Below are 55,995 nucleotides of genomic sequence, written 5' to 3' on the forward strand. Positions count from 1 at the left end.
GCGCAGAATCCGCCACAGATAGTTCACGTCCGATGCCGCCAGATTTAATCCTTTCGCCCCGGTTGGCGGAACGATATGCGCCGCATCCCCCACCAGGAACAACCGCCCATATTGCATCGGCTCCACGACGAAGCTTCGCAGGGGGGCAATGCTCTTCTCAAGTGAGTGACCAGTCACTAACCTGGATGCCAGCTCCTCCGGCAAGCGGCTTTTCAGCTCCTGCCAGAAGCGCTCGTCCGACCATGCTTCAACCTTATCGCTCAGCGGAACCTGCAGATAATAGCGGCTGCGAGTCAGTGAGCGTTGACTGCACAATACAAACCCCCGCTGATGGTGCGCATAAATAAGCTCCGGATTGACCGGCGGCGTATCCGCCAGCAGGCCTAGCCAGCCAAACGGCCACACGCTCTCGTAGGTCTGCAAAATGCCAGCTGGAATACTTTGCCGCGATACGCCGTGGAAACCGTCGCAACCGGCAATAAAATCGCACTCCAGACGGCAGGTTTCCCCTTCGCTGAGGTAGGTGATCGTCGGCCGGTCGCTTTTGGCGTCATGGATAGCCACCTCGCTCACGCCATAGACGATCGGCGCGCCGCTGGCGGCCCGGGCAGCCATCAGATCGCGGGTGACTTCGGTCTGGCCATAAACCATTACGCTCTTACCGTCGGTTAGCTCGCTCAGTGCGACGGGCACCCGCTGGCCGTCAAACAGAAACTCCACCCCATGATGCACCAGGCCTTCGGCATCCATCCGCTGCGCCACGCCCGCTTCGCGCAGCAGATCAACGGTACCGCTTTCCAGAATTCCCGCGCGGATGCGCCCCAGCACATACTGCGGCGTTTGACGCTCAAGGATCACGGTATGGATCCCGGCGTTGTGCAGCAACTGCCCCAGCAGCAGCCCGGAGGGGCCCGCGCCAATAATCGCGACCTGTGTCTTCATAGGGATGTCTCACTCTTGCAGGGTTAATTATTTGTATAATTTTTGTTTAATAAAAGTGCTTTTCTGCATTTTTGATAAGTCAGTGGGGAAAAAGAAGGGATGAATGGCGACAAAAATTGCACTTTTCACCAAACTGGCAAAAGTGTGGGATGCTTCAAATTCTGCCGCCCCGCAGACCGGGAATTTTTGCACATTATTTGATCCCACCCCCCTCAGCCGCCACTGCGCTTCAGGTTAAAGTATCGGCAGATACCAGGCGTCGTGGACAATAGAGGAAGTATGCAGGTTGATCGGACACAGCAGCGGGCAATCACACGTTTATGCATCCAGTGTGGTCTTTTTCTGTTACAGCACGGCGCCGAGAGTGCGCTGGTGGAGGAACTGTCAACACGTCTCGGGCTGGCGTTGGGGATGGACAGCGTTGAAAGCGCCATCTCTTCGAATGCCATCGTCCTGACCACCATTAAAAATGGCGAATGTCTTACCTCTACGCGCAAAAATGTCGATCGCGGCATTAATATGCATGTGGTGACGGAAGTGCAGCACATTGTGATCCTCGCCGAGCATAAGCTGCTGGACTATCGCGACGTCGAGAAGCGTTTTGCGCAGATCGTTCCCCTGCGCTATCCGCGCTGGCTGCTGGTGCTGATGGTGGGTCTTTCCTGCGCCTGTTTCTGCAAACTGAATAACGGCGGTTGGGATGGAGCGCTGGTCAGCTTCTGCGCCAGCACGGTAGCCATGTACATTCGCCAGGTGCTGACCCATCGCTCCATGCATCCGCAGATCAACTTCTGCATCACCGCCTTTGTCGCCACCACCATCTCCGGGCTGCTGCTGCGCCTCCCGGCGTTTGCCAGCACGCCGACCATTGCCATGGCCGCCAGCGTTCTGCTGCTGGTCCCGGGTTTTCCATTAATCAATGCCGTCGCCGATATGTTTAAAGGGCATATCAATACCGGACTCGCCCGCTGGGCGATCGCCAGCCTGCTAACCCTCGCCACCTGCATTGGCGTGGTGATGGCCATGACCGTATGGGGGTTGCGCGGATGGGCATAATCTCATTTATTTTTGCGCTGGCGGAAGACATGCTGCTGGCGGCGATCCCCGCCGTCGGGTTTGCGATGGTCTTTAATGTCCCTCAGCGCGCTCTGCGCTGGTGCGCGCTGCTGGGGGCGATTGGCCATGGCTCGCGTATGATCATGATGAGCGCCGGTTTTAACATTGAATGGGCCACCTTTCTCGCCGCTCTGCTGGTGGGCAGCATTGGCATTCAATGGTCGCGCTGGTATCTGGCGCATCCGAAGATTTTTACCGTCGCCGCCGTGATCCCGATGTTTCCTGGCATCTCAGCCTACACGGCGATGATTTCCGCGGTAAAAATCAGTCATTTTGGTTATTCGGAAGAGATGATGATTTTGCTGCTGAGCAATTTTTTAAAGGCCTCTTCGATTGTGGGCGCCCTTTCGATTGGCCTGTCGATACCCGGCCTGTGGCTGTATCGTAAGCGTCCTCGCGTCTAACCCCGACGTCGCGGTTAATCCGCGACGCTCCTTCCGCGATGGCCTCTGTGCTACTATGTGCAGATCACCCCACTCTTTGCAGTTCAGAGTTGAGATAGAGTTATGTCTTCGCGAATTTTAACCTCCCATTTTAGCGGCCTGGAAGAGTTCCTCCAGCAGCACGCGGCGCTGCTGGCAAAATCGACTGACGGCACCGTTGCCGTTTTTGCCAATAACGCGCCGGCATTCTATGCGCTGACGCCAGCGCGGCTGGCGCAACTGCTGGAGCTGGAAGCCAGGCTGGCGCGCCCCGGCAGCGACATCGCGCTTGACCCGCAGTTTTTCGAGGAGCCCGCCGCGGCGCCGGTTGCGGTGCCGATGGGCAAATTTGCTATGTACGCCGGGTGGCAGCCTGACGCCGATTTTCAGCGCCTGGCCGCGCTGTGGGGCATTGCCCTGAGCCAGCCGGTTACCCCCGAAGAGCTGGCCGCTTTCGTCGCTTACTGGCAGGCGGAAGGTAAAGTCTTTCACCACGTGCAGTGGCAGCAGAAGCTGGCGCGTAGCGTGCAAATCAGCCGCGCCAGCAACGGCGGACAGCCGAAGCGCGATGTGAACAGCGTTAGCGAACCCGACAGCCATATTCCGCGAGGTTTCCGAGGATGAGCATGAAAAACGTTGGCGACCTGATGAAACGCCTGCAGAAAATGATGCCGGCACATATTGAACCGGCGTTTAAAACCGGCGAAGAGCTGCTGGCCTGGCAAAAAGAGCAAGGCCGGCTGCGTTCCGAAGCGCTGGAGCGAGAGAATCGCGCGATGAAAATGCAGCGCACCTTCAACCGCTCGGGGATCCGCCCGCTGCATCAGAACTGCTCCTTTGATAACTATCGCGTCGAGTGCGAGGGGCAGATGAATGCGCTCGCCCGGGCGCGCCAGTACGTGGAAGAGTTCGATGGCAATATCGCCAGCTTTATCTTCTCCGGTAAACCGGGCACTGGCAAAAACCACCTGGCGGCAGCCATTTGCAACGAGCTGCTGCTGCGCGGGAAGTCGGTCTTAATCATCACCGTGGCCGATATTATGTCGGCGATGAAAGATACCTTCGGCAACCGGGAAACGAGCGAAGAACAGTTGCTTAACGACCTCAGCATGGTCGACCTGCTGGTGATCGATGAAATTGGTATGCAGACGGAGTCTCGCTATGAAAAGGTCATTATCAATCAGATAGTTGACCGGCGCTCATCCTCCAAACGACCTACCGGGATGCTCACCAACAGCAATATGGAAGAGATGAACAAACTGCTCGGCGAGCGGGTGATGGACCGTATGCGGCTCGGCAACAGCCTGTGGGTTATCTTCAATTGGGAAAGTTACCGGCACCGCGTTACAGGCAAGGAGTATTAAGAGATTTCCGGGCGACGACGGCGTTATACTAAAGCGATTATTCAGTCACGCTTATGAGTCCGTCTATGAAATCGTTTAAAAATAGCGTTATTGCCGCGCTTGCCGTTAGCGCGTTTACCCTCTCTGGCGCCCACGCCGCCTCCTGGCAGGATTCCCTTAACAGCGCTGCCAGCCAGCTCAGCGGCAGTAACGCCCAGGCCAGCGGCGGCATGTCCGTCTCCTCGCTAACCAGCCTGCTCAACGGCAGCAGCCAATCCCTGACCGCCAGCAGCATGAATAATGCGGCCGGGATACTGTCATATTGCGCGAAACAGAAGCTGGCCTCCGTGACCAGCGCCGATAACGTCAAAAATCAGGTGCTGGATAAACTGGGGCTTAGCACGCCGGAAAAACAAAAACAGGACACCAGCTATCTGGATGGCCTGCAGGGGCTGCTCAACAGCAAAAACGGCCAGCAGTTGGACCTGAATACGCTCGGCAATAGCTCGCTGGCGAAACAGGTAAAAACCAAAGCCTGCGATCTGGTCTTAAAACAGGGTGTTAATTTCCTCTCCTGATCCTGACTGACAAGGCCGCATTTGTTGCCTTCGCGGCGGCGCCGCGGCCTGAAACGCTTTTTTTTGCAGTTTTCCTGTTCCGTTTTCCCATTTCGCCCGATGCGATGCCGATCAAAAAAGGCAACTTCTAAACCAATTCTGAATAACTGCACACTTTCATGACGCTAGAATTGCAGCAAGATGGCGCTGCAATTACAGTGGGGCTTGAAAAGTAATCTGTTCTGCCAGCCGATAACTGGCATTAATGAGGATGAGCTGTGTCAGAGTTGTTATCCATCGCCTTATTTTTAGCTTCGGTGGTGCTGTATGCCTGGAAAGCGGGTCGTAACACCTGGTGGTTTGCCGCCACGCTCACGGTGTTAGGCCTGTTCGTGGTGCTGAATATCACCCTCTACGCCAGTGACTACTTCACCGGCGACGGCATCAACGACGCGGTACTCTACACTCTGACCAACAGCCTGACCGGCGCCGGGATCGGCAAATATATACTGCCGGGGGTCGGCGTGGCCGTCGCACTGGTCGCCGTCTTTGGCGCCCTCGGCTGGGTGCTGCGCCGCCGTCGGCATCATCCTCATCACGTCGGTTACAGCCTGGCGGCGCTACTGCTGGCGCTGGCCTCCGTTGATGCCAGCCCGGCCTTCCATCAGATCAGCGAGCTGGTGAAATCCCAGTCACGCGAGGGCGATCCAGACTTTGCCGCGTACTATAAAGAGCCGTCGAAGCAAATCGACAATCCGCAGCTGAACCTGGTCTATATCTATGGCGAAAGTCTCGAGCGCACCTATTTTGATAACGACGCCTTCCCCAACCTCACCCCTGAGCTTGGCAGAATTAAAGCTGAGGCCATTGATTTCAGCAATACCATGCAGCTGCCGGGGACCGATTACACTATCGCCGGCATGGTCGCCTCACAGTGCGGCATTCCGCTGTTCGCGCCGTTCGAAGGTAATGCCTCAGCCTCAGTCTCCAGCTTCTTTCCACAGAATATTTGCCTTGGCGATATTCTGAAGAACTCCGGTTACGAGAATTACTTTGTGCAGGGGGCTAACCTGCGCTTTGCCGGCAAAGACGTGTTTCTTAAATCCCACGGCTTCGATCATCTGTACGGGGCGGAAGAGCTAAAAACTACGGTGGCGGATCCTACCTACCGCAACGACTGGGGCTTCTATGACGACACTGTGCTCAACGAGACCTGGAAAAAATTCGAAGAACTGTCGCAGTCCGGGAAACGCTTCTCGCTCTTCGCCCTGACGGTGGATACCCACCATCCCGACGGTTTTATCTCACGCACCTGCGAGCGTAAACGCTATGATGTGGACGGCAAGAAAAACCTCTCTTTCAGCGCCGTTAGCTGCAGTCAGGAACATATCGCCGCGCTGATAGAGAAGATTAAAGCCTCACCCTATTTCAAAAACACGGTCATCGTGGTCTCTTCCGATCACCTGGCCATGAAGAACAGCGCCTGGGATTATCTCAACAAGCACGATCGCAGCAATCTGTTCTTCGTCCTGCGCGGCGATAAACCGCAGCAGGAGACCCTGGCGGTGAAACGCAACACCATGGATAACGGCGCGACGGTGCTGGATATTCTCGGCGGCGATAACTATATCGGCCTCGGGCGTAGCAGCCTCTCCGGCCAGTCGCTCTCCGGTATTTTCATGAATATGAAAGAGAAAGTCCTGGCATGGAAGCCTGACGTGATCCGCCTGTGGAATTTCCCCAAAGAAATGAAGAATTTCACCATCGACTCGCAGAAAAATATGATCGCTTTCTCCGGCAGCCATTTCCGCCTGCCGCTGCTGCTGCGGGTATCTGACCAGCGCGTAGAACCGCTGCCAGAGAGTGAATACTCTGCGCCGCTGCGCTTCCAGCTGGCCGATTTCGCGCCACGGGATAATTTCGTGTGGGTCGATCGCTGCTATAAAATGGGCCAGCTGTGGTCGCCTGAGCTGGCGCTCTCCACCGACTGGTGCGTCTCGCAGGGACAGCTGGGGGGTGAGCAGAAGGTCCAGCACGTTGATAAGCCGCAGTGGCAAGGCAAGACCGCCTTCAGGGACACCCTTATCGATATGGAGCGCTATAAGGGCAACGTCGATACGCTGAAAATTGTCGACAACGATATTCGCTATAAGGCCGACAGCTTCGTGTTTAACGTCGCTGGCGCCCCGGAAGAGGTTAAACAGTTCAGCGGTATTTCGCGTCCCGAGTCGTGGGGGCGGTGGTCCAATGCTCAGTTGGGCAGCGACGTGAAGATTGAATATAAAGAGCCGCTACCGGAGAAATTTGATCTGGTGATCACCGCCAAAGCTTATGGCCCAAACGCTAATAAGCCGATTCCGGTGCGAGTTGGAGAAAGTGAGCAAGTGCTCACTCTGGATAATGACGTGACTACCACGACGCTGCATTTTGACAACCCAACGCGCAGCAACACGCTGATCATCACCCCGCCGGACCCGCAAACCACTAACGAGGGCAATATCCTCGGCCACTCCCCGCGTCAGTTGGGGATCGGCATGGTGGAGATTAAAGTGGTGAAAAGCGAAGGCTAACGCAATCCTGCCCGGCGGATTTTCGTGCCGGGCAGCGGTTGTCGTGGCAGGACGTTAACCACACAGCGGCTGTAGTTCATCAGCCGACAGTCCGGTGATCTTCTGTACTATCTCTTTGTCGAGGCCATTCTGTAACATACTGCCGGCAATGCGCAGCGCCTCGCGTCGGCTGCCTTCCTGCAAGCCCTCCAGGTGCCCTTCTTCCCGGCCTTCCAGTCGGCCTTGTTGCCGACCTTCCTGCTTAAGCTTTTGCGCGATAGACATCAATGTCTCCTCATACTGTGGCAGACGGCGGGCCAGCCGGCGGAGAAACACGCCCGGCTCGGCCGTATTACCGTACTGCAGCATATAGTGAAACAGCATTCTCAACTGCCGACGGTTAGTGTATCCCAGCATCACAACGGCCGCCAACGACTCCGTTATGTCGCTGAGATCGCGCTGGCGAATATGTTTTTGCATCAGCTCCAGCAAGGCGACTCGCCGATGTTGCACGATGTCATCGTCCGGCATCACCGTCACGTCGATCAATGGAAACGGACAGCCATACAGCGTCTTCGCCAGCTGCGGGTCGGCAAATTCATCCAGCCAGTTGAGGGAAAAAGGATACGGACTGGTTGCACCGTGATAAAAAAGCATCGGCACCACCAGCGGCAGCGTTTTGTGCCCGGCATCCAGGTGGCGCTGCATTGCGGCAATCGCATAGCGCATCAGGCGAAAGGCCATATGGCTATCCGGTGAGCTCTGGTGCTCTATCACCACGTAAACATACCCCGTGCCGCAGGTGGTCTGCACCGACCAGAGGACATCTGAATACCAGGCGCGCAGATCCTCATCGATAAAGCTCGCCGATTGCAGCCTCAGGGTAGAGAAATCGCACCGCTGACGGATCGCTTCGGGAAGGTAGAGGGTGAGGAAATCAGTCGCTGTCTCCGGGTGACGAAGAAATCGCTTAAAGACCGCATCGTGCGGCGTCGAGGTCATCCGTTTTTTCATGGCCATCCGCTTGCCTGAAAGAGAAGGTAAGCCGGACTCTATCACCGGTTTTTACCCGGTTGGGTTTGACGACAATTTTCTGGGAAGCGCCTCGGAGAATAGCATGGCGGCCAGCCCGGCTGGCCGCCATCAACACGGCTTAGTAATCAAACTGCCGGTAGTAACGGCGGATATTGAGGTCGTGGCCGGTATGGTGTTCAAAGTGGGCCGCCAGCCGGTCCACCAGCAGGGTGGACACCACGCACGGCGCCATAATCCAGCGGAACGCGTCATCAATGCCGTTCAGCGGATAGTCGCGCGGGTCGATAACCACCAGATGGTCAGTTATTTTTTCGGCAAAACGCTCGACGCGTTCGTCCAGCGCCCGGCATCTCCCCTCGCCTTTCACCAGAAACAGCGGAACCTCTTTTTCCAGCAGCTCCAGGGTGCCGTGGAAAAATTCAGCGGAGCTCACCGACTTCGTCCGCTTCCACTGCATCTCTTCGAGAATACACATTGAGAACAGATAGACCTCGCCCCACATTTCCGCGCCGCCAATCCACATCATATAGTCGCAGTCATGGTATTGCGCGGCAATGCTATCCGCTCGGGGATCGAACTGGCGTTTCGCCTGCAGGAGATTTTCCGGCAGTAACTCGAGCTGGCTGGCAAATCGCGCATAATCAGCAAACTCGCCGTGACGAAAAATGACGCGGAAGAATAACCAGTACAGCAGCATATATTCATATTCCACGCCATTTTTGTGGCACATCGGAATATGCCAGCTGGCGGCGGCAGCCAATGGCGAGTCGGCGTGACGAGTAATGGCCACCACGCGGATCCCCTGTGCCTTGCACCATTCGGCAATGGCGACCGACTCTTTGGTATCGCCGGATTTAGATAACGTAACGACAACCGCATCTTTATTTAATTTTTTATGTCCGCGATGGATTAACTCCGCGGCCTGTTCAAGATATACCGGCACGCTGGTTAATTCTTTGGCAAATTCATTAATTGCCATCATCGGCGCCAGGGAACCACCTACCGAAGCAAAAAATAATGCGCTACAGCCGCTGTCATAAATATCGTCGGCTACGGTTTCAGCCTGTTTACGCGCAGCGATGATCTCGCGAGCACTGGTCAGGTACTCGTCCTGATTAAAACCCAACATAGTTTTCTCCTGAATATTCAGATTTTACTTTTTAAGACGCGGTCAAAATCGTCGAAAATACGTTTAGCCAGATCGATGCCTTTCAGTCCTGCGGTATGCCAGGCGAGCATCTGCACTGGGACAATCAGCAGCAGAGGCGCCAGGTGATGCTCGCACGGACAGTTTAGCGCCAGCGTTTGAGCATCCTCTTCGTCACCCAGCGTCAGGGTAAAGGCCCGGCCAATGGACGGCGCCAGATAGTCGCGCAGCGCCCGGGTTCGCGCGTCCGGCTTATCTTCAATAAACAGCATCACATGGCGGGCATTGGCTTCCAGATAGGGGCCATGCATATAGGCTTCCAGCTCAAAGCCGCTGGAAGGCACGCGCACCGTCTCGGTAAATTTGGTTTCGAACTCCTTCGCCACGCCAACCAGCGCGCCGTAGCCGGTGGCGACAAAGCGCTCGCCGCTGCGCAGCGTTTCGCTATGGCGGTCAATAAAGCGCGAGGTGCGGACGATAACCTCCGGGATCGCCGCTACCAGCCGCTGCAATTCAGCGAGATAGTGCTGCTCCTCGACCTCGCTGGCTTTCTCCTGCTTACGAGCAATGATCAGCGCTATCAGCAACAGGTTGAGCACCGTCGCGCTAAAGCCGCGGGTCACAAACCCTACGCTCTCGATCCCGGTATTAATATCCAGAACGCCATCGCTGGCGCCTCCTATCGGGCTTTGCGGATCTGAGGTCAGGGCGAAAACCGACTTGCCGGAAGCCTGTACCTTACGCATCGCCTCCAGCGTCGACGCGCTTTTTCCGCTCTGTGAAATCGCCACCACCAGATCGGCATGCGGGTCGATCGCGTCGTAATGGGTGAAGTTGTACGGCTCTTTAATGTCAAGCAGCACACCGAAGCGTTGCTCAAAGAAATAGCGCGCGCACAGCGCGGCATTCAGCGACGATCCGGTCGCGAGCAATAATATCCGCCGTACCGGGTGCTGGCGGACGAAGGTTTCAATCGGCGCCAGCTTTTGCCGGTAGTCGCGCAGGATCTGCGCCAGGCAGGCCGGCTCTTCACTGATATATGTCATCATTGTTGGTCGCATAGCTCACTCCCGTTAAAACAATCCGATCCACGAACCCAGAATGCCCACCAGCGCCATGCCGCCAATAATTGAGAGCGGTTTAACTTTCCGTCCCAGTAGCCAGTAGACGATGCCAAAACTCACCAACGGCAGCATGCAGGGCAGAATGTCGTTGATAATGTCCTGTACCTGGGTTTTGGCCTCCCCGGCGCCGAAGGAGAGAGGAATGGTGATATCGATCATTGAAGCGGTCATCGCCCCGACTACCATCAGACCGATAATCGACGCCCCGTAGGTCAGGCTCTCCATCATTCCGCTCTTCTGGATCCGCTGCAGGACCCCGGTGCCCAGTACGTAGCCCCAGCGGGTAAAACACCAGCGCACCAGAATGTGCGGCACGTTAAACACCAGCAGAAACAGGATCGGCCCGAGGATGTTGCCCTTCAGCGCCAGGCTGGTGCCGATCCCGGTGGCGATGAGGCGCAGCGTCCCCCAGAAGAAAGAGTCACCCAGCCCGGCTAACGGTCCCATCAGTGAGGCTTTGACGTTATCAATCGCAGTGGCATCCATGTTTTTCTGCTGACTGTTTTTCTCTTCCATCGCCGTGGTGATCCCCAGCAGCAGGGTGACGATATGCGGCGTGGTATTGAAAAAAACCAGATGCCGCTTCAGCGCTGCGGCCAGCTCCTCTCTGCGCGGATAGAGCTTCTTCAGCACCGGGATCAACGCGTAAACAAAGGCGAGATTCATCTGCCGCTCATAGTTCCACGAGAACTCCATCTGGAAAGAGCGCCAGAACACCCGGCGTAAATCGCGCGGCGTAATCCGGGTTTCTTCCTGCGCCTGCGGCTGCAGGGTCTCTTCAGAAATCATCTTCGTCGTCATCGCTGACTCCTTGTTCTGTCGTGATACGAGGTGAATTCAACGCGGTGACGTTAACCATGACCACCGCCACGATAGCGCCGAGAATGGCGATACCGGTCACCGGGATTTTCAAATAGGCCATCAGCACAAAACCGAGGAAAAAATACGGCGCCACTTTCTTGTTAATCAGCAGCCTGGCGAGCATCGCGAAGCCGAGGGCCGGGATGATGCCGGTGGCGACGCTGAGCCCATGTTTGATAAATTCCGGGATCGTATCGAGCAGGGATTTCACCGCGTTGCTGCCCACCAGGAATGAGACGGTGACCACCGCGGCAAGCATCAGCGACAGGCCGAATCCGGCAATCAAATGCATCCGCTCAATGCCGCGGAGATCCGCCCGTTCCGCATACCCGTCCGCCTTTTGGCTAAGCATTGGAATGAACATCCCCAGATAGATGTTTTTCAGGATCAAAGTCAGCGTGGCGATAGGCAGGCCAAGCAGCAACGCCGTTTCTGTGCCTGCGCCAGAGGTAATGGCGAACGCCACGCCGAGAATACCGCCGGTCACCACGTCGGGCGGGATCGAGGCGCCAACGGAGAAAGAGCCGATAAACGCCAGCTCCAGCGTCGCGCCCATAATGACGCCGGTCTGTACATCCCCCAGCACCAGCCCGGTCAGCAGCCCGGTGACGATAGGCCGTGAAATTAGCGACGTCCCTAAGGCATATTCCGATTGCGCGATAAACGCCACCAGACCCAGTAAGAGAGCCTCTACCATAATCTGTCCTCCGGAATTACACGCATTCCGCAAAAAGCTGTTTGCGATCGTTCGGGACCTGGCGAATCTCCACTTCGACGCCCTTGCCCACCAGTTGTTGTAGCTGTTCTATTTCTGTCGGCAGTAAATTAATCGCCTTAGAGATATTTTTACTGCCCTCTTTAGCCTTTATTCCGCCAAGATTTATGCTTTTTATTTCGTCGATGGCGCTGGCAATACGCCAGGCGTCATTAACCGACTCCACAACAATAAATAAATTATATTTATCGGTAACCCCGCTTTTTATTGCCTCAATAGAATCATTTATATTTTTAATCACCAGCTTCACCGAGGGCGGTTTGGCAAGCTTAATGGTGGTTTTCCGCAACTCATCGCCAGGGACGCTATCGTTGGCGATTAAAATACAATCGGCGCCGACATATTGGGTCCAGGAAAAGGCCACCTGGCCGTGAAGTAATCGATGGTCTACCCTTAATAATGTAATCATCATGCTTCCTCATTTCAGAAGTCTTTATCCATAGTCATCGCGCTGGCAATCGTTTGATTGCAGTACTGAATGCTCTCTTTGGCGTTTGTTAATGCCTCGGTAATTAATTTTTCGGTATCGTCTTCCGCTGCGGAAATCAGCAAGTCAATAATTAACGGCAGATTTAAACCGGATAATAAATGGAAATGTGGGCGAGATAAAAAACGAACAAACTCGTTATTCACGCTACCGGCAAAAATATCCGTAATCACGATCAACTCATCCTGCGCCGGGAAACGCGCCACTAGCGCTTCCACCTGCTGCGTCAGATCGACCTCTTCTTCCACGTAGGCACACAAGGTATGTATATCGGGTTGTTTACCAAGGATCAGTTCCACGGAGTTCAACAAACCGTTAGCAAAGCTGCCATGGCTGGCAAAAATATAGTGTCGTTTCATCCTTACCTCGAAAGCGCATTCCACTGCTTTCTTAATTGCAACCGACGTGCCAGAAACAGTGGCGCGTCGGCTAACGCAAGGATAAAAAAGAAGAGATGTGTTAAAAGTCTTGATCTTCCTGAATAAATTCCGTTTCCCGCGTCAGGATATCGTGAATGTAGCAGAGCTCTACAACGGGAATTTTGACACTATACCCGCTCTCTATGACACTAAAGGCCTCGCGTAGCGTAGCCAGCTCGCGATCCGGACACTGCCCTCCAGTGTATTGGGCTGGGGAAGCGTGACGAATTAATCGCTCTATCAGACAGCTGATATGCACATACAGCGCGACCTTACGATCGTTAGGTACATCGCGCCCGGCCAGATGCTCATAGCGCAGCAAAAACTGCTCAACCTGGTTGATCACCTTAGCCGTATCGAGGATCGTCACCGACTCGATCACCCGGCGCAGCGAAAAGTTTTTCAGGATCAGGTTGTTGATCTCGCTGACCTGCTCCGCCGTCGCCAGTTCGCCAAAAATGCGCATCAGCGGACGACTCCCTTCGCCAGAGATCAGCGAATCCAGCGAGATCCATGGTAGATCGGCAAGATGCGGATCCAGGGTGCCGACGATCGCCAGCACCTCATAGCGGCTTAGCATCGGCTCCCGTCGCGCGGGATCGGCAAGGGTCTCCACATCGCAGGCCACAATATCAATGCCAAGCGCTTCAGGAATGCTGGCTTTTAACAGCGCCGACAGATTCGCCGCCGCGCCCAGACCGGTCGCGCAGGTGGTTAAAATCGCCCGCGGCTTATCGGTTTGCGGGTAATAGAGCTGGTGCTCAACCGCAAGGTCATCGCCGATCTCGCGGACGATATCTTCCAGCATAACGCCCTGCAAAATGCGCTCCCCGACGTACATCGCCATACCGGTGGAGACATTGTTGATGATCGCCATCGGCGTACTCAGGCGACGATTAAAATGGCGGTGAATGGCGTTCAGCGATCCCATGTCGACCAGGATTATCAATCCTGATGCCAGAGCATGGCTCTCTATGTAGGCCATCACCTGGTTAGCGATAGCCTCCGGCGTCACGTCCAGCGGCATATCGAATGACTCAAAGAGCTGGCTTTTCAGCAAGCGGTTTGCCACGTTGGCGATGCTGCTGGCGGTAGCGTAACCGTGAGCGAGAATTATCGCCCGGGTCACCTGCTGCTGGCTGATGGCGCCATTCTTGTGGAACCACAGCACTAACAGCAGCAGGTCGATACGCTGGGGTTCAATATCCAGCTTCAGCGTCAACGCACCGAGGATCGCTTCGCAAAAGCGATACAGCAGCGGAAACTTCTGTACCAGGAAGTCCTCCAGCTGGCGGGCTTTTTCATTGTTTATCGTGGACTGCGCCTGTCGGGATCGGTGGATCAGGTAGTGGCTCAGCGCGTAGAGGCAGTTGCCGTTAAACTGGATATTGAAGCGCTTTTCCAGGCGATAATACTCCTCCCGAACCTGATGAGCGATCAGCAGCAGCATCTGCGGGCTACTGGAGTCATGATTATCAAAGATCAGCCGATCGAAGAGGGTTTCAATCTCTTCCCCCATGCTCCTTTGCGCCTCTTCCCAGACCGTTTTTTTATTCAGCACCGCTTCATACTGCGCCAGAACCCGACACTGAACGTCATAGATCAGCCCCTGTACCGGGTCGCGCGCACGCAGCAGCCAGACCAGGCTGGTCTGCGGCTCGATCAGCAGCGGCTCCTGCTGGCCCATCGCTTCGCTGAGCGCTGGCGTCGCGGCCATGACATTCTCCGGCAGATCGTGCAGCCTCACGGTCAGCATTTCGCGGCCCGGAGACCTGGCCCAGGCTGACGCCACGGCGTATTTCACCACATTCTTCAGCTCGCCGACGTTGCCCCGATAAACATACTGCGTCAGGACCTGCAACAGTCGCGGCGTTAGTTGCAGCCGGGCGGCAAGCGTGCGCGCCTCCTGCCAGAAAAACTGTAGCGTTAGCGCCTCCTTCTCCTCGCGGCTACGGTGTTGAAGATCGGGCAAGCTAACCAGGATCGGAATTCGGCGCAGGAAGGTGGTGAGAAAAGTGCTGTGAATATCTTCGGTGGTGGCAAACACCAACCGCAGCGAAATCGGCAAGCCTTGCGCGGTCTCCCCCACCCGGTAGATCTCCTTACGATCCAGCCAGGTGAACAGCTTCTCCTGCCCCTGAGCATCCAGGCGATGGACCTCATCGAGAAACAGCATCCCGCCGTTTGCCGCCTCAAACGCCCCCGCTTTATCGCTCTGCGCACCGGTAAACGCGCCTTTGACGTAGCCAAACAGGTTGGCGGCCAGCAGCTCCGGATTACTCGCATACTGCGCGCAGTTAAAGCTCACAAAGGGGGCATCGGGCGCCAGCAGCTCCTGGGCGATGGCGAACTCATGCATCAGCTCAGCCATATAGCTTTTGCCGGTCCCGCTGTCGCCGGTAATAAGCAGCGGTAGCCCGCCGTTAGGATAAAACAGCGCGGTTTTCATCTGCTCAATCGGTTTACGCAGGCTGCCGTCATGCCCGGTCAGCAACGAAAAATGGTCCGCCTGCTCCGGCTGGCGGTCGCTCTCCGCGAGTAACTCCGCCATGCTGGCATACTCACTGCGGGAAAGCGGGTAGAACTGCTGGCAAAAGGCTTTTTTATGCAGAAAATAGACCGGCCGGGTGTTGATTTTCACCAGCACGTCCTGAGCGACCAGCTGATTGAGATAATGGCTGGCGGTATTTCTTTGCATCGCGAAACGCCGGGCCAGCCAGCTGGCGGTAAAGACCTCGCTCAGGTTATCCGGATCGAAAAAATCGGTCTGATTTTGCAAAAAAGCCAACAGTTCCGTTTTACGCATCGCATCCCCCTCTTCGCCATTACGAAGGGATATGATGCGGGAAAAGAGAGGCTTATCGACGGCCCGTGCTGTTTTTTTGCGGTCCAGCGCACACTCCTGGCTAAGCCGACTTCGCGTCGGCCAGATCCATCGTCATTTCATACTGCTGCAGCGAGAGCGGCGTATAACCGGCCGCGGCAAACAGCGGCGTAAAAGTTTCCGGGACCGTCACCGAAGTACCAATGCCCGGGAACTGCTGCGCCAGCGCCATCAGCAGCTCACGCGCCAGCCCCTGGCGGCGGGCGGCGGGCTCCACCCACAAAAACGACAGTACAGGGCGCGAGCCCGCCGTCGTTAGAACCGCGAAGGCGCGCTGTTCCAGCGTCACGACCTGACATGGCAGAGTGGCGAAGGTGAGCGGATCCAGCAGCCAGGGAAGCTGGCTGTTACTCTCCTCAATGGCGCGCCGAAGCAGGGACAGGGTGGGATAAAGCTGTAATACGCCCGGCACCGGGGCCAGAAGTTCTGTACTCAGGTAGCCGCAGAGCCCATAGCGTCGCGTAAAGCCCAGCGACTGATACAGCGCGACGGCCGCATGGTTATCGCGGATCACCTCCAGGAATACCGTCTCGATCCCCTGCTGTTGCAAAAGCATCAGCAGCTCCTGCATCAGTTTCCGGCCCAGGCCTTTGCCGCGCCAGGCCGGGCGCAGGGCAAAGGCCGCCAGGCGAGCGGCACTCCCCCGGCGCGCGACGATCGCGATCGCCGCCGGTTCATCTCCGGCCAGCCAGACGCGGGAATCGACCAGGCTCATCCCCTCGGCGCTAAAACGCTGAACAAATCCCTCTACCGACTGGGTAACAGGCACCAGGTAGGCTTCAAAACAGGCGTTGAGAATATCCGTTAACTGCACGCTGCTGAACTGCGTGGCGGGAACGGCGGTCAGCTCCATACTTTTCTCCCGAAGGCTGCTATGCTGAGGTGATGAAAACTAACACTATAACTGCCGGTGCCGTATTACGCCTGACTCAGGAGAGCGATATCGCCCTTCTGCCCGCCATTGAACGTTCTGCCGCCCAGGCATTTCGCCAGATCCCTTCTCTCGCCTGGCTGGCGGACAGCGAGGTGATTAGCGTTGCGCGCCATCATGATTATCTGGAAACGGAGCATAGCCTGCTGGCGGTAGCCGCCGGGCAACCCGTTGGCTTTATTCTGACCGAACCGCTCGACGATGCGTTATTTATCGTCGAAGTCGCCGTCCACCAGGCCTGGCAGCAACAGGGCATCGGCCGGATGCTGCTGGAGCGGGTTATTGAGAGCGCACGGCAGATGGGCTACCCGGCGGTAACCCTCACCACCTTCCGCGAGGTGCCGTGGAATGCGCCGTTTTATACCCGTCTGGGATTCGCCATGCTCGATGAGCTGACCCTGCCCGCCGGGCTGGCGGCAAAAAGGGAACAGGAGACCCGGCACGGCCTGCCGCCCGAGTCGCGCTGCGCCATGCGCCTGGCGTTGTAGACTTCAGCACTGATTTCAGCGGCGCAATATGGTACAAAGTACCATTCAAAACTTACCCGTTGTTACCGTATGTCCTGGTCAATCGATATTATTTCCTGCATAACCGATCGCTTTGTGGAACTCACGGCGACCGAAAAACGCATTGCGCAGTTTATTCTCGATGATGTCGCGGCGGCGGCGGAGCTGCCCATCGCCGAGATAGCGCGTCTGACGCAAACCAGCCAGGCTTCGGTCACCCGTTTTGCCCGGGCGCTCGGCTGTAAAGACGTCCGCGAGCTGAAGATGAAGCTTGCGCAATCTCTTGCGGTCGGCCAGCGGTTTATCCTCGATGTTCCGGATCTCGAAGGCGTCCAGGGGATCTATGAGTCAATCATCAGCGTACTGGAGACCAACCGGCGGGCGCTGGATATCGAGGCGCTGAAGCGCGCGGTGAGCTGGCTGAGCGATGCGCGGCAGATCCTCGCCCTGGGGATGGGCGGCGGTTCGACCATCTGCGCTCAGGAAATTCAGTATCGCCTGTTTCGCCTCGGTCTGCCGGTAGTCAGCCAGAGCGATGGTCTGCTGGTACGCATGATGAGCTCGGCGGTGACGCCGCAGGATGTGGTGATCGTGCTGTCTCTGGGCGGCTATACCCGGGAAATCATCGAGAGCGCGGCGATTGCCAGCCAGTACGGCGCGAAGGTTATTGCGATTACCCCCGCCGGAACGCCGCTGGCTGAACAGGCGGATCTGGTGCTACCGCTGCTGGTACGGGAAAACGACTATATCTTTAAGCCCAGCACTTCCCGTTACGCGATGCTGGCGATGGTCGATGTGCTGGCCACCGAACTGGCGATGGCCAACAAAACCCAGGCAAAAGGCAAATTACGCCGTATTAAGCTGGCGCTCGACAGCCACCGCGGCGGCGTCGATCGGCAGCCGCTGGGGGACTAACTTTTACTGGCGGAGATAAACCTCTCCGCCTGCTCGCGGGTACGTTCCACGGCCTGTCCGGCGCGATAAAGATCGCTGCCCAGACCGGCACCGGCGCACCCCGCCTGTATCCAGGTCGCCAGACTTTCCGGCGTCACGCCGCCGACCGCCAGCACCGGCACCTCCGGCGGCAACACCGCTTTTAGCGCGCGAATATAGTCCGCGCCGAATGCTGATGACGGAAAGATTTTCAGCCATTGCGCCCCGGCATCCAGCGCGCTAAACGCCTCGGAGGCCGTCGCGCAGCCGGCGCACACCAGCATCCCCTTATCTACCGCGCGGCGGATCACCGCCGGGGCCGTATTGGGCGTCACGATAAGTTTCGCCCCAGCTTCAGCGAGAAAATCAACCTGTTCAACCTTCAGCACCGTTCCCGCGCCAATCATCGCCCGCTCGCCAAACTGACGCACCATCGCCGGAATACTTTGCTGCCAGTCCGGCGAATTGAGCGGGATTTCGATATAGCGAAAGCCTGCATTTATTAGCGTCTCAATATGATCTGCCGCCTCAGCGGGTTGAATGCCGCGTAAAATCGCCACCAGCTTAATCTTGTCCATCAATCATCCTCGCTATACCCGAAAGAAACGCCGCCTCGCCGGAGCAACAGGAAACGGCTAACCCACGCGCCGCCATCGCCTGCTGATAACGGGCGTTGAGCGAGTGCTCACCAACCAGCACCACGCGGCTGGCGCGATAGCGTTCGCTGAATGTCGCCACCTCCGCGCCAATCAACAGCCCGGAGAGATAATCGCTCACCGAAGTCGCCGCCAGCGCGCCTAACACCCGCGCGGCGCGGGCGCTAAAAAGCCCGGACAATAACGCCGGCTGATTTAACCCTTTTTCTATACCGAGGGCGAAAGAGGCTTCATCCGGGAACTGCGCAGGCAGTTGCTGGCCGAGCAGCGAATGGTTAAGCAGCAGGTGATGCAGTTCGCCGGTCATCGCCGTGGCGAACTGGCGCACCACGCCGTTTTGCACCTGCACCCATTTGCAGTGGGTGCCGGGCATCACGTAACACTCCGCGGGCATCAGTTGCCAGGCGCCCAGCAGCTGCGTTTCTTCACCGCGCATTACGTCGTAATCTGCAGCCTGCGCCACTTTCAGCCCCGGCACGATCCACACTTTTTCCGCCACCTCATATAACTGACCGTTGAGTGCCTCCAGCGCCAGCGGGCAGGCCAGATAAGGCACCGGTTGCCAACCGGCATCGCTGCCGATCATGCCCGCCATCACCACCGGCAGCGCGGGGTCGCCGCGCCACGGCGCTAGCTGCTGCTGAAATACCGTTTCGGCGCGCTGCCCGTTCAGACGCGTGACGCCGCAGGGCAGTTTCAGCTTGTCGATGCATTCGCCATCACGCATCCGCCATGCCCGCAGCTGGGTGGAGCCCCAATCGACGGCAATATACTCGTTCATGATTGCCCCTTACCCGCGTGAGGTATGACGTTTGCCAATCGGCAGCGGCGGCGGCGTTGGGCGGCTTTCACGCTCGCGGGTAATCATCTCCAGCGCCTGCTCGCGGCTCATGCTGCTGGCCGGGGTCAGTAACGTCACCACAACCGAGGCCACCAGGCTCGTCAGCACCGCCGGAATACACGGGTTGCCCCAGAACGCCAGCCAGTCGCTATCCACCAGCACCGCAACCGATGCCCCGGCGCCGCCGGCCAGCGCGGCGACCGCGCCCTGCCAGTTAAAGCGTGTCCAGAAACGGCCAAGCATGGTGCAGATAAACATCCCGGACATAATCATCGAGATCATTTTGGTGATGTAGCTGATGATGTCGTTGGAGGTCAGGGCAAACAGCAGCGCCAGCGCAATCACCAGAACCAGGAAGATCCGCGACAGGCGAATCGCTTTCTCCGGCGCGGGCATATGGCCGGTCACCAGGGTGTAGAGGTCGCGCAGCATAATGGACACCGCGGCGATGGCATCAGAGCTACCGGAAGACATATTGGCCGACATCCCGGCAATCAGGATCGCCATCGCCAGCACCGGCGGCAGCACCTGAGTGGCAAACAAGAAAGCGAAGCCGCTGTTCTCCAGCTGCGGGTTCATGGTCCATACCGCCATACCGATGATCGCCGGCAGGAAGGAGAAGCCCAGATACAGCAGGCCGGTAATGGTAAAGGACTGGCGCACCGAGGAGACGGTCTTCGCCGAGTAAATACGCTGGCGATAAGAAGGCGTCGCCAGCACGCCGACGCCGATCACCATCGCCAATGATAGCGCCGGCAACACGCCTAATTTATCGACCGCGAACAGGCTTTGCGCCGCCGGATCGACGGCCTGCTGAATATGGTTCCAGCCGCCAACGTGATGAACCGCCAGTATCGCCATTAAAATAAAGCCCACGAACAGCACGATCGATTGAATGGTATCGATCCACACCACCGCGGAATAGCCGCCAATACCGACATAAACCACAAAAGCCAGCGCGATAATAATTTTCGCGACATTAATATCAATGCCGCTGGCCCACGCCAGGTATAATCCGCCGCCTAATATATGCGCCCCCAGCCAGCCTATAGAGGCAATAAAAATAAGTATTGCGACGAGGTTTTTTATAATTTTACTGCCGCCAGTGTAATACGACATTTCTTCACTCATGGTCATGAAGCGAAGTTTACGTACCGGCGCGAATAACCATGCCACCAGCAGAATCCCCACCGCGCCGCCGAGGCCGTAAAGCATCCCGGCCCAGCCGTTGCTGTAGCCAAAGCCGACGGCGCCGACGCTGGAGCCGGTCCCCACCATGGTGCCGACCGTCGAACCGAGAGTGAGGATCATCGGCAGCGAACGACCGCCAAGTAAAAAGTCTTCGCCGGTTTTCTGTTTGCGCGAAACGTACCAGCCTAAGGTAATCATCGCGCAGGCATAAACGGAAAACCAAATCATAAATGACATATTATTCATGGCTCACATCCAGACGTAATAAATAATATTCGTGCCGCTGAATATTATGAGTTAACAGGAACCATGCCTGAAAAAAGGCATAGCGAACCCAGTGGCACCGATTTATTTATTCACTCTGGTGCCGATATCACACTTTTTTGATGCTCCCTCCCGCAAAGGGAGGGATTTATTTTAGGTTTCGAGCGTTATTGTCGCGCAGCGTTAAAACAGGTCACATCCACTTCGACTTTACAATCCACCACCAGGTCCGCTACGCAGCAGATGCGGGCAGGCGGGTTGTCGCCAAAGAACTCGCGAAATACCTTATTGAACGACTGAAAATAGCGCGCATCGGTGAGGATCACTTTAACATGCACCACGTCGGCCAGGGTGTAGCCCGCTTCGGTCATGATATCTACGCAGTTCTGAATCGCCAGACGCGACTGGTCGACAATCCCGCCTTCCACGACTTCGCCATTTTTCATCGGCGTCTGGCCGGAAACGTACAGCCAGCCTCCCGCTTCCACCGCCCGCGCGAACGGCAGGTGCTGCCCGCCGGTACCGGTACCACCTTCTACGCCATAACGCTTGATACTCATACTCAACTCCTTAGTCCATCCGACGACGCAGGAAACGCCCTGCCCGCCCGGTAATTTTCTTATCACTGCCGTAGCTCATCACGCCGTTGACCATCACCGCCTCAATGCCGTCCGCCGGTCGTTTCGGGTCGGAGAAACTGGCGACATCGCGCACCGTCTGCGGGTCAAACAGCACCAGGTCGGCAAAGTAGCCAATTTTCACCAGCCCGCGATCCGCCAGCTGGAAGCGCGCCGCCGACAGCCCGGTCATCTTGTGTACCGCGGTAGTCAGCGGGAATAGCTGCTCGTCGCGGCTATAGTGGCCGAGTACCCGCGGGAAGGCGCCCCACAGGCGCGGATGCGGCATCGGATCGTTCGGCAGCCCGTCAGAGCCAATCATAGTGACCGGATAGCGCATCACCCGCCGTACGTCCTGCTCATCCATGTTGTAGTAGATAGCGCCCGCCGGCATCAGCCGCGCCGCGGCGTCGTGCAGGCTCACCTGCCACTCATCGGCGATCTGTTGCAGCGTTTTCCCCGCCTGCGCCGGCTGCGCTTCGGACCAGGTGATCACGATATCAAACTCATCGGTCACCTGTTTCATATCCAGCGTCGACGAGCTGGCGGAGTAGGGATAACAGTCGCAGGCGATATCCTGCTGCTGGCGCATCTCATCGAAAAACGCCAGCGTCTCTTTGGTACGCCCCCAGTTTTTCGCCCCGGCGCACTTGTGGTGCGAAACCACCACCGGCACGTTGCCGTGGCGGCCGATGCGGAAGGCTTCGTCCAGCGCCTCGAGAATCGGCTCAAACTCCGAGCGTAAATGGGTGGTATAGACGCCCTTCCCGGCTGCCAGCTCTTCCGCCAGCGCCATCACCTCTTCGGTAGTCGACTGGAAGGCGCTGGCGTAGGCCAGCCCGGTACTGAGCCCTAATGCACCCTGGCGCAGCGCATCGCGTAGCTGTACGCGCATGCCGGCGATTTCCGTCTCGTTCGCCGGACGAAACAGATCGTCCATATGGTTATTGCGCAGCGCGGTGTGACCGATTAGCGTGCCGACGTTCAACGAAGGTCGCGCCGCTTCCACCGCGTGGGCATAAGCCTCCACGGTGGGATAGATAAAGTGCTGCTGCTCGCCGAGGAGATTCATCGGGTCCGGCACTTCGCCGCGCATGGTAGCGGTCGCCGCGCTGATCCCGCAGTTGCCGACGATCACCGTCGTCACCCCCTGGCTGAGTTTCGGCAAGTACTCAGGCATACGGATAACGTTGATATCATCATGGGTATGCACATCAATAAAGCCCGGCGCCAGTACCCGCCCCTGGCCATCAATCACCTGCTCCGCCGCGACATCCAGCGCCGGGGCGATAGCCATTATTCGGTCGCCCTTCACCGCCACTTCAGCACGGTATTGCGGCCCGCCGCTCCCGTCGATCACCGTGACGTTTTTGAAAAGCCAGTCAACTTTCATAGCAATTACTCCCTTTCGACATGCCGATAAGTTAACCATTTACAAGCGCAAAAAACAGTGGAAAACTACGCAAAACCCAGATCATTTTGTGATACTTTTATTCAAAATGAATAACATTTTTATATTAAAAATATATTTATCAAATAGTTATAAATGATACCAAGAGACTAACCGATTATAACCCCTGAAAGGATAGTGTTATGAAATACCATTCAGCACCGCTCATCCCGCACAAATCCGCCCTCATGTCCGCGCCGGCTAATCTGCTGGCGGAAGAGGTCTGTCTACCCGCCGCGCTGCTAAAAAAGTCGGCGCTGGAAAATAATATTTCATGGATGCAGCGTTACGCCGACGCCCGCGGCGTGTCGCTGGCGCCGCATGGTAAAACGACAATGACGCCATGGATATTTCAGGCGCAGCAGCGAGCGGGAGCGTGGGGGATCGGCGTGGGCAGCGCCTGGCAGGCCAGCGCGGCGATGGCCAGCGGCATCCAACGCGTCCTGATGGTCAATCAGCTGGTCGGCAAGGCCAATATGCAGGTGGTCGCGCAGCTAAAAGCCCACTATCGGGCAGTGGATTTTATCTGCTGCGTCGATAGCGAGGCTAACGTACGCACCCTCTCCGCTTTCTTCACCGCCCAGGGACAAACGCTGGATGTGCTGATTGAACTTGGCGTGCCGGGCGGGCGCTGCGGCTGTCGTAGCGTTGATGACGCGCTGGCGCTGGCGCAGCGGGTAAGCGATCTGCCGGGGTTACGGCTACGCGGACTGGAATTGTATGAAGGAGTGCTGCACGGCGACGATCCACAACCGCAGGTGGAAGCGTTATTACAACAGGCCGCGGCGCTTGCCTGCCGCATGGAGTCGCTGGTTGACGGCGAATTTATTCTCACCGGCGCGGGCACCGTCTGGTATGACGTGGTGTGCAACATCTGGCTGGCGGCGGCAAAACCGCGCCGCTGCCGTATCGTCATCCGCCCTGGCTGTTATATCACCCACGATCGCGGGATCTACGATCTCGCACAACAAGAGCTGATCGCCCGCGATCCGATTGCCTGCGATCTCGCCGGCGATCTTACATCAGCGCTGGAGCTGATGGCGATGGTGCAATCGGTGCCTGAGGCGGATCGCGCGGTGGTGAATTTCGGCAAGCGCGACTGCGCTTTCGACGCCGGGCTGCCGCAGCCGATCGCCCATTATCGTAACGGCCAGCAGTTAGCGCTGCGCGCGGAGTCGATCGTCAGTATCGGCATCATGGATCAGCACTGCATGCTGCGCCTGGCGCCGGGCAGCGATGTGCAGGTCGGCGATATTCTGCTGTTCGGCACTTCGCACCCCTGTCTGACCTTTGATAAATGGAAGACATTGCTGCTGGTCGATGACGACTACAACGTGCTGGACGAGCTCGACACGCTGTTTTGACAGGCATCCCGGGTGGCGGCGCTTCGCGCCTTACCCGGGCTACACAACCCGCAACGTTCGGTAGCCCGGCTAAGCGTAGCGCAAGCCGGGGGATGTCCCGGGGGACGGCGCTTCGCGACTTACCCACCCTGGCGCAAGGCGCAAATCTCATCATGCAATGAACGGCTGATGGCGACCCCCTGCCGCTCACTCTGCCGGCGGCAGGCGAAACGCCGCTCGCCCGGCAGCCGCGCGCCCTGATCCTGCATCGCATTGAACAGCGTTTCGGCGCGCTCCAGCTGCTCTTGTGCCTGCGCGCCGAGAAAGCGCTGCGGATCCAGCGCCAGGATAAGCTCGCCGCCGTAGGGGAGACCTCCCGCGCCGTTATCCCACGCCAGCGATTCGGCGCTGGTCATATCGCCAATAAGCGGCCCGGCCAGCAGCTCAACCATTGCCGCCAGCGCCGAGCCCTTATGGCCGCCAAAGGTTAACATCGCGCCGTTCAGCACCTCTGCGGCATCGGTCGTTGGCCGTCCCTGACTGTCGATTCCCCACCCTTCAGGTAGCGCTTTGCCGGCGCGCTGATGCAGCTGTATCTCGCCGCGCGCCGCGGCGCTGGTCGCCATATCAACAATAAACGGCGGTTTGTCCCGCCGCGGCCAGCCAAAAGCGATAGGATTGGTGCCGAACAGCGGACGCGTGCCGCCCGCCGGGGCGACCCAGGCGTGGCTTGGCGTGCAGGCCAGCCCCACCAGCCCTGCCTCGGTCAACGGCTCAATATCGGCAAACAGCGCGGAAAAATGGACGCAGCGGTTAATCGCCAACGCAGCAATGCCGCTGTGCCGCGCCTTCTCCAGCAGTAACGGCAGCGCGCGCTCGTAGGCCAGCAGCGAAAAAGCGCCGCCGGCGTCCGCCCGCGCAATCGCCGGCGCCTGATCGTGGATTTGCGGCTCGGCATCAGGCGATACCTTACCTTTACGCAAGGTATCGACAATGCCCAACAGCCGCCACAGGCCGTGGGAAGCGCAGCCGTCGCGCTCCCCGTCGGCTACATTACGTGCAATGGCCGCCGCGTGGTCGGCGCTAAATCCATTGGCGCTGAGTACCTCCAGCGCCAGGTCATAAGCTTCAGGTAACGATAGAGTTACCGACTCCATACTGTTCTCCTTTACTCTTCTTCGTCTCCGCTAAAGTTAGCCTGCGGCAGGCAGCTGCGCGCGCCCCAGTAGTAAATCCCCAACGACATCGCCGCCACCAGCACCGTATCCCAGGGGTGACCGATAACATTAAGCCCGCCGAAGCTGCCCAGCCAGGAAAAGAGGATAATCAACGCATAAAAAACGATCAGCCACAGCGAAGACTTCACCTGCTGCGCCAGGCTCACGGTATGTTCCGGCACCTTACCCTTGCACATCACGTAGACGACAAACATCACGATTTGCAGCCCCAGTAACCATGAGAGCGTATTCCAGCCGGACCAGTAGACTATCAGCGCCGAGATCATAAACGATATCGGGCCGATGATGCCGAAGGCGCGCACGCGGAACGGCCGCGGCAGATCCGGCGCGTTGCGGCGCAGCCCGGCGGCAGTCACCGGGGCGATGGCGTAGCTCAGCACCAGGGCTGCCGATACCACGCTAATGAGCTGTTCCCAGGAGGGGAACGGCAGCGTCCAGAAAATCGACAGCCCAAAGGTCAGCCATAGCGCCGGGCGCGGAATCCCGGACGCTTTATCAATATGGGTAAAGGCCTTAAAGAAAGTACCCGCCTTCGCCCAGCCGTAGATCACCCGCGGCGTCGCGTTCATATAGATATTGCCGGTGCCGCTCGGGGAGATAATCGCATCGCTTATCACCATAAAGGCCAGCCAACCCATGCCGAGGGTAATGGCGATATCGCGATACGGCAGCGAGAACTGTTTGCTCACCTCGGCCCAGCCGCCGTTCAGCATCTCGGTGGGGATACTGCCAAGGAACGCCAGCTGCAGCAGCACGTAGATAATCGTCGACAGCACCACTGATAAAATCAACGCAATAGGGATAGTCCGCTGCGGCTTTTGTACTTCGCTGGCTACCGAGATAATCGGCGTCAGTCCCAGATAAGCGAAGATAATTCCGCCCGCGCTAATTGCCGCTTCCACCCCGGACATGCCGAACGGCGCAATCCCCTGAGCGTGCAGGTTCTCCGGTTTAAAGAAGGCGAACAGCGTCACCACCACCAGCAGCGGCACCAGAAACTTGAGCACGCTGATGAAGTTGTTCGATCGGGCGAATGTCTTAACGCTGTAGTAGTTAAGCGCAAAGAAGAAACAGAGTAGCAAGAACTGCACCACCCACCCCAGCAGCGTCGGCGAACTGGAGCCCGGTTGGGTCAGCGCCGGAAACCAGGCGGCGGCATATTGCCGGGCGGCGACAATTTCAATCGAGATCAGGCTGGAGAAAGCGATCAGGGTGATGAACCCCAGTAGATAGCCCATCAGCTCGCCGTGGGAAAAGACCGGGTAGCGAATAATGCCGCCGGCGCGCGGCAGCGCCGCCCCCAGCTCGCAGTAGACAATCCCCAGCAGCAGCACCGCAAAGCCGCCGATCACCCACGATGCGATCCCGGCCGGACCAGCGATGGATGCGACGTGGCTGGCAGCGAATAACCATCCGGAGCCGAAAATTGCCCCCAGGCCGATAAAGGTGAGATCGGTTAGGGTCAGCTGTTTTTTAAACTTACCCGACTCTGCAACGCGGGTTTGACTGTTATGCGTAGAGTGAATGGTCATGGTGATGCCCTTGCGTCAATGAGGGGAGGAAATCGCTTCCCGGGTCCACTGGCCGTTGACCAGGCGCAGCAGGTTCAAAGGGTTCGCATCCTGCAGCGCCGGCGGTAACAGGGCGGCGGGCGCGTTCTGCAGACAGACCGGGCGCAGAAAGCGTTCAATCGCCCGGCTGCCGACCGAGGTCCCGCGTGCGTCGGTGGTCGCCGGCCACGGGCCGCCGTGGACCATCGCATCGCACACTTCCACGCCGGTGGGATAACCGTTAAACAGCACCCGTCCGGCCTTCTCACAAAGCAGCGGTAGAAGGCTCGCCGCCAGCGGGCCATCATCCGCCTCGGCATGCAGCGTCGCGGTGAGCTGACCCTGCAGCGCTTTCACCACCGCCTTCAGTTGGGCCTCATCATCCACTTCCACCAGTAGCGATAGCGGGCCGAAAACTTCGGTCTGCAGCAGCGTATCCTGCGCCAACAGATCCTCGACCTGAGCCTGCCACAGCAGGGTCTGCGCCTGCCCGGCGCCGGCGGCGATGCCGCTCGCCAACTTCTCGATACGCGGGTGCGCCGCAAGCGCCGCCACGCCCTGACGGTAGTGCTGAAGGGTCGGCGCATTGAGCAACACCTGCGGCGTGGAGCCCGCTACCGCCGCGCACAGCGCCGACTTAAAGCGTTCCAGCCCGGCGCCGCGCAGCGCCAGAATCAGCCCCGGACGGGTACAGAACTGGCCGCCGCCGAGGGTGAATGACGCCACCAGCTCGTTTGCCAGCGCCTCGGCCCGCGTCTGCAGCGCCTGCGGCAGAATAATCAATGGGTTAATCGCCGACATTTCAGCAAACAGCGGAATTGGCTGCGGGCGCTGCTGCGCCAGCTGATACAGCGCCTTACCGCCGGCCAACGAACCGGTAAAGCCAACGGCCTGAATCGCCGGATGACGGACCAATTCGGCGCCGATATCGGTCCCGAAAATCATATTGAATACGCCGCCGGGTAAACCGCACCGTACCACCGCCCTGACGATCGCCTCGGCGGTCAGCTCGGCGGTGGCCATATGGCCCGGATGGGCCTTCACCACCACCGGGCAGCCAGCCGCCAGCGCCGAGGCGGTATCGCCGCCAGCGGTAGAAAAGGCCAACGGAAAGTTGCTGGCGCCAAACACCGCCACCGGCCCTAACGCCTGCTGATACTGGCGCAGGTCCGGGCGCGGCAGCGGCTGACGGTCGGCTAAGGCGGTATCAATACGGGCGGCGAAGGTATCGCCGCGCAGGATCACGCCAGCAAACATCCGCAACTGGCCGCTGGTGCGCGCCCGTTCTCCCTGTAGCCGCGCCAGCGGCAGCGCGGTCTCCTGCCCGGCGATAGCAAAAAACGCCTCGCCCAGCGCATCCAGTTCATCAGCAATGGCGTTGAGAAAGCGCGCCCGCTGCTGCGGCGTGGTTTGTGAATAGACGGCAAAGGCCTCCTGCGCGGCTTCTGCGGCCTGAGCGGCTTCCTCACAGGAAGCCGGATAAAAGCGGTGGCCGGTGGCTTCGCCGTCCACCGCCCGCAGGCTCAATAGCGTCGCCTCACCGCTGGCAATACGGCGTCCGGCGATAAACTGCCGTCCCGCCATGGTCTGAGATGCATTCATATTGACTCCTGTGCTCAGAGGCCGACATCCGGCAGCGTCGGACGAGTGGCCAGCGCCTGTTCAACGATCGCCACCACCTGCTGGCGCGTTTCGCCTTCCAGCGCCAGACGCGGCGGACGGGTAATGGCGCTACCGCGGCCCAGCAACTCTTCACACAGCTTGATGCACTGCACCAGATCCGGACGCGCATCGAGATGCAGCAGCGGCATGAACCAGCGGTACAACGCCATCGCCTCTTCGTAACGCTGCTGGCGGGCGAGACGGAATAACGTTTCCCCTTCGCGCGGGAAGGCGTTGGACATTCCGGAGATCCAGCCTTCCGCGCCGACGGCAATACTTTCCACCACCACGTCATCCAGCCCGGCAAACAGCACGAAGCGGTCGCCAACGGTGTTACGCAGGTCGATAAAGCGGCGGGTATCGCCGGAGGAGTCTTTAAAGCAGACGATGTTGTCGCAGTCGGTCAGGGTGGCGAGAATGTCCGGCGTCACGTCGTTTTTGTAAATCGGCGGGTTGTTGTAGACCATAATCGGCAGGTCGGTAGCGCTCGCCACGCTGCGGAAGTGGGCCGCGGTTTCATGCGGTTTTGAGGAGTAGACCAGCGCCGGCATCACCATGATCCCGTCGACGCCGACGCGCTCCGCCTCTTTCGCCATTTTCTGGGCAAAGGCGGTGGTGAACTCGGCCACCCCGGCGATGACCGGAATTTTGCCGCCGGCGGCATCCTTCGCCACCTCGATAATCTGTAGTTTTTCATCGGTGCTCAGCGAAGTGTTTTCACCCACGCTGCCGCATACCACCAGCCCGGAAACGCCATCTTTCACCAGGTTTTTCATCACCGCGTGAGTGGCATCTAAATCGAGGGAGTAATCGCTACGAAACTGCGTGCTGACCGCCGGGAATACGCCGCTCCAGTGAATCGCTTTTTTGCTCATGCTCGGTTCCTTGTCGTCATTTTGTTAAGTCGAAGTGAATGAATGGTGAATATTCACTGACAGATTGACGTGTCGCGGAACCGGCGGCTTGTCGGTTTTCCCTCAATACGATGACGAAATTAGCACAGTCGGCAAAAGTGTGAGCCAGCGTTTATCCGAGCAGCGTGAGGCGAAAATCGCGCGGCGTCGAGCCGGTCATCGCCTTGAACTGGCGGCTAAAGGCGCTGTGATCGGTATACCCGCACTGCAAGGCGATATCGGTAATCGGCGTATCGCCAGCCAGCAGTTCGGTAGCTTTTTCCAGCCGCACTTTGTGGATCATTTGCCGCGGAGTGAGATGAAAGATCCGTTTGCAGTAGCGTTCGATCTGCGCAATCGACATCCCACTTAAGGCGGTCAACTCCTCCATGGCGATCGGCCGGTGATAATGGCGGCGGATATGATCGTCGACGATCGCCAGCCGCTGCCACGCCGGATGGCGGGCATGGGCCTCCTGCAGATCGTGCGAGATCCCGGCCATGCCGATCACCTGCCCGCTGATATCGCGTAGCGCCAGTTTCTGCGTCAGGCACCAGCCGCGCTCGCGGCCATTGTAGAGATGCATTTCCAGCTGATCGCGCAGGGTCACGCCTTCGCGCAACACCCGAAGATCCTGCTCGGTATAACCCTGACCCAGCGCGGAAGGAAAGACATCAGCGGAGGTTTTGCCCAGCAGCGAGGAAACGCTTTTGAAACCACAGCGGCGGGCCAGCGTCAGGTTCGCCAGCAGATAGCGCGCCTGACGATCTTTGATAAAAAAGACCACATTAGGGATGGCATTGAGCAGGGGCGCAATCAGCGCCAGCGCATTCAGCAGCGCGGGCATATTTTCCGGCCGCTGGCGCGCCAGCCCTTCGCAGATCTGGCTCAGCTCATCGACGGCCAGCTCAGGTTGGTTAACCGCCCGCGGCGGCGGCGCATCAGAAACACCGATCATAAGGCCTCCTCATGGTAAGTGACCGAAGGATATTTATTCACTTTCCGTTAACACCTCAAGCAGCAACCGTCGGTTTTGCGATCCTGGATCCGCTTTACGCCTTCCCCTGGTTTAGCCACTGGCACAATGGTCGCTTTCGGTTTACCACAGCATTAAACAAATGATTAATAAGAAATAACTATGTGAAATAGAAATATACCGCGCTCATTACTGTGCAGATTTCGTCATTTTCTCTGACGAAAGCGCTCAAGCAGGTCGGGAAAGGTTGCGCCAGCATGATGAAACATGTTGTTAACTTCCGGAGAGCCTGATGACCGCGCCACGCCCCCCTATTACGTTGAGAGCTATTGATTCACACACCGGCGGCGAACCAACCCGCCTGATCGTTGACGGATTCCCCGATCTCGGCGGCGGCAGCATGGCGAAGCGCCGCGACCGCTTCGCCCACGACTTCGACCATTGGCGTCAGGCGGCCATTCTCGAACCGCGCGGTAATGACGTACTGGTCGGCGCGCTGCTGTGCAAACCGGTCTCGGCGGCGGCTACCGCTGGCGTGATTTTCTTCAACAATGCCGGTTTTCTGAATATGTGCGGCCACGGCACAATCGGGCTTATCGCCTCGCTGGCCTGGCTTGGGCGTATCAAGCCTGGCGTACATCTGATTGAAACGCCGGTCGGCGACGTAAGCACCACGTTGCACGACGATGGCAGCGTATCGGTGCAAAACGTCCCGGCCCGCCGCTGGAAAAAACAGATCCGCGTTGAAACCGCGCTGGGTCCCGTCATCGGCGATATTGCCTGGGGCGGCAACTGGTTTTTCCTGATTAACGACCACCCGTTCGCCATAACGCCCGAACAGATTCCACAGCTCACCGACTACGCCTGGGCGGTACGCGAGGGGCTGGAAGCCGCGGGGATCCGCGGCGACGACGGCGGCGTTATCGACCATATCGAACTCTTCGCCGATGACGATACCGCCGACAGCCGCAGCTTCGTACTCTGTCCGGGAAAGGCCTGGGATCGCTCGCCGTGCGGTACCGGCACCAGCGCCAAGCTGGCCTGCCTGGCGCAGGATGGCAAGTTGCAGCCGGGGGAAATATGGCGCCAGGCCAGCATCATCGGCAGCCAGTTTACCGCCAGCTACCAGCGCACCGCGGAAGGCATCATCCCCACGATCCGCGGCGAAGCCTGGGTATGCGGCGATAACCAGTTGATCCTCAACCCTGACGATCCCTTCTGCTGGGGGATCGCGCCGTGAAGCAGTGCGACGTCATCGTGATCGGCGCCGGGATCATCGGCGCCGCCTGCGCGTGGCAGCTGGCGAAGCGGGGGCAGAGCGTGACGCTGATCGATAACGGTCAGCCCGGCGCCACGGCGGCCGGTATGGGCCATCTGGTGTGCATGGATGATGACCCCGCCGAGCTTGCCTTGTCGGCGTGGTCGCTGGAACGCTGGCGCGCTATCACGCCGCGGATGCCCGACAATTGCGCCTGGCGCGGCTGCGGCACGCTGTGGCTGGCGGAAAGCGAAGAAGAGATGACCGTCGCCGACGAAAAACAGCGGCGGATGGCCGGCCATCAGGTGCACAGCGAACGCCAGACTCCGCAGCAGATCGCCGGGCGCGAGCCGCTGCTGCGCGGCGGGCTGGCCGGCGGGCTATGGGTACCGGGCGATGGCATCGTCTACGCGCCGAACGTCGCCCGCTGGCTGATAGCCGATGCCGGAGACCATCTTACCTGCCTGCGCGATAGCGTACAGACGATTGACGAGCCGCAGGTGCTGCTCGCCAGCGGCCAACGGCTACAGGCGCGGGCGATCGTGGTGGCCTGCGGCCTTGAAGCCAACGCGCTGTTAGCAGAAAACTGGCTGCGACCGAAAAAAGGCCAACTGGCGATTACCGATCGCTACCGGCCGCGGGTGCAGCACCAGCTGGTTGAGCTGGGTTACGGCGCCAGCGCCCACGGCGGCGGCACCTCGGTGGCGTTTAACCTTCAGCCGCGGCCCACCGGCCAGCTGCTGATTGGCTCGTCGCGTCAGTTTGATAACCGCGAGCGCGAGTTGGATCTGCCCCTGCTGGCGCAGATGCTCGATCGCGCCCGCCATTTCGTGCCGGCGCTGGCGACGTTGAATATCATCCGCTGCTGGAGCGGTCTGCGCGCCGCCTCGCAGGATGGCAACCCGCTGATCGGCCCGCACCCCGCTCGCCGTGGCGTATGGTTAGCGCTGGGCCATGAAGGGCTGGGCGTCACCACCGCGCCGGCCACGGCCGAACTGCTGGCGGCGCAGATCCTCGATGAACGCAGCCCACTGGCGCCCGACGCCTGGCTCCCGGTACGTTTGTGTCAACAGGAGGCGATTGCATGAAGGCCACTCTCAACATCACCGTCGATGGCCAGCCTCTGACGGTGCCGGAAGGGATCAGCGTGGCGGCGGCGCTGGCGTTGACCGGCGACCCCACCACCCGCCAGGCGGTTAACGGCGAGCTCCGCGCGCCGTTTTGCGGCATGGGCGTCTGCCAGGAGTGCCGGATCGCCGTCGACGGCCATCGGGTGCTGGCCTGTCAGACCCTGTGCCGGGCCGGTATGCAAATAGAAAGGAGCCGCGATGAACACGCTGCGCTGTGACATTTTAATCCTCGGCGCCGGCCCCGCAGGGATGGCGGCCGCACTCTCCGCCGCCGCCTGCGATAAACAGGTCATCATCCTCGACGATAACCCCGCCCCTGGCGGACAAATCTGGCGTGCGGGTCCGCAGGCGACGCTACCGGCCCTGGCCCGGCGCTACCGCGACGCCATCGCCGCGTCAGCCGCCATCCGGGTAGTGAACGGCGCGCGGCTGATTGCCCGCCCCTCCGCGCACAGCGTGCTGTTTGAAACCGCCGACGGCGGCGGCGTGGTTTACTGGCAGAAACTGATCCTCTGCTGCGGCGCGCGCGAGCTGTCGCTGCCCTTTCCCGGCTGGACCTTACCCGGCGTGACCGGCGCGGGCGGCCTGCAGGCGCAAATCAAACATGGCCTGTCGCTGAAAGGTGAAAAGGTGGTGATTGCCGGCAGCGGTCCGCTATTGCTGGCGGTGGCGGATACGGTGAACAAGGCCGGAGGCGACGTGACGAATATCATTGAGCAAGCGCCGCTCCCGGCGCTGCTGCGCTTCGCCAGCGGGCTGTGGCGCTGGCCGCAGAAGCTGCGCCAGTTAGCGACGCTGGCCCCGAAAGGCTATCTGAGCGGCGCGCAGGCGATCCGCGCTCACGGTACAACGCGGCTGGAAGCCGTGACGCTTCGCCAGCGCGGCGTCGAGCGGACTATCGCCTGCGATCGGCTGGCTATCGGCTACGGGCTGATACCCAATATCGAGACGGCGCTGCTCTTCGGCTGCGCCACGGCGCAGGAGGCGATCCAGGTTAACCGCTGGCAGCAGACCAGCATCGCGGATATCTACGCCGCCGGCGAGTGCACCGGCTTCGGCGGTAGCGAACTGGCGCTGGCGGAGGGCGAAATCGCCGGTTTTGCCGCCGCCGGGGCCAGCCATCAAGCGCAGGCGTTATTTGCCCGCCGCGCCCGCTGGCAGCGCTTCGCCGACGCCATAAACCGCGCCTTCCGGCTGGCGGAGTCGTTGAAAAACGCGGCGACGCCGGAGAGCCTGCTGTGCCGCTGCGAGGATGTGCGCTGCGGCGACGTGGCTGCCGCCGACGACTGGCTGCAGGCCAAACTGACCCAGCGCTGCGGAATGGGCGCCTGTCAGGGGCGCACCTGCGCCGCCAGCGCCCGCTGGCTGTATGGCTGGCCGCTGCCGCAGCCGAGAGAGCCGCTGTCCCCCGCCCGCGCGGAAACGCTTATTGCCCTCGCCAGGCTGAGCGCCGAGCCGTAACCGCTACTCTTCTTCATCACTGCGCGCGGCAGGGACGCCAAGCGCAATAAACTCCTCCAGCAGGGAGGTCAGTTGCTGCAGCTTTTCCGTGGTGAACTGGGCCTCCAGCAGGCGATAGGTTTCTTCCACCTCCGCCTGGGCGCTTTCGTACAGCGCAGTTCCGGCAGGCGTCAGCGAGACGTACAGCTTGCGCTGATCGTTAACTGGCTTTAAGCGCAGCACCAGCCCATCCCGCTCCATGCGCGTCAAAATCCCGGTCAGGCTGGGGCGCAGGATACAGGCGCGAAAGGCCAGATCGTGAAAGTCCATCGACGGACGTTCGGCGAGAATTCGCACGATCCGCCACTGCTGTTCGGTGAGATTGTGCCGTTTGACGATCGGTCGAAAGTAGGCCATCGCCGCTTCACGCGCCTGCAACAAGGCAATGGTTAATGAATCATGCATAGTATCCCCTCAACAGCCTCACCAAAAACTTATTAATAACTTAATAATTAGCGTTAATCCTGCCATGTACAACCGGTTTCTGCACCTGAAAAGTACCAGTCTTTTCCTGAAAAATATTCAAATTATTGATTTACAACAAATAAGTAATTGCTATGTAAATATTGTGTTAATCCGATCACAAAACATTCACTTCCAGTTGCTAAACCTCAGCGCAAAGCATAAAAGATGATCATTAACATATTAATGAAATCCCTTTGAACCGAAATCTGTCCCAGAGGAGTGGTGAATGAAAGGTACCATCTTCGCCGTTGCGCTCAATCATCGCAGCCAGCTCGACGCCTGGCGCGAGGCGTTTCAACAGGCCCCCTACAAGACGCCGCCGAAAACCGCGGTCTGGTTTATCAAGCCGCGCAATACCGTAATTGGCGATGGCGAAGCGATCCCGTATCCGCAGGGCGAGACCGTACAAAGCGGCGCAACGGTGGCGCTGATTGTCGGCAAAACCGCGCGTAAAGTGGCGGCGGAAGAGGCGGCGAACTATATCGCTGGCTACGCGCTGGCTAACGATGTGAGTCTGCCGGAAGAGAGTTTTTATCGCCCGGCGATCAAAGCCAAGTGCCGCGATGGCTTCTGCCCCATCGGCACGCTATCGGCGGTACGCAACGTCGACGATCTGACCATCATCACCGAAATTAACGGCCGCGAGGCGGATAGCTGGCATACCGGCGATCTGCAGCGTAATGCCGCGCAGCTGCTGAGCGCCTTGAGCGAATTCGCCACCCTCAATCCCGGCGACGCGATCCTTATCGGCACGCCCCACTCTCGCGTCACGCTGCGCCCCGGCGACCGGGTACGTATTCTCGCCGACGGTTTCCCGGCGCTCGAAAATCCGGTTGTCGCAGAAGGAGAGCTGGCATGAAACAGGCACGCATTGAATGGCAAGGACAGGTACGCGACGTGCTGGTCAATGAACGCGACCAGGTGCGCCTGGACGATGGCACGGTATTAAAAGAAGGTGAATTCCGCTGGCTGCCGCCCGCCAACGGCACGCTGTTCGCGCTGGGGCTGAATTACGCCGATCACGCCAGCGAGCTGGAATTTAAACCGCCAACCGAGCCGTTGGTGTTTATCAAAGCGCCGAACACCTTTACTGGCCACCAGCAGCAGTCGGTACGCCCGGATAACGTCGAATACATGCACTACGAAGCCGAACTGGTGGTGGTGATTGGGAAAACCGCTCGCCGCGTCAGCGAAGCCGAGGCTATGGATTATGTCGCCGGCTATACCGTGTGCAATGACTACGCGATCCGCGACTATCTGGAAAACTACTACCGCCCGAACCTGCGGGTGAAAAGCCGCGACACCCTGACGCCGATCGGCCCGTGGATCGTCAGCAAAGAGGCGATCCCGGATCCGCATAATCTGGCCCTGCGCACCTGGGTCAACGGCGAGCTGCGCCAGCAGGGCACCACCGCCGATCTGATCTTCAGCATCCCGTTCCTCATCGCTTATTTAAGCGAATTTATGACCCTGCAACCGGGCGACATGATCGCCACCGGCACGCCGAAAGGGCTATCCGACGTGGTACCGGGCGACGAGGTGATCGTTGAAGTCGAGGGCGTGGGCCGCCTGGTCAACCATATCATCAGCCAGCAAGCGTATGAGGAGACACTGTCATGAAAAAGATTAACCATTGGATCAACGGTAAAAACGTTGCCGGCGCAGACTATTTTCATACCACCAACCCGGCCACCGGCGAGGTACTGGCGGAAGTCGCCTCCGGCGGTGAAGCCGAAATAAACCAGGCGGTGGCGGCGGCGAAAGAGGCCTTCCCGAAGTGGGCTAACCTGCCGATGAAAGAGCGCGCGCGCCTGATGCGCCGCCTGGGGGATCTGATCGATCAGAACGTCCCGGAGATCGCGGCGATGGAAACCGCCGATACCGGCCTGCCGATCCACCAGACCAAAAACGTGTTGATCCCGCGCGCCTCACACAATTTCGAATTTTTCGCCGAAGTATGCCAGCAGATGAACGGCAAGACCTATCCGGTCGACGACAAGATGCTGAACTACACCCTCGTGCAGCCGGTTGGCGTCTGCGCGCTGGTGTCGCCGTGGAACGTGCCGTTTATGACCGCCACCTGGAAGGTGGCGCCGTGCCTGGCGCTGGGGAATACCGCGGTGCTGAAAATGTCCGAACTGTCGCCGCTGACCGCCGATCGTCTGGGCGAGCTGGCGCTGGAAGCCGGGATCCCGGCTGGCGTACTCAATGTGGTGCAGGGCTACGGCGCCACCGCCGGCGACGCGCTGGTGCGCCATCATGATGTGCGCGCCGTCTCCTTCACCGGCGGCACCGCCACCGGCCGCAACATCATGAAAAACGCCGGTCTGAAAAAGTACTCCATGGAGCTGGGCGGAAAATCGCCGGTGCTGATTTTTGAAGATGCCGATATCGAGCGCGCGCTTGACGCCGCGCTGTTCACCATCTTCTCGATCAACGGCGAACGCTGCACCGCCGGCTCGCGCATCTTTATTCAGCAGAGTATCTACCCCGAGTTCGTTAAACGCTTCGCCGAGCGCGCCAATCGCCTGCGCGTAGGCGATCCGACCGATCCGAACACCCAGGTCGGCGCGCTGATTAGCCAGCAACACTGGGAGAAAGTGTCCGGCTACATTCGCCTCGGCATCGAAGAGGGGGCCACCCTGCTGGCCGGCGGCGCGGATAAACCGTCCGACCTGCCGGCGCATCTGAAAGCCGGCAACTTCCTGCGCCCGACGGTGCTGGCGGATGTCGACAACCGTATGCGCGTCGCCCAGGAAGAGATTTTTGGCCCGGTCGCCTGCCTGCTGCCGTTCAAAGACGAAGCGGAAGGGCTGCGCCTGGCGAACGATGTGGAATACGGCCTGGCGTCGTATATCTGGACCCAGGACGTCAGCAAAGTGCTGCGTCTGGCGCGCGGTATTGAAGCCGGGATGGTGTTCGTCAACACCCAGAACGTGCGCGACCTGCGTCAGCCGTTCGGCGGCGTGAAGGCCTCCGGCACCGGCCGCGAAGGCGGCGAGTACAGCTTTGAAGTGTTCGCCGAAATGAAAAACGTCTGCATCTCGATGGGCGACCATCCGATCCCGAAATGGGGAGTCTGATATGGGTAAGTTAGCGTTAGCAGCAAAAATCACTCACGTGCCGTCGATGTATCTGTCTGAGCTGCCGGGGAAAAACCACGGCTGCCGTCAGGGCGCGATCGACGGGCATAAAGAAATTGGCAAGCGCTGCCGTGAAATGGGCGTCGATACCATTATCGTGTTTGATACCCACTGGCTGGTCAACAGCGCCTACCACATCAACTGCGCCGACCATTTTCAGGGCGTCTACACCAGTAACGAACTGCCGCATTTCATTCGCGACATGACCTACGACTACGACGGCAACCCGGAGCTGGGCCAGCTTATCGCCGACGAGGCGGTGAAGCTCGGGGTGCGTGCCAAAGCGCACAATATTCCCAGCCTGAAGCTGGAGTACGGCACCCTGGTGCCGATGCGCTACATGAACAGCGATAAGCATTTCAAAGTGGTGTCCATTTCCGCCTTCTGTACCGTTCACGATTTTGCCGATAGCCGCAAGCTGGGCGAGGCCATCCTCAAGGCCATCGACAAATATGACGGCACTGTGGCGGTGCTGGCCAGCGGTTCGCTGTCGCACCGCTTTATCGATGACCAGCGCGCCGAAGAGGGGATGAACAGCTACACCCGCGAATTTGACCATCAAATGGATGAGCGGGTGGTGAAGCTATGGCGCGAGGGCAAATTCAAAGAGTTCTGCACCATGCTGCCGGAGTATGCCGACTACTGCTACGGCGAAGGCAACATGCACGACACGGTGATGCTGCTCGGCCTGCTGGGTTGGGATAAATACGACGGCAAGGTGGAGTTTATCACCGAGCTATTCGCCAGCTCCGGTACCGGCCAGGTTAACGCCGTGTTCCCGTTGCCAGCGCAGGCGTAAGGGGGCCCCATGCCGCATTTTATCACCGAATGTACCGACAACATCCGCGAGCAGGCCGATCTGCCTGGGCTGTTCGCCAAAGTCAACGAGGCGCTGGCCGCCACCGGCATCTTTCCGATCGGCGGGATCCGCAGCCGCGCCCACTGGCTGGATACCTGGCAGATGGCCGACGGCAGGCAGGATTACGCCTTCGTGCATATGACCCTGAAGATCGGCGCCGGGCGCAGCCTGGAGAGCCGTCAGGACGTGGGAGATATGCTGTTCACGCTGATCAAATCCCACTTCGCGACGCTAATGGAGAGCCGCTATCTGGCGCTGTCGTTCGCCATGGAAGAGCTCGACCCGACGCTGAACTACAAACAAAACAACGTGCACGCGTTATTTAAATAATGTGCAAATTGCCCGGTGGCGCTGCGCTTACCGGGCCTACAACGGCCATGAATTTGTAGGCTGGATAAGCGAAGCGCCATCCGGCAATGCAATGCCACAGGAATCTCTATGCTCGATAAACAGACCCGTACCCTGATTGCCCAGCGGCTGAACCAGGCCGAAAAGCAGCGTGAACAGATCCGCGCGATCTCGCTGGATTATCCGTCGATCACCATTGAGGACGCCTACGCCGTCCAGCGCGAGTGGGTCGAGATGAAGATCGCCGAAGGCCGCGTGCTCAAAGGCCACAAGATCGGCCTGACCTCTAAAGCGATGCAGGCCAGTTCGCAGATCAGCGAGCCGGACTACGGCGCGCTGCTCGACGATATGTTCTTCCACGACGGCAGCGATATTCCCACCGACCGCTTTATCGTGCCGCGTATTGAAGTCGAGCTGGCCTTCGTGCTGGCCAAACCGCTGCGCGGCCCGAACTGCACGCTGTTTGATGTCTACAACGCCACCGACTACGTTATCCCGGCGCTGGAGCTTATCGACGCGCGTTGCCACAACATCGACCCGGAAACCCAGCGTCCGCGCAAAGTGTTCGACACTATCTCCGATAACGCCGCCAACGCCGGGGTGATCCTCGGCGGCCGGCCGATTAAACCGGACGAGCTCGACCTGCGCTGGATCTCCGCCCTGCTGTATCGCAACGGCGTGATTGAAGAGACCGGCGTCGCCGCGGGCGTGCTTAATCATCCGGCCAACGGCGTGGCCTGGCTGGCCAACAAACTGGCGCCATACGATGTCCAGCTCGAAGCCGGGCAGATTATCCTCGGCGGCTCCTTCACCCGCCCGGTCCCGGCGCGCAAGGGCGATACCTTCCACGTCGACTACGGCAACATGGGCGCCATCAGCTGCCGCTTTGTTTGAGGAGAGCAACATGAACAACGCATTTAAAGAGGCGCTCAAGGCCGGGCGTCCGCAAATCGGCCTGTGGCTTGGGCTGTGCAGCAGCTACAGCGCCGAATTGCTGGCCGGCGCGGGCTTCGACTGGCTGCTGATCGACGGCGAACACGCGCCCAACAATGTACCAACGGTGCTGACCCAGCTTCAGGCCATTGCGCCCTACCCCAGCCAGCCGGTGGTGCGTCCGTCGTGGAACGATCCGGTACAAATTAAACAACTGCTGGACGTCGGCGCGCAAACCCTGCTGGTGCCGATGGTGCAGAACGCCGAAGAAGCGCGGCTGGCGGTCAGAGCCACCCGCTACCCGCCTGCCGGCATTCGCGGCGTCGGCAGCGCGCTGGCCCGCGCCTCGCGCTGGAATCGCGTCCCGGATTATATCCACCGGGCCAATGACGCCATGTGCGTACTGGTGCAGATTGAGACCCGCGAAGCGCTGAAAAATCTGCCGCAGATCCTCGATGTCGAAGGGGTGGATGACGTGTTTATCGGCCCGGCGGATCTCAGCGCTGATATGGGCCACGGCGGCAACCCACAACACCCGGAAGTGCAGGCCGCCATTGAAGATACCATCCAGCAAATCCGCCAGGCCGGAAAGGCGCCGGGGATCCTGATGGCCAATGAACAGCTGGCGAAACGCTATCTCGAACTGGGCGCGCTGTTCGTCGCCGTCGGCGTCGATACCACCCTGCTGGCCCGCGGCGCAGAAGCGCTGGCGGCCCGTTTTACCCACACCGCAACCACCACAACCGATAACAATAAATCCGTCTATTGAACGGATAATGTGGAGCGCAACATGACTACCTCTACCCTGCAACACAATGATAATAAAGCCGTTGAAGTAGAAAACCGGGTGATCAAAAAGCTGTTCCGCCGCCTGATCACCTTCCTGTTTGTTCTCTTTGTTTTCTCATTTTTGGATCGCATTAATATCGGCTTCGCCGGCCTGACGATGGGTAAAGATCTCGGCCTGACCTCCACCATGTTCGGCCTGGCGGCGACGCTGTTCTACGTCACCTACGTGCTGTGCGGGATCCCCAGCAATATCATGCTGGCGAAAGTTGGCGCGCGCCGCTGGATCGCCGGGATCATGGTGGTCTGGGGGATCGCCTCGACCTGCACCATGTTCGCCACCAGCCCGCATACGCTGTATATCCTGCGGATGCTGGTCGGCATCGCCGAAGCCGGTTTTCTGCCGGGGATCCTCGTCTATCTGACCTGGTGGTTCCCGGCCTACCATCGCGCCCGCGCCAACGCCCTGTTTATGATCGCCATGCCGGTGACCATGATGCTCGGCTCGATACTTTCCGGCTATATCCTGGCGCTCGACGGCCTGTGGAACCTGAAAGGCTGGCAGTGGCTATTTCTGCTGGAAGGCCTGCCGTCGGTGGTGCTCGGCGTCGTCACCTGGTTCTTCCTCAACGACACGCCGGATAAAGCCAACTGGCTGGACAACGAAGAAAAACAGGCGCTGAAGGCGATGATCGATCGCGAGCGGGAACATGCGGCAATCGTCCCGGCTTCGCCGCGTTCCACGCTGCGCGAAGTACTGACGCCAGCGGTGCTGATGTATACCCTCGCCTACTTCTGCCTGACCAATACCCTCAGCGCCATTAATATCTGGACGCCGCAGATCCTGCAGAGCTTCAACACCGGCAGTAGCAACATTATGATTGGCCTGCTGGCGGCGATCCCGCAGTTCTGCACCATTTTCGGCATGATCTGGTGGAGCCGCCGATCCGACCGGCGCAAAGAGCGCAAGATGCATACCATCCTGCCCTACCTGTTCGCCGCGGCGGGTTGGCTGCTGGCTTCGGCAACGCACCACAGCCTGAGCCAACTGATCGGCATTATTATGGCTTCGGTGGGATCCTTTACCGCGATGGCCATTTTCTGGACCACCCCGGATCGGGTGATCAGCCTGCAATCGCGCGCGGTGGCGCTCGCGGTGATCAACGCCATCGGCAACGTCGGCTCTGCCGTCAGCCCGCTGTTGATCGGCATTTTGCGCGATACCACCGGCAGCTTTAGCTCCGGGCTGTGGTTTGTCGCCGGGCTGCTGATCGTCGGCGCGCTGGTGCTCACCCGCATTCCGATGAGCCAGCGCGAGGACGCCGCCGCCGCGCCGGGCTTAGCGGCGCAAAAAGGCCACTAAGGAGCGGGTATGTGCCAGCATTCAATCGCCAACATCGACATCAATAAAGATTACGACGAGAGTCTGGGCACCGAAGAGGTGCACTATCAGTCGTTTGCCCGCATGGCGGCCTTTTTTGGCCGCGACATGCAGGCGCATCGCCACGACCGCTATTTTCAGATGCACTTTCTTGATACCGGACAGATTGAGCTGCAGCTTGATGACCACCGCTATTCGGTGCAGGCGCCGCTGTTTGTGATAACGCCGCCCTCGGTACCGCACGCCTTTATTACCGAGTCCGATAGCGATGGTCACGTGTTGACGGTGCACGAAGAACTCATCTGGCCGCTGCTGGAGGTGCTTTATCCCGGTACGCGGGAGACCTTCGGTCTGCCGGGGATCTGCCTGTCGCTGGCGGATAAACCCGACGAGCTGGCGGCGCTGGCGCACTACTGGCAGCTGATTCGCCGTGAATCCACCGCTCAGTTGCCGGGGCGCGAGCATACCCTGGCGCTGCTGGCGCAGGCGGTATTTACCCTGCTGCTGCGCAACGCCAGGCTCGACGATCACGCCGCCAGCGGGATGCGCGGCGAGCTGAAGCTATTCCAGCGCTTTAACCAGATGATCGACAGCCACTACCATCAGCACTGGACGGTACCGGATTACGCCAGGGAGCTGCATCTGACCGAATCGCGGTTGACCGACATCTGTCGCCGCTTCGCCAACCGTTCGCCGAAGCGGCTGATATTCGACCGTCAGCTGCGCGAGGCGAAGCGCCTGCTGCTGTTTTCCGATAGCGCGGTCAATGAGATTGCCTGGCAGCTGGGGTTTAAAGACCCCGCCTATTTTGCGCGCTTTTTTAGCCGCCAGGTCGGCTGCTCGCCCAGCAGCTACCGGGCGCAAAAAGTACCGGTGTCGTAATACCCCGGCGGCGCTGCGCTTGTCTGGGCTATAGACCGTAGGGCAGGTCAGCGCCGCGCCAGCCGGTAAAAGTTGCAGAGATCACAAAATTCACTCCCGCCTGAAAAGTACCCGCCGTTGTCGCAAACGTCCCTTCACGACAAGCGCCATAACCGCTTCAATTAAACAACAAAAACAAAACATATATTTAACATCATTATTCCGATAAATACTGAAGAGGCCCCTATGAAACCTGAAGATTTCCGCGCCGACGCGAAACGCCCGTTAACTGGCGAAGAGTATTTAAAAAGCCTGCAGGATGGCCGCGAAATTTATATCTACGGCGAGCGCGTGAAAGACGTCACCACGCATCCGGCCTTCCGTAATGCCGCGGCCTCCGTCGCTCAGCTGTACGATGCGCTGCATAAACCGGAGATGCAGGATTCCCTGTGCTGGGGCACCGATACTGGCAGCGGTGGCTACACCCATAAATTCTTCCGCGTGGCGAAAAGCGCCGACGATCTGCGCCAGCAGCGCGACGCCATCGCCGAATGGTCTCGCTTAAGCTACGGCTGGATGGGCCGCACCCCGGACTACAAAGCCGCCTTCGGCTGCGCGCTGGGCGCCAACCCGGCGTTTTACGGCCAGTTCGAGCAGAACGCCCGCAACTGGTACACCCGCATTCAGGAAACCGGCCTGTACTTCAACCACGCGATCGTCAACCCGCCGATCGACCGCCACAAGCCGGCTGATGAAGTGAAGGATGTCTACATCAAGCTGGAAAAAGAGACCGATGCCGGGATCATCGTCAGCGGCGCGAAAGTGGTCGCCACCAACTCGGCGCTGACCCACTACAACATGATCGGCTTCGGCTCCGCACAGGTGATGGGCGAGAACCCGGACTTCGCGCTGATGTTCGTCGCGCCGATGGATGCCGAAGGCGTTAAGCTTATCTCCCGCGCCTCCTATGAGATGGTCGCCGGCGCGACCGGATCGCCGTACGACTATCCGCTTTCCAGCCGTTTCGACGAGAACGACGCGATTCTGGTAATGGATAAGGTGCTGATCCCATGGGAGAACGTACTAATTTATCGCGACTTTGACCGCTGCCGTCGCTGGACCATGGAAGGCGGTTTTGCCCGCATGTACCCCCTGCAGGCCTGCGTGCGTCTGGCGGTCAAACTGGACTTTATCACTGCCCTGCTGAAGCGTTCTCTGGAATGTACCGGCACCCTCGAATTCCGCGGCGTGCAGGCCGACCTTGGCGAAGTGGTGGCGTGGCGCAACATGTTCTGGGCGCTGAGCGATTCCATGTGCTCGGAAGCGACGCCGTGGGTCAACGGCGCATGGCTGCCGGATCACGCCGCGCTGCAGACCTATCGCGTAATGGCGCCGATGGCCTACGCCAAGATCAAGAACATCATCGAGCGCAACGTCACCAGCGGCCTGATTTATCTGCCGTCCAGCACTCGCGATCTGAACAACCCGCAGATCGACCAGTATCTGGCGAAGTACGTGCGCGGCTCCAACGGTATGGATCACGTTGAACGCATCAAGATCCTCAAACTGATGTGGGACGCCATCGGCAGCGAATTCGGCGGCCGCCATGAACTGTATGAGATCAACTACTCCGGTAGCCAGGATGAAATTCGCCTGCAGTGTCTGCGCCAGGCGCAGAGCTCCGGCAATATGGACAAAATGATGGCGATGGTCGACCGCTGCCTGTCCGAGTACGACCAGAACGGCTGGACGGTGCCGCATCTGCACAATAACGCTGATATCAACATGTTGGATAAGCTGCTGAAGTAATTCGCAGCGGGAGGTCATAATGCAATTAGATGAACAACGCCTGCGTTTTCGCGATGCCATGGCCAGCCTGTCGGCGGCGGTTAACGTTGTCACCACCGCAGGCGAAGCCGGCCGCTGCGGCATTACCGCCACGGCGGTATGCTCGGTGACGGATACGCCGCCATCGGTGATGGTTTGTATCAACGCCAACAGCGCGATGAACCCGGTGTTTCAGGGCAACGGCAAGTTGTGCATCAACGTGCTGAACCACGAGCAGGAAATCATGGCCCGTCATTTCGCCGGGATGACCGGGGTGACGATGGAAGAACGGTTTGCCCTCAGCGGCTGGCAACAGGGCGCGCTCGGGCAGCCGGTGCTGAAGGGTTCGCTGGCCAGCCTCGAAGGCGAAATTAGCCAGGTGCAAACCATCGGTACCCACCTGGTGTATCTGGTGGAGATCAGGAATATTACCCTGAGCCCGCAAGGGCACGGCCTGATTTACTTTAAACGCCGTTTCCATCCGGTGATGATGGAAATGGAAGTCGCAGTCTAAAATCCGCGCCCAGGTTTACTTATCGCCCGATACGTAAACCTGGCGCTTAATATGCGTCATCTCACCCGCCAGCCTTATTCAACAGCGCGACATGAAGCCCAATCAAAACGTCCACCGCCGCGGAAATTTTGTTCCCGGTAGTCAGCAGGTAATGTTAAGTGCCAGCCTTTTCGCCTGGCGGTACAGGCAATAACCGGAAATTGCGAATAATCTATAGCGTCATGAATAAATTGTTGTTTACCTATATTTATTAAAAAAGCGTCTCCCCGATTCCAGATGGCTTTTTTTAACTTGATATTCCAGGTCTGATAGCTTTCACCAGCAATTGTATAACCTTCACCTTCAGGCGCTTTTTTGGTCCAGTCAATCTCGCCGCCATCGTATAAATATTGCCATACAGCATAGCGTTCAAGGGTAAACTGGCTGGGTAAAGTACTGACATTTTTAGAATCGATTTTATCGAGTAATTGCGGATTCGCTAACAGTAGCGCCATGGCTTTATGCATGTAACCCAACATAATATCGGGATGTTCGGGCACTCCCTCTTCTGCTTCAAACAAAGAGATATAAGCGAGATAGAGCGCATCATCACGCACTTTTTGACCGTTCGCCGCGGCGTTGGCGACGATTTTCGCCGCCCGATATTGTAAACTTCCCCAGGATTCCTCACCGCTAACAGGCCTGTAGCGATTATTGTATTTTTCTCCCGTCAGGTAGCCCTGAGCTGCATTTAAATCGTTAGCGTTTAACGCCGATTTAGCGCGCTGATGGTCGGATAAGGTCATTATATTGCGCCCCGTATTTCTGGCAATATAATACGACTGACGACAATCAGAAAGGATCATAACCATAATGACCATGGCAATACTTCTAAAAAAAATCTTATATATTCTCACCGTTAAGTCCTTTAATTTATTTATAAATATAATGTTTGGAAACTTGTCTCGGTTCGATGTATAGCAAAACGGTTACCCGACCTTTTTTATAAGTACGTTGCCAGGTTGAACAATTTTTTATTTTATTCAGATCTAATCTTTTATTATACCACTCCTGCTGTTTTGCAATGCAGGCGGAAAGACTTTGATAGAATTTCCCTTTTTCTGCAATGAACTCTTCTTTGATTGTCGCTGGCCCATATTCTCGATCAAGAACCTTAACTTCCTCATTATATAAGGCGAGTGCTTCCCGGCCATCATCAACTTTATAGGCCTGCTGACTGGAATCAACATCAGCGCTAACAAAAACACTTTTCAGCCCTTTATTCTTATCGAAATAAAGCTTCATCTCCTGATATTTCAACGCTCCCACTTCCTGGGGAGTCAGCGTTGAGATAATCAGATCCGGGTCTTTTCCGGCATAATTGATATCTGATACCTCCAGAGAATATAAAGGCGTGTTTCTGGCCTCATCGTAACTCATCCCCCAGCGCAAATTATAAGGGGCTGCCGGCTCATCAACAGCCTGATGTATCTCTCTTGCATGAGCATATGTTAAGTAAAAAGCACTGGCGATGATCATTATCTTTACAAATTTCATAACTCGAATTCCCTTTGTTAAACGCTATCCATACGACATGGCAAAGTCAGCATAATATCAAAATACCTTTACTTGAAATAAAGATAGTGATCTGCGGGTGATAAAAATCGTTATCCTCAGTTTGAAAGCATATCTTTGAGATGCGCAGAATAATATTGTGAGCTTAATCACACATTTACGCGCTCTCGTACTCATATCTAACCGCTTACCCCCGCAAGTAACCGCTTAACCCCCTATACAACCACTCACCGATTTACCCAACTTTACGCGCGCGCTGTTCTGGCAAGATCGAAGGCAGCCTAGCTAATCAATACCTCCATCAACCCTAACTTAAAACCAGACGGCTTCGGCCAATTATTCATCTAATTAACGCCAGGTTTTACTATGGATACCAAAAAACTATTCAAGCACATACCCTGGGTGATTCTCGGAATCATCGGGGCATTTTGCCTCTCAGTCGTCGCCCTACGCCGCGGTGAGCACGTCAGCGCCCTGTGGATCGTCGTCGCATCGGTTTCTGTGTACCTCGTCGCCTACCGTTATTACAGCCTGTACATCGCGCAGAAGGTGATGAAGCTTGACCCGACGCGCTCCACGCCGGCGGTCATTAATAACGATGGCCTGAACTATGTGCCAACCAACCGCTACGTGCTGTTTGGCCACCACTTTGCCGCGATCGCCGGCGCTGGCCCGCTGGTTGGCCCGGTACTGGCCGCGCAGATGGGCTATCTGCCGGGCACCCTGTGGCTGCTGGCCGGCGTGGTGCTGGCGGGCGCGGTACAGGACTTCATGGTGCTGTTTATCTCCTCGCGGCGTAACGGCGCCTCGCTGGGCGAGATGATTAAACAGGAGATGGGGCCGGTTCCGGGCTCTATCGCCCTGTTCGGCTGCTTCCTGATTATGATCATCATCCTCGCGGTGCTGGCGCTCATCGTGGTGAAAGCGCTGGCGGAAAGCCCGTGGGGCGTGTTTACCGTCTGCTCGACGGTGCCTATCGCCCTGTTTATGGGGATCTACATGCGCTTCCTGCGCCCAGGCCGCGTCGGTGAAGTGTCGGTTATCGGTATCGTGCTGCTGGTGGCCTCTATCTGGTTCGGCGGCGTGATTGCCCACGACCCGTACTGGGGCCCGGCGTTGACCTTTAAAGATACCACTATCACCTTTACCCTGATTGGCTACGCGTTCATTTCCGCGCTGCTGCCGGTATGGCTGATTCTGGCGCCGCGCGATTATCTGGCCACCTTCCTGAAAATCGGCGTAATCGTCGGCCTGGCGCTGGGGATCGTTATCCTCAACCCGGACCTGAAAATGCCGGCAGTGACCCAGTACATTGATGGTACCGGTCCGCTGTGGAAAGGCGCGCTGTTCCCGTTCCTGTTTATCACCATCGCCTGCGGCGCGGTCTCCGGCTTCCACGCGCTGATCGCCTCCGGCACCACGCCGAAGCTGCTGGCCAACGAAACCGATGCCCGCTTTATTGGCTACGGCGCGATGCTGATGGAATCCTTTGTTGCAGTCATGGCGCTGGTCGCCGCCTCGATTATCGAACCGGGCCTTTATTTCGCGATGAACACCCCGCCGGCAGGCCTGGGCATCGTCATGCCGAACCTGCATGAAATGGGCGGTGAAAACGCGGCGATGATCGCAGCGCAGTTGAAAGAAGTCACCGTCCACGCGGCGGCGACCGTCAGCTCCTGGGGCTTTGTGATTTCACCTGAGCAGATCCTGCAGACGGCGAAAGATATCGGCGAACCTTCGGTACTGAACCGCGCTGGCGGCGCGCCGACGCTGGCCGTCGGTATCGCCCACGTATTCCATAAAATCATCCCGATGGCGGATATGGGCTTCTGGTACCACTTCGGTATCCTGTTTGAAGCGCTGTTTATCCTCACCGCGCTGGATGCGGGTACCCGCGCAGGCCGCTTTATGCTGCAGGATCTGTTGGGTAACTTCGTGCCGTTCCTGAAAAAAACCGACTCGCTGGTCGCCGGGATTATCGGTACCGCCGGCTGCGTCGGGCTGTGGGGCTACCTGCTGTATCAGGGCGTGGTCGACCCGCTGGGCGGCGTGAAGAGCCTGTGGCCGCTGTTCGGGATCTCTAACCAGATGCTGGCCGCCGTGGCGCTGGTGCTTGGCACCGTGGTGCTGGTCAAGATGCAGCGCACCAAATATATCTGGGTCACCGTTATCCCGGCGGCATGGCTGCTGCTGTGCACCACCTGGGCGCTGGGCCTGAAGCTGTTCAGCAGCAACCCGCAGATGGAAGGCTTCTTCTTTATGGCTCAGCAGTATAAAGAGAAGATTGCCGCCGGCGGCGAGCTGACCGCGCAGCAGATCGCCAACATGAACCATATCGTGGTCAACAACTACACCAACGCCGGCCTGAGTATTCTGTTCCTGGTGGTGGTGTATAGCATCATCTTCTACGGCATCAAAACCTGGCTCAATGTCCGCAACAATAAGGTGCGTACCGACAAAGAGACTCCGTATGTGCCGGTACCGGAAGGCGGCGTGAAGACCTCGTCACATCATTAACCCTGATGCCGGATAGCGCTACGCGTATCCGGCCTACCAAAAGCGCATTAACGTAGGCCGGATATGGCGCTAGCCGCCATCCGGCTTTATTCGTTATCTGGAACTTATAATGTTTGGTAACTTAGGTCAGGCAAAAAAATATCTCGGTCAGGCGGCAAAAATGCTGATTGGCATTCCGGATTACGACAACTACGTCACGCATATGCAAACCAACCATCCGGATCAGCCGTACATGACTTATGAAGAATTCTTCCGCGAACGTCAGCAGGCCCGCTACGGCGGCGACGGCAAAGGCGGCGTACGCTGCTGTTAATGGAGGCAATAATGGCACCGATTGCAGTCACCCTACTCACCGGTTTTCTCGGCGCAGGAAAAACCACCCTCCTGCGCCATATCCTCAATGAGCAGCACGGTTTCAAAATCGCCGTAATTGAAAACGAATTCGGCGAAGTCTCCGTCGACGATCAGCTCATCGGCGACCGCGCCACGCAGATTAAAACCCTGACCAACGGCTGTATCTGCTGTACACGCTCCAACGAACTGGAAGACGCCCTGCTCGATCTCCTCGACAGTCGCGATCGCGGCGAAATCGAGTTTGACCGGCTGGTGATTGAATGCACCGGCATGGCCGACCCGGGGCCGATTATCCAGACCTTTTTCTCCCATCAGGTGCTCTGCGAGCGCTATCTGCTGGACGGCGTGATCGCCCTGGTGGACGCCGTCCATGCCGACCAGCAGATGGATCAGTTCACCATCGCCCAGTCGCAGGTCGGCTACGCGGACCGGATCCTGTTAACCAAAACCGACGTCGCCGGCGACACCGAAAAGCTGCGTGAACGGCTGGCGCGCATTAACGCGCGGGCGCCGATTTATACCGTCATTCACGGCGATATCGATTTAAGCCAGTTGTTTAACACCAGCGGTTTTATGCTGGAAGAGAAGGTTGTCAGCGCCACACCGCGCTTTCATTTTGTGGCAGAAAAACAGAATGACGTCTCGTCGATTGTGGTCGAGCTCGACTATCCGGTGGATATCAGTGAAGTTTCACGGGTAATGGAAAATCTGCTGCTCTCCTTCGCCGAGCAATTGATGCGTTATAAAGGCATGCTGTGGATCGACGGCGAGCCAAATCGCCTGCTGTTCCAGGGCGTGCAGCGCCTCTACAGCGCCGACTGGGATCGCCCATGGGGCGATGAAACGCCGCACAGCACGCTGGTGTTTATCGGCATTCAGTTGCCGGAAGAGGAAATTCGCGCGGCGTTTGCCGGGTTACGACGCTAACCTGCCCGCCTGCGCCCTAAGGCGCAGGCCCCCTTCTCTCTGAGACCTCGTCAAAAACAGGGACCAAACGTCGGCAGCGCGTCGAAAAATGTAAAGCAACGTTTTAATAAGTAACAGTAGAAACATTTTTGGAAATTATAAGAAACTGAATGAATAGGCCCCTTAATAATTAATGACTGCTCTGTTCAGTTTCTGTTTAGCCCACCAATTAAACCACGGCTAAACAGGCTAAATTTGCTGATTGACCTCGCCGTAACCAAACGTCATTACAACATTTTCAAAACACCTTCCTGACAAAACCAGCATAAAAAATCGACGCAAGTCACATTTGCAGAGGTAAACATCGCTTGTTAAGGTGCCCTCAGACAACTTTATTGACGAGGAGTAAACCATGAGAAAGCTTAACATCCTTATTCTTGCAGCCCTGACCGCGGTCTCTGGTTCCGCCATGGCGGTGGGGTTTACCGTTGAACAGGGTAAAAACTTCACTAATCTGAATATGGAAATGGGTAAATCCTCTTCTGGCCTGTACGCCGAAAGCCACTGGCTGAAGAATACCGATGATGGTAGCCAGACCGGCGGCGTGGGCGCGGGTTACAACCTGGAAGTGGGCCCGGTGATGCTCAACGCCGGCGCGAAAGCCATCTACCTCGGGCCGAAAAAAGGCGATAACGGCGTCGCGTTTCCGGTCGGCGGCGGGGTGAACGTGGCCCTGACCGACAGCATCCACGTGTTTGGCGAAGGGTATGTCGCGCCGGATGGTCTGAACAACAGCGTGAAAAACTATGTTGAAGCGAACGGCGGCGTGAGCTGGTCTCCGATTGGTCCAGTGACGTTGAAAGTGGGTTACCGCCATGTGAGCGTTGACGGTAAAGAGGGTCGCCCGAACCACACCCTGATTGATGGCGCCTATGTGGGCGGCGGGGTCACCTTCTGATTATGATCAACGCCCCGCGATAAAGTTAAGGTGCGCTGAGCATTAGCCATAAAAAAACCTGCCGAATGGCAGGTTTTTTTATGGCCGGGTCATAGGCTTAGCGGCGCACCACCACCAGCTTCTGGTTCACAAACTCTTTGATGCCGAGATCGGAGAGCTCCCGTCCGTAACCGGAACGCTTCACGCCGCCAAACGGCAGCTCCGGCGCGGTATCGGTGAGCCAGTTGATATAAACCATTCCGGTTTCAATGGCGGAGGCCATCCGTTTGGCGCGTTCGATATCCTGACTGAACACCGCGCCGCCCAGACCATAGTGGGAATCATTGGCCAGCTGGATTGCCTCCTCATCGTTTTTCACCACGTAGATCTGCGCCACCGGGCCAAAGAACTCTTCGAAGTACGCCGGATTATCACGGGTGATACCGGTCAAAATGGTGGGTTCAAAGAAATTGCCTTCTCGAGCCACCGCTTTGCCGCCCAGATGCAGCTTAGCGCCATTTTTCACCGCCTCGTCCACCTGTTTGCTTAGGGTATCCAGCGCATCTTTGGAAGAGAGCGGCCCCAGCGTGGTGCTTTCATCCAGCGGATCGCCGATTTTCACCTGGCGAAACGCCTCGCTAAATTTTGTCAGGAACGCATCCGCGATATTTTCGTGCAGGATAAAGCGCTTGGCAGCGGTACACACCTGGCCGGCGTTGTTCAGCCGCGCCTGGACGCCGATTTTCACCGCGCGCTCCAGGTCGGCATCGTCCAGCACGACAAACACATCATTGCCGCCCAGTTCCAGCGTTGATTTCTTAATATGCTTCGCCGCCTGCGCCGCCACCACGCTGCCGGCTTTCTCCGACCCGGTGAGCGCCGCGCCCTGCACGCGATCGTCGGCGATAATCTTCGCCACCTGATCCTGGGAGATAAACAGGTTAGTCCACGCCCCCTCCGGAGCGCCGGCCTCACGCACCAGATGGGCAAAGGTCTCCGCGCAGTGCGGCACAATGCTGGCGTGTTTGGCGATAACCGGGTTACCGGCCGCCAGGTTTGGCGCAAGGACGCGCATCAGCTGGTAATAGGGGAAGTTCCACGGCTCCACCGCCAGTAAGACGCCAATGGGATGGTGCTCAACCCAGGCTTCACCCAGTTCGGAGGGATACTTCACCGGCGCCAGGAACGATTTGGCGTTATCGGCGTAATAGCGGGCGATCTGCGCGCAAAGTTTCACTTCGCCGCGGCTCTGCTTAATGAGTTTCCCCATCTCCTGGCTAGCGATTTTTGCCAGCTCCTCCGCCCGGCTATCGATCAGATCCGCCAGCTTATGCAGTACCGCCAGCCGCGGTTCAATATCGCCTTTTGCCCAAGCAGAATGGTAGAGCGCATCCGCCTGCTGCAGCGCCGCCTCCACATCCGCATCGCTGTGCGCCGGGTACGTTTTAATAAGCTGATTGTTCGCAGGATTCACCGTCTGATAGGCCATATCGCATGTCTCCTTGTTATCGCTACTAAGGCAGTCAAAAATGCCGTTAAGGATATTAAGGGTAGTCGAGATGGCTGGCGATGCGGGTAAAGTTAGGTATATCCGGAATATTCCATAAAGAGGCTAACCGGGGCGACCGTCAGGCCGCCCCGGCGTTATCAATGCGCCAGCGCGGCGATCTCGTCGGCGGTCAGGCCGGTGATTTTCACCACCGTCTCGCGGGCAATGCCGTCGGCCAGCATCCTCTGGGCAATGCGCAGCGCCTCGGCATGCTGTCCTTCACGCTTGCCTTTTCTGCGGCCCACTTCCTGTAATCTTTCAGCAATAGTCATCAATCTCTCCCTGTGCTGAGGAACCCGTTGCGCCACTTCGTGGATAAACCGGCCAAAGCGGCGCGCGTTGCCAGTCTGCAGCAGATAATTAAACAGCGTTTTTAGCTGTCTGTCATTAGCGTCCCCGCTAAGTAAAATCGTCGTCAGTTGCTCAACAATGCCCATTAAATCGCGCTGGCGAATATGCTTCTGTATCAGCTCGAGTAATGCCACGCGCCGGTGGCGAACGATCTCATCGTCGGGGATCACCGTGACATCCACCAGCGGAAAGGGCGAGATATAAAGCTCACTCGCCAGCTGTGGATCGGCAAAACAGTCCAGCCAGTTGAGTGACCACGGGTATGGCGTGGTCGCTCCGTGATAGAACAGCATCGGCACCACCAGCGGCAGTTTTGTATGACCGCCATCAAGATGGCGCTGCATCGCGGCGATGGCGTAGCGCATCAGGCGGAAGGCCATCTGCGCATCCGGCGAGCTCTGATGTTCGATAACCACATAAATGTAGCCCTCGCCAGAGGCGGTTTTGAGTGACCACAGCACATCGGAGTACCAGGCCCGCAGGCTCTCCTCGATAAAGCTTGCCGACTCCAGCTGTAAGGTATCGAGGTCGCAGCGCTGACGCAGCGCAGGCGGTAGATGGATCGCCAGAAAATCGCGCGCGGTGTCGGCCTGAGTGAGGAACTGTTTAAACACCGCATCATGCGGCGTCGAGGTGGTGCCCTTTGCCATCGGCTCATCCCTGCCTGCTTATCCTGCAGGGACTCTACATCCCATGAATGTCTCTGGCACCCCGGAAACCGGGATTTTACATTCCGCTACGAAAACATATTTCCCCGGACTGCAAGCGTGACATCCTTTTTCGACGCGGTACGCAAATCCAGGCGGGCGACAGCCTCGGCGCAGCATGCTATAAACGGCTTATCCCCGCAGCAAAGGCCAAAGCAGTGAACCATACCCGAGATATTCCCCAAACCTTCTGGCGAGACGATCGTCTGCCGTGGCTGGAGCTGCGCAGCACCTGGCGCAGCCGCCAGGCCTATAAGCGCCACAGCCACCCCCAGCTCTCGGTGGGGGCGATTATCGAGGGGGAAACGCGCTGCCTGTGCGCTGGCCAGGAGTACCTGCTGCAGCCCGGGGATCTGATCGTGATCCCGCCGCACGCGCCGCATAGCTGTAATCCGCTGCATGACAGGCCGCGCAGCTATCACATGCTTTACCTGGACGCGACATGGTGCCGCGCGCAGCGCCCGGATATTCCCCCTGGCGCCAGTATCACCTCGCCGCAGCCGCTGCTGCGCGACAGCCCTCTCTTTGCCAGTTTCCAGCAGGTTGTCGCCCTGATGAACCGCGGGAGCCTTGAACAACTGCCCGCCCGGCTGGCGCAACTCCTGCACGCGCTGCCGCTGTGCGCCGCCGCGCCGCAGGCGCCACATCACGCCAGCGCCCTGCTGTTTCAGTGCCTGGCGATGGATCTGCCGGCGTCGCCGTCGCTGGATAAGCTGGCCCACGACAGCGCGCTTCGTAAAGAGACCGTTATCCGCGCCGTGAAACAAGATACCGGCCTGACGCCTGCCAGTTTGATCAACATGGCGCGCATCGAATATGCGAAAACGCGCTTACGCGCCGGGGATCCTATCGCCGACGTTGGCTATCAGGCTGGCTTTGCCGATCAGAGCCATTTCCATAAAACCTTTGTCAGCTATACCGCCGCCACGCCGCGGCAGTATGCGCAAAGCAGATCAATATCTGACAATAAGTAATACGCCACCTGGCGTAGGGTGGCCTCTGCACCATTATCGAGGCCACTATGCATACCTTATCGACGCTCTTTCCCGCCGCCTTCCCGGCGTTAGCCCTGTCCCACTTTGTCGCTCTGCTCAGTCCGGGCCCTGATTTTTTTCTGCTGGTCGGCTACGCCGTGCGCTACCGGATCCGCGGCAGCATCGGATTGTGTCTCGGCATCGCCGCAGGCAATGCGCTGTATATTGTGCTCGCCATCGTCGGCTGGGGGCTTCTGCGCCAGGCGCCGCTGCTTTTTTTGCTCATCGAGCTGCTGGGCGCGGGCTATTTATTGTGGATTGGCAGCCTGCTGATACGCAGCCGTCCCGCGACGCTGGCGATGGAGAGCGTTCGCGCAGCGCGTCCGGGGTTCGGCAGGCAGCTGCTGCTGGGGCTGGGGTCATCGCTGC

Annotated in this window: 58 protein-coding genes (2 of these 58 cut by a window edge); 33 read left to right on the forward strand and 25 right to left on the reverse strand. The window is 58.3% G+C overall.

All coding sequences use genetic code 11. The features are described 5' to 3' along the window. Positions 1 to 942, reverse strand: partial view of a 4-hydroxybenzoate 3-monooxygenase gene (pobA, locus tag OHJ17_RS21845; RefSeq protein WP_004178539.1) — the 5' portion only. 243 nt of this gene lie to the left of the window's left edge; 942 of the gene's 1,185 nt are visible here — the first part of the coding sequence; it begins with the start codon at positions 940 to 942; its stop codon lies off the left edge, out of view. A 103-nt stretch (positions 943 to 1,045) separates the two neighbouring features. Here pobA and OHJ17_RS21850 point away from each other — a divergent pair, with 103 nt between their 5' ends. The 7 genes from OHJ17_RS21850 (at position 1,046) to opgB (ending at position 6,950) form a co-directional block, all read left to right on the forward strand. Further along, positions 1,046 to 1,180 carry a hypothetical protein gene (locus tag OHJ17_RS21850; RefSeq protein WP_254910869.1) on the forward strand — a complete coding sequence of 45 codons (135 nt, stop codon included), beginning with the start codon at positions 1,046 to 1,048 and terminating at the stop codon, positions 1,178 to 1,180. 41 nt (positions 1,181 to 1,221) lie between these two features. After that, positions 1,222 to 1,998 carry a threonine/serine exporter family protein gene (locus OHJ17_RS21855; protein ID WP_004146059.1) on the forward strand — a complete coding sequence of 259 codons (777 nt, stop codon included), beginning with the start codon at positions 1,222 to 1,224 and terminating at the stop codon, positions 1,996 to 1,998. After that, positions 1,989 to 2,462 carry a threonine/serine exporter gene (locus OHJ17_RS21860; RefSeq protein WP_002887631.1) on the forward strand — a complete coding sequence of 158 codons (474 nt, stop codon included), beginning with the start codon at positions 1,989 to 1,991 and terminating at the stop codon, positions 2,460 to 2,462. Before OHJ17_RS21855 ends, OHJ17_RS21860 begins: the two co-directional genes overlap by 10 nt. A 102-nt stretch (positions 2,463 to 2,564) precedes the next feature. Further along, on the forward strand, positions 2,565 to 3,104 hold the full coding sequence (gene dnaT, locus OHJ17_RS21865; RefSeq protein ID WP_002887624.1) for a primosomal protein DnaT: 540 nt from the start codon (positions 2,565 to 2,567) through the stop codon (positions 3,102 to 3,104). Between the two features lie 2 nt (positions 3,105 to 3,106). Beyond that, positions 3,107 to 3,844 carry a DNA replication protein DnaC gene (gene dnaC / locus OHJ17_RS21870; RefSeq protein WP_002887623.1) on the forward strand — a complete coding sequence of 246 codons (738 nt, stop codon included), beginning with the start codon at positions 3,107 to 3,109 and terminating at the stop codon, positions 3,842 to 3,844. A gap of 65 nt (positions 3,845 to 3,909) precedes the next feature. Further along, positions 3,910 to 4,401 (forward strand): YjjA family protein, encoded by a 492-nt coding sequence (locus tag OHJ17_RS21875; protein ID WP_002887620.1) that lies wholly within the window; start codon positions 3,910 to 3,912, stop codon positions 4,399 to 4,401. A 257-nt stretch (positions 4,402 to 4,658) separates the two neighbouring features. After that, complete coding sequence (gene opgB, locus OHJ17_RS21880; RefSeq protein ID WP_032433820.1) at positions 4,659 to 6,950, forward strand: phosphatidylglycerol--membrane-oligosaccharide glycerophosphotransferase; 2,292 nt, start codon at positions 4,659 to 4,661, stop codon at positions 6,948 to 6,950. A 54-nt stretch (positions 6,951 to 7,004) separates the two neighbouring features. Here opgB and OHJ17_RS21885 read toward each other — a convergent pair whose 3' ends face one another. The 9 genes from OHJ17_RS21885 to OHJ17_RS21925 form a co-directional block, all read right to left on the reverse strand. After that, on the reverse strand, positions 7,005 to 7,949 hold the full coding sequence (locus tag OHJ17_RS21885) for an Rpn family recombination-promoting nuclease/putative transposase (RefSeq protein WP_072196887.1): 945 nt from the start codon (positions 7,947 to 7,949) through the stop codon (positions 7,005 to 7,007). Between the two features lie 133 nt (positions 7,950 to 8,082). Further along, a complete protein-coding gene (locus OHJ17_RS21890; RefSeq protein ID WP_004178531.1) occupies positions 8,083 to 9,093 on the reverse strand; it encodes an SIS domain-containing protein in 1,011 nt (336 codons plus the stop codon). A 17-nt stretch (positions 9,094 to 9,110) separates the two neighbouring features. Next, the gene (locus tag OHJ17_RS21895; protein WP_032433819.1) at positions 9,111 to 10,172 is read right to left on the reverse strand and encodes an SIS domain-containing protein; all 1,062 of its coding nucleotides are present in this window, start codon (positions 10,170 to 10,172) and stop codon (positions 9,111 to 9,113) included. Between the two features lie 12 nt (positions 10,173 to 10,184). Then, positions 10,185 to 11,036, reverse strand: a complete 852-nt coding sequence (locus OHJ17_RS21900; RefSeq protein WP_004146068.1) for a PTS system mannose/fructose/sorbose family transporter subunit IID — start codon at positions 11,034 to 11,036, stop codon at positions 10,185 to 10,187. Continuing rightward, positions 11,014 to 11,793: a PTS mannose/fructose/sorbose/N-acetylgalactosamine transporter subunit IIC gene (locus OHJ17_RS21905; protein ID WP_002887608.1), complete on the reverse strand. Its 780-nt coding sequence runs from the start codon at positions 11,791 to 11,793 to the stop codon at positions 11,014 to 11,016. Before OHJ17_RS21905 ends, OHJ17_RS21900 begins: the two co-directional genes overlap by 23 nt. Before the next feature lie 16 nt (positions 11,794 to 11,809). Then, positions 11,810 to 12,280, reverse strand: a complete 471-nt coding sequence (locus OHJ17_RS21910) for a PTS sugar transporter subunit IIB (RefSeq protein ID WP_002887607.1) — start codon at positions 12,278 to 12,280, stop codon at positions 11,810 to 11,812. Between the two features lie 14 nt (positions 12,281 to 12,294). Beyond that, the gene (locus tag OHJ17_RS21915; RefSeq protein ID WP_004177518.1) at positions 12,295 to 12,717 is read right to left on the reverse strand and encodes a PTS sugar transporter subunit IIA; all 423 of its coding nucleotides are present in this window, start codon (positions 12,715 to 12,717) and stop codon (positions 12,295 to 12,297) included. A 100-nt stretch (positions 12,718 to 12,817) separates the two neighbouring features. After that, complete coding sequence (locus OHJ17_RS21920; RefSeq protein ID WP_009485347.1) at positions 12,818 to 15,583, reverse strand: sigma 54-interacting transcriptional regulator; 2,766 nt, start codon at positions 15,581 to 15,583, stop codon at positions 12,818 to 12,820. Between the two features lie 100 nt (positions 15,584 to 15,683). Then, positions 15,684 to 16,514, reverse strand: coding sequence for a GNAT family N-acetyltransferase (locus OHJ17_RS21925; RefSeq protein ID WP_004178524.1), 831 nt, complete (start codon positions 16,512 to 16,514; stop codon positions 15,684 to 15,686). Between the two features lie 32 nt (positions 16,515 to 16,546). Between OHJ17_RS21925 and OHJ17_RS21930 the strand changes: the two genes are divergently transcribed. After that, positions 16,547 to 17,080 carry a GNAT family N-acetyltransferase gene (locus OHJ17_RS21930; protein WP_002887560.1) on the forward strand — a complete coding sequence of 178 codons (534 nt, stop codon included), beginning with the start codon at positions 16,547 to 16,549 and terminating at the stop codon, positions 17,078 to 17,080. 69 nt (positions 17,081 to 17,149) lie between these two features. Continuing rightward, on the forward strand, positions 17,150 to 18,013 hold the full coding sequence (locus OHJ17_RS21935) for a MurR/RpiR family transcriptional regulator (protein ID WP_004177525.1): 864 nt from the start codon (positions 17,150 to 17,152) through the stop codon (positions 18,011 to 18,013). On the opposite strand, the gene OHJ17_RS21940 is transcribed toward OHJ17_RS21935, so the two are convergent. The 5 genes from OHJ17_RS21940 to OHJ17_RS21960 all read right to left on the reverse strand — a co-directional run bounded on the left by OHJ17_RS21940 (position 18,010) and on the right by OHJ17_RS21960 (position 22,993). Next, on the reverse strand, positions 18,010 to 18,609 hold the full coding sequence (locus OHJ17_RS21940; RefSeq protein ID WP_004178521.1) for a 2-dehydro-3-deoxy-6-phosphogalactonate aldolase: 600 nt from the start codon (positions 18,607 to 18,609) through the stop codon (positions 18,010 to 18,012). The genes OHJ17_RS21935 and OHJ17_RS21940 overlap by 4 nt on opposite strands. Further along, entirely contained in the window at positions 18,596 to 19,468 is an 873-nt protein-coding gene (locus OHJ17_RS21945; RefSeq protein WP_004182854.1) for a 2-dehydro-3-deoxygalactonokinase, read from the reverse strand. Before OHJ17_RS21945 ends, OHJ17_RS21940 begins: the two co-directional genes overlap by 14 nt. 9 nt (positions 19,469 to 19,477) lie before the next feature. Further along, positions 19,478 to 20,965, reverse strand: coding sequence for a sodium:solute symporter family protein (locus tag OHJ17_RS21950; protein WP_004151389.1), 1,488 nt, complete (start codon positions 20,963 to 20,965; stop codon positions 19,478 to 19,480). A 185-nt stretch (positions 20,966 to 21,150) separates the two neighbouring features. Then, on the reverse strand, positions 21,151 to 21,543 hold the full coding sequence (locus tag OHJ17_RS21955; protein WP_002887555.1) for a RidA family protein: 393 nt from the start codon (positions 21,541 to 21,543) through the stop codon (positions 21,151 to 21,153). Between the two features lie 10 nt (positions 21,544 to 21,553). After that, complete coding sequence (locus tag OHJ17_RS21960; protein ID WP_032433818.1) at positions 21,554 to 22,993, reverse strand: N-acyl-D-amino-acid deacylase family protein; 1,440 nt, start codon at positions 22,991 to 22,993, stop codon at positions 21,554 to 21,556. Between OHJ17_RS21960 and OHJ17_RS21965 the strand changes: the two genes are divergently transcribed. Both OHJ17_RS21965 and OHJ17_RS21970 read left to right on the forward strand, forming a co-directional pair. Further along, positions 22,971 to 23,150, forward strand: coding sequence for a hypothetical protein (locus OHJ17_RS21965; RefSeq protein ID WP_032433817.1), 180 nt, complete (start codon positions 22,971 to 22,973; stop codon positions 23,148 to 23,150). The two genes, OHJ17_RS21960 and OHJ17_RS21965, sit on opposite strands and share 23 nt — an antisense overlap. Positions 23,151 to 23,193: 43 nt before the next feature. After that, on the forward strand, positions 23,194 to 24,414 hold the full coding sequence (locus OHJ17_RS21970; RefSeq protein WP_038434870.1) for an amino acid deaminase: 1,221 nt from the start codon (positions 23,194 to 23,196) through the stop codon (positions 24,412 to 24,414). Between the two features lie 119 nt (positions 24,415 to 24,533). On the opposite strand, the gene OHJ17_RS21975 is transcribed toward OHJ17_RS21970, so the two are convergent. From OHJ17_RS21975 to OHJ17_RS21995, 5 genes are all read right to left on the reverse strand, one after another. Further along, the gene (locus OHJ17_RS21975) at positions 24,534 to 25,550 is read right to left on the reverse strand and encodes an Ldh family oxidoreductase (RefSeq protein WP_032433815.1); all 1,017 of its coding nucleotides are present in this window, start codon (positions 25,548 to 25,550) and stop codon (positions 24,534 to 24,536) included. Between the two features lie 11 nt (positions 25,551 to 25,561). After that, a complete protein-coding gene (locus tag OHJ17_RS21980; protein ID WP_004214398.1) occupies positions 25,562 to 27,163 on the reverse strand; it encodes an APC family permease in 1,602 nt (533 codons plus the stop codon). A 15-nt stretch (positions 27,164 to 27,178) separates the two neighbouring features. After that, entirely contained in the window at positions 27,179 to 28,783 is a 1,605-nt protein-coding gene (locus OHJ17_RS21985; protein ID WP_032433814.1) for an aldehyde dehydrogenase (NADP(+)), read from the reverse strand. Positions 28,784 to 28,797: 14 nt separating this feature from the next. Continuing rightward, positions 28,798 to 29,718 (reverse strand): dihydrodipicolinate synthase family protein, encoded by a 921-nt coding sequence (locus OHJ17_RS21990; protein ID WP_008807565.1) that lies wholly within the window; start codon positions 29,716 to 29,718, stop codon positions 28,798 to 28,800. Positions 29,719 to 29,869: 151 nt separating this feature from the next. Further along, a complete protein-coding gene (locus OHJ17_RS21995; RefSeq protein ID WP_015368421.1) occupies positions 29,870 to 30,694 on the reverse strand; it encodes an AraC family transcriptional regulator in 825 nt (274 codons plus the stop codon). Positions 30,695 to 31,004: 310 nt separating this feature from the next. Here OHJ17_RS21995 and OHJ17_RS22000 point away from each other — a divergent pair, with 310 nt between their 5' ends. Genes OHJ17_RS22000 through OHJ17_RS22015 form a run of 4 tightly spaced genes read left to right on the forward strand, consistent with a single transcriptional unit; the run spans position 31,005 to position 34,561 of the window. Then, complete coding sequence (locus tag OHJ17_RS22000) at positions 31,005 to 31,952, forward strand: 4-hydroxyproline epimerase (RefSeq protein WP_032433813.1); 948 nt, start codon at positions 31,005 to 31,007, stop codon at positions 31,950 to 31,952. Continuing rightward, positions 31,949 to 33,058 carry an NAD(P)/FAD-dependent oxidoreductase gene (locus OHJ17_RS22005; RefSeq protein WP_020801835.1) on the forward strand — a complete coding sequence of 370 codons (1,110 nt, stop codon included), beginning with the start codon at positions 31,949 to 31,951 and terminating at the stop codon, positions 33,056 to 33,058. Before OHJ17_RS22000 ends, OHJ17_RS22005 begins: the two co-directional genes overlap by 4 nt. Next, entirely contained in the window at positions 33,055 to 33,318 is a 264-nt protein-coding gene (locus OHJ17_RS22010) for a (2Fe-2S)-binding protein (RefSeq protein WP_004211356.1), read from the forward strand. The genes OHJ17_RS22005 and OHJ17_RS22010 overlap by 4 nt, the downstream gene beginning before the upstream one ends. Then, positions 33,299 to 34,561 (forward strand): NAD(P)/FAD-dependent oxidoreductase, encoded by a 1,263-nt coding sequence (locus tag OHJ17_RS22015; RefSeq protein ID WP_071557807.1) that lies wholly within the window; start codon positions 33,299 to 33,301, stop codon positions 34,559 to 34,561. The genes OHJ17_RS22010 and OHJ17_RS22015 overlap by 20 nt, the downstream gene beginning before the upstream one ends. A gap of 3 nt (positions 34,562 to 34,564) precedes the next feature. Here the strand turns inward: OHJ17_RS22015 and hpaR are convergent, their stop codons facing one another. Beyond that, the gene (gene hpaR, locus OHJ17_RS22020; protein WP_032433812.1) at positions 34,565 to 35,005 is read right to left on the reverse strand and encodes a homoprotocatechuate degradation operon regulator HpaR; all 441 of its coding nucleotides are present in this window, start codon (positions 35,003 to 35,005) and stop codon (positions 34,565 to 34,567) included. A gap of 64 nt (positions 35,006 to 35,069) precedes the next feature. On the opposite strand from hpaR, the gene OHJ17_RS22025 reads away from it, so the two are divergent. From OHJ17_RS22025 to OHJ17_RS22080, 12 genes are all read left to right on the forward strand, one after another. Beyond that, on the forward strand, positions 35,070 to 35,234 hold the full coding sequence (locus OHJ17_RS22025) for a hypothetical protein (protein ID WP_020805208.1): 165 nt from the start codon (positions 35,070 to 35,072) through the stop codon (positions 35,232 to 35,234). Positions 35,235 to 35,291: 57 nt separating this feature from the next. After that, complete coding sequence (locus OHJ17_RS22030) at positions 35,292 to 35,924, forward strand: fumarylacetoacetate hydrolase family protein (RefSeq protein WP_004146085.1); 633 nt, start codon at positions 35,292 to 35,294, stop codon at positions 35,922 to 35,924. Then, positions 35,921 to 36,685 carry a fumarylacetoacetate hydrolase family protein gene (locus tag OHJ17_RS22035; protein WP_002887498.1) on the forward strand — a complete coding sequence of 255 codons (765 nt, stop codon included), beginning with the start codon at positions 35,921 to 35,923 and terminating at the stop codon, positions 36,683 to 36,685. The genes OHJ17_RS22030 and OHJ17_RS22035 overlap by 4 nt, the downstream gene beginning before the upstream one ends. After that, on the forward strand, positions 36,682 to 38,148 hold the full coding sequence (gene hpaE / locus OHJ17_RS22040; RefSeq protein WP_002887494.1) for a 5-carboxymethyl-2-hydroxymuconate semialdehyde dehydrogenase: 1,467 nt from the start codon (positions 36,682 to 36,684) through the stop codon (positions 38,146 to 38,148). The genes OHJ17_RS22035 and hpaE overlap by 4 nt, the downstream gene beginning before the upstream one ends. A gap of 1 nt (position 38,149) precedes the next feature. Further along, entirely contained in the window at positions 38,150 to 39,007 is an 858-nt protein-coding gene (hpaD, locus tag OHJ17_RS22045) for a 3,4-dihydroxyphenylacetate 2,3-dioxygenase (protein WP_004178507.1), read from the forward strand. 9 nt (positions 39,008 to 39,016) lie between these two features. Then, positions 39,017 to 39,397, forward strand: coding sequence for a 5-carboxymethyl-2-hydroxymuconate Delta-isomerase (locus OHJ17_RS22050; protein WP_032433811.1), 381 nt, complete (start codon positions 39,017 to 39,019; stop codon positions 39,395 to 39,397). 108 nt (positions 39,398 to 39,505) lie between these two features. Next, on the forward strand, positions 39,506 to 40,309 hold the full coding sequence (gene hpaH / locus OHJ17_RS22055) for a 2-oxo-hept-4-ene-1,7-dioate hydratase (protein WP_002887487.1): 804 nt from the start codon (positions 39,506 to 39,508) through the stop codon (positions 40,307 to 40,309). Positions 40,310 to 40,319: 10 nt separating this feature from the next. Next, positions 40,320 to 41,117 carry a 4-hydroxy-2-oxoheptanedioate aldolase gene (gene hpaI / locus OHJ17_RS22060; protein WP_267302634.1) on the forward strand — a complete coding sequence of 266 codons (798 nt, stop codon included), beginning with the start codon at positions 40,320 to 40,322 and terminating at the stop codon, positions 41,115 to 41,117. A gap of 21 nt (positions 41,118 to 41,138) precedes the next feature. Next, complete coding sequence (hpaX, locus tag OHJ17_RS22065; RefSeq protein ID WP_032433809.1) at positions 41,139 to 42,497, forward strand: 4-hydroxyphenylacetate permease; 1,359 nt, start codon at positions 41,139 to 41,141, stop codon at positions 42,495 to 42,497. Between the two features lie 9 nt (positions 42,498 to 42,506). Next, positions 42,507 to 43,397, forward strand: a complete 891-nt coding sequence (hpaA, locus tag OHJ17_RS22070; RefSeq protein WP_032433808.1) for a 4-hydroxyphenylacetate catabolism regulatory protein HpaA — start codon at positions 42,507 to 42,509, stop codon at positions 43,395 to 43,397. 225 nt (positions 43,398 to 43,622) lie between these two features. Further along, positions 43,623 to 45,185 carry a 4-hydroxyphenylacetate 3-monooxygenase, oxygenase component gene (gene hpaB / locus OHJ17_RS22075; RefSeq protein WP_032433807.1) on the forward strand — a complete coding sequence of 521 codons (1,563 nt, stop codon included), beginning with the start codon at positions 43,623 to 43,625 and terminating at the stop codon, positions 45,183 to 45,185. Between the two features lie 19 nt (positions 45,186 to 45,204). Next, positions 45,205 to 45,717 carry a 4-hydroxyphenylacetate 3-monooxygenase reductase subunit gene (locus OHJ17_RS22080; RefSeq protein ID WP_002887467.1) on the forward strand — a complete coding sequence of 171 codons (513 nt, stop codon included), beginning with the start codon at positions 45,205 to 45,207 and terminating at the stop codon, positions 45,715 to 45,717. Positions 45,718 to 45,791: 74 nt separating this feature from the next. Here OHJ17_RS22080 and OHJ17_RS22085 read toward each other — a convergent pair whose 3' ends face one another. Further along, positions 45,792 to 46,502: a transcriptional regulator gene (locus tag OHJ17_RS22085; RefSeq protein WP_072196888.1), complete on the reverse strand. Its 711-nt coding sequence runs from the start codon at positions 46,500 to 46,502 to the stop codon at positions 45,792 to 45,794. Between the two features lie 127 nt (positions 46,503 to 46,629). Beyond that, entirely contained in the window at positions 46,630 to 47,253 is a 624-nt protein-coding gene (locus OHJ17_RS22090; RefSeq protein WP_004177539.1) for a hypothetical protein, read from the reverse strand. A 384-nt stretch (positions 47,254 to 47,637) separates the two neighbouring features. On the opposite strand from OHJ17_RS22090, the gene OHJ17_RS22095 reads away from it, so the two are divergent. The 4 genes from OHJ17_RS22095 (at position 47,638) to OHJ17_RS22110 (ending at position 52,006) form a co-directional block, all read left to right on the forward strand. Further along, the gene (locus OHJ17_RS22095; RefSeq protein WP_002887454.1) at positions 47,638 to 49,788 is read left to right on the forward strand and encodes a carbon starvation protein; all 2,151 of its coding nucleotides are present in this window, start codon (positions 47,638 to 47,640) and stop codon (positions 49,786 to 49,788) included. 109 nt (positions 49,789 to 49,897) lie between these two features. Next, complete coding sequence (locus OHJ17_RS22100; RefSeq protein WP_002887451.1) at positions 49,898 to 50,101, forward strand: YbdD/YjiX family protein; 204 nt, start codon at positions 49,898 to 49,900, stop codon at positions 50,099 to 50,101. Between the two features lie 11 nt (positions 50,102 to 50,112). Next, on the forward strand, positions 50,113 to 51,069 hold the full coding sequence (gene yjiA / locus OHJ17_RS22105; RefSeq protein WP_002887442.1) for a GTPase: 957 nt from the start codon (positions 50,113 to 50,115) through the stop codon (positions 51,067 to 51,069). A gap of 391 nt (positions 51,070 to 51,460) precedes the next feature. After that, complete coding sequence (locus OHJ17_RS22110) at positions 51,461 to 52,006, forward strand: YfaZ family outer membrane protein (protein ID WP_004177540.1); 546 nt, start codon at positions 51,461 to 51,463, stop codon at positions 52,004 to 52,006. A gap of 97 nt (positions 52,007 to 52,103) precedes the next feature. On the opposite strand, the gene OHJ17_RS22115 is transcribed toward OHJ17_RS22110, so the two are convergent. Then, entirely contained in the window at positions 52,104 to 53,474 is a 1,371-nt protein-coding gene (locus OHJ17_RS22115; protein ID WP_004146105.1) for an NAD-dependent succinate-semialdehyde dehydrogenase, read from the reverse strand. A 158-nt stretch (positions 53,475 to 53,632) separates the two neighbouring features. Continuing rightward, on the reverse strand, positions 53,633 to 54,535 hold the full coding sequence (locus OHJ17_RS22120) for an Rpn family recombination-promoting nuclease/putative transposase (protein ID WP_004211327.1): 903 nt from the start codon (positions 54,533 to 54,535) through the stop codon (positions 53,633 to 53,635). A gap of 215 nt (positions 54,536 to 54,750) precedes the next feature. Here OHJ17_RS22120 and OHJ17_RS22125 point away from each other — a divergent pair, with 215 nt between their 5' ends. Both OHJ17_RS22125 and OHJ17_RS22130 read left to right on the forward strand, forming a co-directional pair. Further along, entirely contained in the window at positions 54,751 to 55,566 is an 816-nt protein-coding gene (locus OHJ17_RS22125) for an AraC family transcriptional regulator (protein WP_023279408.1), read from the forward strand. A gap of 47 nt (positions 55,567 to 55,613) precedes the next feature. Beyond that, positions 55,614 to 55,995, forward strand: the 5' portion of a protein-coding gene (locus tag OHJ17_RS22130) for a LysE family translocator (protein ID WP_004177543.1). The gene runs 281 nt beyond the window's last position; only the first 382 of its 663 coding nucleotides appear in the window; its start codon is at positions 55,614 to 55,616; the stop codon falls past the right edge of the window.

The sequence above is a fragment of the Klebsiella sp. KP20-425-1 genome (assembly GCF_025813515.1).
In the GTDB taxonomy this organism is placed as follows: Bacteria; Pseudomonadota; Gammaproteobacteria; order Enterobacterales; family Enterobacteriaceae; genus Klebsiella; species Klebsiella pneumoniae.

Coding starts and splice junctions, on each gene's coding strand:
- OHJ17_RS21855 (WP_004146059.1), top strand. CDS start 1,222: ATGCAGGTTGATCGGACACAGCAGCGGGCAATCACACGTTTATGCATC.
- OHJ17_RS21895 (WP_032433819.1), bottom strand. CDS start 10,172: ATGCGACCAACAATGATGACATATATCAGTGAAGAGCCGGCCTGCCTG.
- OHJ17_RS22090 (WP_004177539.1), bottom strand. CDS start 47,253: ATGAAATTTGTAAAGATAATGATCATCGCCAGTGCTTTTTACTTAACA.
- OHJ17_RS21970 (WP_038434870.1), top strand. CDS start 23,194: ATGAAATACCATTCAGCACCGCTCATCCCGCACAAATCCGCCCTCATG.
- OHJ17_RS21975 (WP_032433815.1), bottom strand. CDS start 25,550: ATGGAGTCGGTAACTCTATCGTTACCTGAAGCTTATGACCTGGCGCTG.
- OHJ17_RS21920 (WP_009485347.1), bottom strand. CDS start 15,583: ATGCGTAAAACGGAACTGTTGGCTTTTTTGCAAAATCAGACCGATTTT.
- OHJ17_RS21935 (WP_004177525.1), top strand. CDS start 17,150: ATGTCCTGGTCAATCGATATTATTTCCTGCATAACCGATCGCTTTGTG.
- dnaC (WP_002887623.1), top strand. CDS start 3,107: ATGAAAAACGTTGGCGACCTGATGAAACGCCTGCAGAAAATGATGCCG.
- hpaB (WP_032433807.1), top strand. CDS start 43,623: ATGAAACCTGAAGATTTCCGCGCCGACGCGAAACGCCCGTTAACTGGC.
- yjiA (WP_002887442.1), top strand. CDS start 50,113: ATGGCACCGATTGCAGTCACCCTACTCACCGGTTTTCTCGGCGCAGGA.
- OHJ17_RS21885 (WP_072196887.1), bottom strand. CDS start 7,949: ATGGCCATGAAAAAACGGATGACCTCGACGCCGCACGATGCGGTCTTT.
- OHJ17_RS22015 (WP_071557807.1), top strand. CDS start 33,299: ATGAACACGCTGCGCTGTGACATTTTAATCCTCGGCGCCGGCCCCGCA.
- OHJ17_RS22035 (WP_002887498.1), top strand. CDS start 35,921: ATGAAACAGGCACGCATTGAATGGCAAGGACAGGTACGCGACGTGCTG.
- OHJ17_RS22095 (WP_002887454.1), top strand. CDS start 47,638: ATGGATACCAAAAAACTATTCAAGCACATACCCTGGGTGATTCTCGGA.
- OHJ17_RS21950 (WP_004151389.1), bottom strand. CDS start 20,965: ATGAATAATATGTCATTTATGATTTGGTTTTCCGTTTATGCCTGCGCG.
- OHJ17_RS21945 (WP_004182854.1), bottom strand. CDS start 19,468: ATGAACGAGTATATTGCCGTCGATTGGGGCTCCACCCAGCTGCGGGCA.
- OHJ17_RS21985 (WP_032433814.1), bottom strand. CDS start 28,783: ATGAATGCATCTCAGACCATGGCGGGACGGCAGTTTATCGCCGGACGC.
- OHJ17_RS21995 (WP_015368421.1), bottom strand. CDS start 30,694: ATGATCGGTGTTTCTGATGCGCCGCCGCCGCGGGCGGTTAACCAACCT.
- OHJ17_RS22115 (WP_004146105.1), bottom strand. CDS start 53,474: ATGGCCTATCAGACGGTGAATCCTGCGAACAATCAGCTTATTAAAACG.
- OHJ17_RS22085 (WP_072196888.1), bottom strand. CDS start 46,502: ATGACCTTATCCGACCATCAGCGCGCTAAATCGGCGTTAAACGCTAAC.
- OHJ17_RS22025 (WP_020805208.1), top strand. CDS start 35,070: ATGTACAACCGGTTTCTGCACCTGAAAAGTACCAGTCTTTTCCTGAAA.
- OHJ17_RS21915 (WP_004177518.1), bottom strand. CDS start 12,717: ATGAAACGACACTATATTTTTGCCAGCCATGGCAGCTTTGCTAACGGT.
- OHJ17_RS21960 (WP_032433818.1), bottom strand. CDS start 22,993: ATGAAAGTTGACTGGCTTTTCAAAAACGTCACGGTGATCGACGGGAGC.
- OHJ17_RS21900 (WP_004146068.1), bottom strand. CDS start 11,036: ATGACGACGAAGATGATTTCTGAAGAGACCCTGCAGCCGCAGGCGCAG.
- hpaI (WP_267302634.1), top strand. CDS start 40,320: ATGAACAACGCATTTAAAGAGGCGCTCAAGGCCGGGCGTCCGCAAATC.
- OHJ17_RS22000 (WP_032433813.1), top strand. CDS start 31,005: ATGACCGCGCCACGCCCCCCTATTACGTTGAGAGCTATTGATTCACAC.
- OHJ17_RS22050 (WP_032433811.1), top strand. CDS start 39,017: ATGCCGCATTTTATCACCGAATGTACCGACAACATCCGCGAGCAGGCC.
- OHJ17_RS21980 (WP_004214398.1), bottom strand. CDS start 27,163: ATGACCATTCACTCTACGCATAACAGTCAAACCCGCGTTGCAGAGTCG.
- hpaR (WP_032433812.1), bottom strand. CDS start 35,005: ATGCATGATTCATTAACCATTGCCTTGTTGCAGGCGCGTGAAGCGGCG.
- OHJ17_RS21940 (WP_004178521.1), bottom strand. CDS start 18,609: ATGGACAAGATTAAGCTGGTGGCGATTTTACGCGGCATTCAACCCGCT.
- OHJ17_RS22030 (WP_004146085.1), top strand. CDS start 35,292: ATGAAAGGTACCATCTTCGCCGTTGCGCTCAATCATCGCAGCCAGCTC.
- OHJ17_RS21910 (WP_002887607.1), bottom strand. CDS start 12,280: ATGATTACATTATTAAGGGTAGACCATCGATTACTTCACGGCCAGGTG.
- OHJ17_RS21990 (WP_008807565.1), bottom strand. CDS start 29,718: ATGAGCAAAAAAGCGATTCACTGGAGCGGCGTATTCCCGGCGGTCAGC.
- OHJ17_RS22120 (WP_004211327.1), bottom strand. CDS start 54,535: ATGGCAAAGGGCACCACCTCGACGCCGCATGATGCGGTGTTTAAACAG.
- OHJ17_RS21890 (WP_004178531.1), bottom strand. CDS start 9,093: ATGTTGGGTTTTAATCAGGACGAGTACCTGACCAGTGCTCGCGAGATC.
- OHJ17_RS22010 (WP_004211356.1), top strand. CDS start 33,055: ATGAAGGCCACTCTCAACATCACCGTCGATGGCCAGCCTCTGACGGTG.
- OHJ17_RS21875 (WP_002887620.1), top strand. CDS start 3,910: ATGAAATCGTTTAAAAATAGCGTTATTGCCGCGCTTGCCGTTAGCGCG.
- OHJ17_RS22100 (WP_002887451.1), top strand. CDS start 49,898: ATGTTTGGTAACTTAGGTCAGGCAAAAAAATATCTCGGTCAGGCGGCA.
- hpaH (WP_002887487.1), top strand. CDS start 39,506: ATGCTCGATAAACAGACCCGTACCCTGATTGCCCAGCGGCTGAACCAG.
- OHJ17_RS21850 (WP_254910869.1), top strand. CDS start 1,046: ATGGCGACAAAAATTGCACTTTTCACCAAACTGGCAAAAGTGTGGGAT.
- OHJ17_RS22110 (WP_004177540.1), top strand. CDS start 51,461: ATGAGAAAGCTTAACATCCTTATTCTTGCAGCCCTGACCGCGGTCTCT.
- dnaT (WP_002887624.1), top strand. CDS start 2,565: ATGTCTTCGCGAATTTTAACCTCCCATTTTAGCGGCCTGGAAGAGTTC.
- hpaD (WP_004178507.1), top strand. CDS start 38,150: ATGGGTAAGTTAGCGTTAGCAGCAAAAATCACTCACGTGCCGTCGATG.
- hpaA (WP_032433808.1), top strand. CDS start 42,507: ATGTGCCAGCATTCAATCGCCAACATCGACATCAATAAAGATTACGAC.
- OHJ17_RS21905 (WP_002887608.1), bottom strand. CDS start 11,793: ATGGTAGAGGCTCTCTTACTGGGTCTGGTGGCGTTTATCGCGCAATCG.
- hpaX (WP_032433809.1), top strand. CDS start 41,139: ATGACTACCTCTACCCTGCAACACAATGATAATAAAGCCGTTGAAGTA.
- OHJ17_RS21925 (WP_004178524.1), bottom strand. CDS start 16,514: ATGGAGCTGACCGCCGTTCCCGCCACGCAGTTCAGCAGCGTGCAGTTA.
- OHJ17_RS21930 (WP_002887560.1), top strand. CDS start 16,547: ATGAAAACTAACACTATAACTGCCGGTGCCGTATTACGCCTGACTCAG.
- OHJ17_RS21860 (WP_002887631.1), top strand. CDS start 1,989: ATGGGCATAATCTCATTTATTTTTGCGCTGGCGGAAGACATGCTGCTG.
- OHJ17_RS21955 (WP_002887555.1), bottom strand. CDS start 21,543: ATGAGTATCAAGCGTTATGGCGTAGAAGGTGGTACCGGTACCGGCGGG.
- OHJ17_RS22080 (WP_002887467.1), top strand. CDS start 45,205: ATGCAATTAGATGAACAACGCCTGCGTTTTCGCGATGCCATGGCCAGC.
- hpaE (WP_002887494.1), top strand. CDS start 36,682: ATGAAAAAGATTAACCATTGGATCAACGGTAAAAACGTTGCCGGCGCA.